Origin of the sequence: Bacillus cereus, from assembly GCF_002577405.1 — a bacterium.
Classification (GTDB): Bacteria; Bacillota; Bacilli; order Bacillales; family Bacillaceae_G; genus Bacillus_A; species Bacillus_A cereus_AU.
In genome coordinates, this window is sequence record NZ_NULR01000002.1 from 57672 (window position 1) to 115342 (window position 57671).

Here is a 57671-nt window from a genome sequence, read left to right on the forward strand (position 1 = left end):
TAATTTTACCGTGGTGATGCATATCTATAACCATATAAAACAGTAATTCCCTTTACTACAATTTGAATTCGTTCTTCTAACGTTGTTTTTCTTCTACTTGTCATAGAGTATGTCATTCCTTTACCGGTATCATTTAATTCTCTATGACTATTAGACTTTTTAATCCGTTTTCTCAAAACCGCAGTACTAGATATATTGTATTTTTGGATAACCTTGCTTAACGAATAGTGTCCAGATAGATAATCATTGACGGCTGCTAACTTTAACTCTTTTGAATAACGCTTCCAAGAAAGTGCTTCTTCTAGGCCATCTTCACCATTCGCTTCATACCTTCTCTCCCAATCTCTAATTGTCCCAGTATCAATCAAGAATTTATCAGCAATGTCAGCTATTGATTGATGACCATCTTTATAAAGAGCTAAAATAGCCAATTTTTCAGCTTTAGAATATTTCATTCGAGCCATAAGAAAATACTCCCCTTAGATAAACAGATTTTTATTTTTTATCTGTCTACCTAATGGGGAGCATATCAATTGATTGCGAAATGGATTCTTCACTTATTTTAAATCTTCAATTGAGAAAGCGCCTGGAAGTAACTGTTCAACAGTTACTTCTTTTTCATCACCTTTTACATTCGTTAGTAATACAGGCATTTTCGGATCACAAAACTCAGCAATTACTTGTCTACAAGCACCACATGGTGAAATCGGCCCGTCCGTTTCTCCTGTAATAACTAAGTAACTAAAATCACGCTCACCTTCTGATACTGCTTTAAAGATCGCTGTTCTTTCTGCACAGTTACATAAACCGTAAGAAGCATTTTCTATATTACAACCAGCATAGATTTTACCTTCTTTCGTAACTAATGCTGCACCAACTGGAAATTTAGAATACGGAATATACGCTTTTGATAACATCTTATTTGCTTCTTCAATATATTTTTTCTTATCCATATTATTTCCCCCTGAAAGTAAATGTAATGATGATTAATCAGTAATAACTGTATGAACTAATTTTGGAGCAACTGCTGTTTCAGCGATAGAAATGTTCTCATAAATTTTAGCTTTCACATCTTCTACATTTTCGCGATTTGCATAAATCGTTACGAACGGCTCGCCTTCTTTTACTGCATCGCCAACTTTTTTACGTAACATTAAACCTACTGCTAAATCGATTTCATCTTCTTTTGTCGCACGGCCTGCACCTAATAACATAGCTGCGATACCGATTTCATCTGCAACAATGTTAGAAATAACGCCTGAAGTTTTAGCCGGTACATCAATTACATATTTCGCTTGTGGCATTTTTTCTGGATGATCTACAATCGAGCTATCTCCGCCTTGATTGCTTAAGAACTCTTTAAACTTCTCAGTTGCTTTTCCGTTTTTCATAACTTCAATTAACATTTCACGTGCTTCTTCTAATGTATTTGCTTTTTTCGCCAATACAACCATTTGGCTACCTAATACAAGCACTAATTCTGTTAAGTCTTCTGGACCTTCGCCTTTTAATGTATCGATTGCTTCTTTCACTTCAAGGGCATTACCAATCGCAAAACCAAGAGGTTGTGACATATCTGAAATAACAGCCATCGTTTGACGTCCAACATTATTTCCGATACGTACCATTGCATGTGCTAATTCTTTTGCATCTTCTTCTGTTTTCATAAATGCGCCGGCACCTGTTTTTACATCAAGTACGATTGCGTCAGCACCTGCTGCAATTTTTTTACTCATAATTGAACTTGCGATTAATGGAATTGAGTTTACTGTTCCTGTTACATCACGTAATGCATAAATCTTTTTATCAGCTGGTGTTAAGTTTCCAGTTTGTCCGATAACAGCAACTTTATCACGGTTTACAATATCGATGAACTGCTCGTTCGTAATTTCAACGTGGAATCCTTCTACTGCTTCTAATTTGTCAATTGTTCCGCCTGTATGTCCTAAACCACGACCAGACATTTTCGCAACAGGTACATCTAAAGCAGCAACTAATGGTCCTAATACTAATGTTGTTGTGTCACCAACACCGCCAGTTGAATGTTTGTCTACTTTAATTCCTTCAATTGCTGATAAGTCAATCGTTTCTCCAGATTCAACCATTGCCATTGTTAAATCTGCACGTTCACGATCTGTCATATCTTTAAAGAAAATTGCCATTGCAAGTGCACTCACTTGATAATCCGGAATACTTCCATCTGTATATCCATTAATAAAGAATTTGATTTCTTCAGTCGTTAATTCTTTTCCGTCACGTTTTTTCGCAATAATATCTACCATTCTCATTATAATCACCATTCCTTTTCATATTATATGAATCTGTTAAAATAATAAGCCAACGATTGTTGCCGATAAGAAACTTACTAATGTTGCACCGAAAAGTAATTTCAAACCAAATCTTGCGACTACATTTCCTTGTTTTTCATTTAAGCTTTTCACCGCTCCTGCAATAATTCCAATTGAAGAGAAGTTGGCAAATGAAACTAAGAATACAGATATAATCGCTGTTGTTCTATCTGAGAAATTGAAGTTTCCTTGTGCTAAATCTGTCATAGCTACAAATTCATTCGATACAAGTTTTGTTGCCATAATATTACCGGCATTAACTGCTTCGTGCCAAGGCACACCCATAATAAATGCAAATGGTGCAAATACATAACCAAGAATTTCTTGGAATGAGATACCGATTACACCTTTAAACAATGCATTAATGAATGCGATAAGAGCAACGAAACCAACTAACATAGCCGCTACTGTAATCGCAACTTTAAATCCATCTATAATGTATTCCCCTAATACTTCAAAGAAGGTCTTTTTCTCTTCTTCTTGTACTTCTAACATATCTTCTTCTTCAGTAACTTCGTACGGGTTAATGATAGAAGCAATAATGAAACCACCAAATAAGTTAAGCACTAAAGCGGTTACAACATATTGCGGTTTTAATAACACCATGTACGATCCAACGATAGACATAGATACTGTTGACATCGCAGATGCACATAATGTGTACATTCTTTTCTCTGGCAATAATCCTAGTTGTTTCTTAACGGAAATAAACACTTCCGATTGTCCTAAAATCGCAGAAGCTACCGCATTATACGATTCTAGTTTCCCCATCCCATTTACTTTACTTAATGCTAAACCGATAGATTTCACAATAATAGGTAATACTTTAATATGTTGCAAAATACCTATTAAAGCTGATATAAATACGATTGGCATTAATACACTTAAAAAGAATGAAAACTCTTTTTGATTTACTAATCCACCAAACACGAAATTCACACCGTCAGCAGCATATTTTAATAATTCTCCAAAACCATCTGCTATTCCGCTAATTAATATATTCCCAGCGCTTGTATTTAATAATAAAAACCCCAAAATGAACTGTAATATAACCATCGTTATGATTGGGCGATATTTGACTTTCTTTCTATCATTACTAGCAAGCCAAGCGATACCTAAAATCAATACGAGGCCGAAAATACCTATTAAATATTTCATAAGCCGTCTTCTCCCTTTCGTATCCGCTTACATTTTTTTCAATTGTTAAAGCACTAGATACAATTTACTTGAAACGCGTATCTAGTGCTCTTTAATTCATTAGTAATTAGTAGTTATCTGTAGCACCTTTTGCATCGTTTAATACGATTGCAACACTAGCACTTGCTCCAACGCGAGAAGCTCCAGCAGCTACCATTTTGTCTGCATCTTCACGTGTACGAACGCCGCCAGATGCTTTTACACCCACGTTTGGTCCTACTGTTTTGCGCATTAATGCGATGTCTTCAGCAGTTGCTCCGCCAGTTGAGAATCCAGTTGAAGTTTTTACGAAATCAGCACCAGCTTTTACTGATAATTCACAAGCACGTACTTTTTCTTCATCTGTTAATAGACAAGTTTCAATGATTACTTTTACAAGAGCTTTTCCTTTTGCTGCTTGTACTACTTCATAAATGTCTTTTTCAACAAGTTCGTTGTCGCCATCTTTTAAAGCGCCTACGTTGATTACCATATCAACTTCAGTTGCACCTTTTGCGATAGCATCTTTTGTTTCAAATGCTTTTGTTTCAGTCGTGCTTGCTCCTAATGGGAAACCGATTACAGTACAAACGTCTACATCATGTCCAGCTAATTCTTCAGCAGCTAGCTTTACCCATGTAGGATTAATACAAACTGAAGCAAATTTATATTCTTTTGCCTCTTCGATTACTTTCATAACATCTTCTTTTGTAGAATTAGCTTTTAAAATTGTATGATCAATTAACTTTGCAATGTTCATTATATTCACTCCTCATATCTTTTAACAACTTCATTCTAACTCTTAGTTGAACAAATGTAAATACACTTTTGAAATTTTGTTCAACCTTTTCCGAAAAGGCGCTTCTTGCATTGAATGAAACGCAATCTAGCTGAAAAACAACTGATATAGATCACATGTTAAAGTCAAAACTTTAATGTTAACACTGGTAGTATGTATCTCAATATCCATAATTATTTTTTAAAAAGGAATCTTTTTCATTCATGCACAACTAAAATAAAAGGCTTTCTCAAAANNTTTTGAGAAAGCCTTTTATTACTAACTTTTTTAATAATGTAACAATTCTTTCGCTGTATGCTGATCGATAATTAATACATTTGCATAGCCGCCACGTAACGCACCATCAATTGCTTTTATTTTTCTATTACCACCAGCAACTAAAATTGAGCGTTTCTTTAATTTCAGTTCCTCTAACTCAATTCCAATGGTACGCTTATTAATTTCTTCACTACTAATATTTCCGTCTCCATCAAAGAAACGTGAACAAATGTCACCGACAGCTTGTTTTTTCAAAATGTTCGTTTCATCCTTATCGAAATATCCTAATCGGAATAATAACGCTTCATCTCGCACTGTTCCAACAGTGAAAATTGCGATATTTGCTTGTTTCCCCATTTCGATAATGTGATGAATATGTCGATCCTGCTCTACCAATTCTTTTGTCACTGCATTATCAAATATAACTGGGAGCGGTAAATTTCGTGGTGTCGTTTGAAAAGCCTCTGCAAATAAAGCAATGGTCTCATTCGCATATGTATTTACACTCGAATGACTAATACCGCCTTTTAATTGGACAACTTCTACACCTTTTACATGTTGCGGTACAATTTTTCTAGCAATTTCATACATCGTCATTCCCCAGCTTACACCAACGATATCACCGTTTTTAACAGTCTTTTCCATATACTCAGCTGCATATTTACTAATATATTCTGTAATCGTTGCATATTCTGGAACCGGAGAAAATACGACATGTGCCTCTAACAAGTTGTATTTTTCTTTCAGTAAATTTCCAACGTTATCTAAATCAGCAAATGGATCGGCTATACTAATTTGAACAAATCCTTTTTCCTTCGCGTACTTTAATAATCTAGAGATAGTCGGTCTTGAAATATTTAATTTATTAGCAATTTCTTGCTGACTATAATCTGATTGATAATATAATCTTGCAACTTCAACGCTTAATTGTTGTTTATCTTTATCCATAGTAACTCATTACATATCCTTTCCTGTATTTCCTTTTCGTTACAAGCATTATACAGCTTTATGCAAGAAATTTCGACTACCGAATTTTATCTAACTGAACTTCTACTACACTTAATATATACAATGAAACCTTATTGTGTATATTTATAAACTCAATATAGATGCTCTTGAAACATGTAAATCGATTTATATTTGATTCATTCTTTTTGTTCTTTTTGTAGTAACAATAACAAAGCCGTTCAATAACAAACATTAAACATCGTTTATGGAACCTTAATAAAAAAGCTCTACAAAACAAAGAATGTAGATTATGTATCCATCGAAATGCAGTCCCAATTTTCATTTCTATGATTGATTAGCCAGAACAAGCCCCTTCGTCTTTCAATAACAATACTTTCCTGCATACCTGCAGTTGCTTCTCCCTCATTAATTCTATCATGTACACAAGCCCAATGAAGCCGATAAATAAGGTCGGCCTCGTCCAAAATCTCTTCTGCACTTCGTAATCTTGTTTGTTGATAAAATTCATTAAAAGAACTACAATCAGAAACAAGTTTAATTGCGTAATGACAATCACAGATATCTTTTGGAAATTTCAGTGTATTCACGAGACCTATTGACCAAAGTAAAACCCATTGGGCTTCATACTGCCATGTAATCTGTATGGCTTCTTTCTGGTCAGGGTGCTCTGAATTTAGGAAATTTCTTTCCTGCTTCGTTAATGATTCAACCACATCGAATTTGTTCAGCAGCTCCATGACGAACTCTTTGGAAGTTTTCAAATCACCTTCTTGGGCAACATCACAAGCATATTGTATGACAATCAACAAAGCTACCGCTCTCTTCGTAATCTCTTCTCGACTTCTTAACTGAATACTTGTCAAAGGAGGTAATTGAGGCAACCCTTCGATATATGGAATCCCTTTATCTTGCAGGTAGCTTATCGATTTCTGTCTTCTTTTTTCCCCATCGGTAGAAGTACTATTCTGTCCCGTTATTTTTTTCGTACATGCGTGAGGAGTAAATTCTGAAGGACCAGAGGATCCATCTGGAAATACGATTACTTGTCCATCCTTCCCGATGAGAGTTCGATCAGGGATAAAACCAATACCGTTTACCTGATTAAGTAATTTAAGAAACAGCTCCACGTAGTCATCACTATAATCCTTCTTCGTCTCTATAGCGATCATGGTATTAATTACAGAAATCTGTGCCAAAACCATCTTCTTAAGACGTTCTTCTTGAAATGCAATTTGATCGTACATGTGCATCATTCCAGGAATATTATTGGAAAAATAATCAGGAGATGATTCTTCAGAATCCACCCGAATAATAATTTTATTTTTGCCAAATAGTCTCTTCGATTGAATAGTATATTCGTTTTTATTGCGTTCAACCTTGAATCCATTTTGGAAAACTTTAATAATGAAACCTTCTATATCATTTGTATCGTTCCTTGATGCGAATATCGTGAAAAATCTCAATTTTCCCCCTCCTCTAATTCTTATATTCATCTTATCTATTAAATTTAGAAAAAAAGAACATAAGTTGTTTAATATATTATACATGACTAATATATTAAACAGCCATTTTATTATGGCTTGTTCTTCAACTAAAGTCCGTATTAGTGAAATAATCTAACCTACGTTTTTGAGCTTCGATACCACGCTACTACTTCTCGTTCAATCCCCAATACTAGCTGTTCCTTTCCTTTGATTCTACAGAAAGGATAGCATGTTTTTTCATTTTAGGGGGGATTTTAAATAAATGAGAGTTTGTCCAAACCCTATTTTTAGAAGTTCATATACTATAGTGTGCGAACTAATATTTTGCACAGTTTGATTTATATTCCAAATATTAGACAAGCTCGATTAAAAATAATAAGAAGGTGAGTATTTCATGTTAGAAGAAAGTTTATCTAATAAAATGAGTGCACCACAAAGACAACAAATTATAAACCAAAATAATGGACATAGAGAAAATAGAGATAATTCATCCATATCAATACAGCAAGTGGACTCAACTGATTTTCGAATCTCAACATTAAATGGAGATCCTGAAAATGAGCCTACTGTTGGGGTCAATCCAAATAATCCAATGTCAATTATCGCTGCTTCTCACGCCTATACGCTTCCAAGTGGGTTTCCTCAATTTGGATTATATCGATCCACTAATGGAGGTACCACATTCACGACTAATTTTCTGCCAGTACCAGCAGGATTTAGAAATACTAGCGACCCAATCATAGACGCCGATCTAAACAATAGGTGGTTATTAGCTGGTATCGCTGTTCAACCGGTTTCAGCAACAGTAGATAGGGCATCCATTATTGTTTATCGGTCAGTTGACGATGGAGCAACTTTTTCTAATGCCATTAATGTTTCTGGAATAAATAACAATTTCTTAGATGATAAAGAATATCTTGCCTTCGACAAGACACCAACAAGTCCGTTTGTAGGGAATGCCTATATTAGCTATACGAGGTTTGCTAATAGTCCACAAACCTCACAAATTTTACTTCAAAGATCTGTAGATGGTGGATTAACATGGCTGGCACCAGTTGCAATCTCAGGGGTAATTGCAGGAGCACCTACCCCCTTTGTACAAGGATCAAATGTTCAAGTAGGTCCGAATGGGGAAGTATATGTTGCTTGGATTGAGGGAGATTTCACTAGCGCCACGTTTCGAATTCGCCGATCAGATGATGGCGGGGTAACATTCGGTCCCACCGTTAATGTCAGTGCTATTATTCGAGTTCCTGATCCTCTAACTCCAGCGGTTCCTACCTGGGCATTCCGTGTACCTACCTTTGCTTTTCTCGCGGTAGATAGATCAGAATGTTTTGGCTCTGCAAACTTTGCGAGGGTGTATGCTGTATGGCAGGCTAACGACCCAACAAATGCTCATATCCTTTTGTCTTTCTCCGATAATGGCGGAGCCACATGGTCAGCCCCAATACGTGTTGATAATAGTCCTGAGAATACCCAAAATTTTTTCCCGTTTGTAGCAGTTTCCCCATGTAGTGGCACCGTAACCGTGATTTACTATACAAACCGGGAATCTTCTTCTCTTCTAGATGTTTTTTTAGCAGTTTCGACTAATGGTGGAGCCACATTTACAAATACACGGATAACAGACGTTTCTTTTGACCCTAACGCCGATCCTTCCTTTGGTAATCCGTGCACATTTATAGGCGATTATATCTTTTCTGCCTTTATTCCTCCAGCTTTGCCGGAACCGGAAAAGTTAATCTCAGTATGGACTGACACTCGGAGCAACAACAGTCAAGATATCTTTGGCAACATCAGTGATCTTGAACGGATCCCATCCATCAGCTGTCCTGGTAATATCACTCAGGATAATGACCCGGGTGTTTGTGGGGCGATAGTGAACTATCCACCGCCAACTGTAAGTACTAGCTGTCCTGGAGTGACTTTTAGCTGCAGCCCTGCTTCTGGATCCCTATTTCCAGTGGGTGAAACCACTGTCACTTGCACTGCTACTGACATTTGTGGAGGAACTGGAGAATGCTCTTTTACGGTTACAGTAAACGATACTGAACCACCAAAAATCCAATGCCCTAACAATATTACAAAAGCAAATGATCCTGGTGAATGCGGTGCTATTGTTACATTTCAACCTACGGTTACAGATAACTGTCCAGGTGTAACTTTTTCCTGTTCGCCAGCTTCTGGATCCTTCTTCTCTGTAGGAACCACTCCTGTGACTTGTACAGCCACGGACGCATCGGGAAACACAGCTACATGTTCCTTTACCGTGACAGTAAATGATGCCGAACCACCAAAAATCCAATGTCCTAACAATATTACAAAGGCAAATGATCCTGGTAAACGCGGTGCTATTGTTACATTTCAACCTACGGTTACAGATAACTGTCCAGATGTAATTTTTTCCTGTTCGCCAGCTTCTGGATCCTTCTTCCCTGTAGGAACCACTCCTGTGACTTGTACAGCCACGGACGCATCGGGAAATACAGCTATATGTTCCTTTACCATCACAGTAAACGATACTGAACCACCGATCATCAATTGTCCTGCCAACATTACTGTAGCTATTGCACCTTGTCAGGTAGAACCTATAGTCAACTTTGCACCTACTGCAAGCGCGAACTGTGGTGTAGCTTCGGTGACTTGCTTCCCACCATCCGGCTCCTTTTTTAATGTGGGAACCACTACCGTAACTTGTACGGCTACCGATATTCATGGAAATAGCAGCACTTGCAACTTTTATGTTACAGTGGTGCTACTACAACCTTGTATTGCACAATGCAGGTGTTTTAATTATTACAAGTGTTTGTAACATAATAATATGGATTTTTCCGTGAATGTAACTATTATTCCTAAAAGTAGACAGTCCTGTTTGTCTTTGACTTCCTTGACCGTTTACATGGATATATATTTGTTTAGATTTCTTTAATACACTGTTTAATGTACTTCTTGGGATCCGTAGCACTTCGCATAATAAAGTATACAAATCCTTTTTCTGTGTTCTTCTGCGTGTTTAAGAAGCTAATGATATCTTGCTCCCACTAATATCAATGACTACGCACACGATCTTTACGCGCTTTCTTCTGCTTATACCAATATTGGGATGGTACAGGTTCTGAAAGTGTCGTTTCTCCATCCGCCCAATTCCCTAAAATTTGTTTAATGTACTTTTTATTTGCTCCTTTGTACTTTCCTGAGAAGGCACTACGAATAACCTTTTGAATACTCGTGTTTTTCAAATTAATGAAATTTTTATCTCTAGTTGCTATTTCCACCTCATAATTTACTTCTATATTTATACTAGGAACAATTTAATTTATATATATTCCTTATGTATTCCTGTCCTCTAACTCCCAGTTTTGCTTCACATTATGGTGCCTCCTTATCGTATCTATCAAGAAAATTTCAGTATATAAAAAGAGTTCTGGAAGCCAGAACTCTACTATTTAAAATATTTACTTTGCCCCTGGTTACAGCAACCCTGGTACTGGGCCATATTGGGAATTCCTTAAGGGGAACGGCAACCTCCGGCGCGGTCTTATCAATGCTAACGGATACTATATGTGCCCATTCCTCGTTGCCTGCTTTGTCTATACTCCAATATACAAGCTTATGCACGCCTTCTTCTGACAATACGACGGAAGTTCCCGTATGCTCAGCGACATCAGCTACACCCGATTCGTTATTGTTATCGCTCACGCTTAAGGTTACAGTGACATCTTAATTGACTGAGCCGCTTGGTGCATTGTCCGTTGTCGTAGGCAGTTGTTGATCACTCAATTGCCTTACTTCGTCCGGAGTCAACGAGAGGTCATATACGCGAACGTCATCCAGCAGTCCACTGTAAGCTTCTCCGCCGGTTTCTGTGGCTCCCAGCACGATTTTATTCGTCACAGTCGGAAGCGGTCCGAGATTCGTTGTATTGCTTGCCACTAAGTTACCGTCGACATAAATCTTCAGCCCAGTTAAATGATCGTAGGAAGCCACATAATGATGCCATTTGTTATCATTGTAGGTCCATGGAAAATTCAGCGCTTTATAACTGGATGAAGCATTGGGCCAATGAGCCGCGCGAGCTTGACCGCCTACCACCAATTGAAGGGCCGTGAAACGATTACTGTTACGGAAAATGCTCGTGGTGCCGGTTGCAGGCTGAGAAGTCTTGAACCACAACGACACGGACTCGTCACCTGTTTTATTCAAAGTTGCCGAAGAGTTGAACTCGGCCCTTGAGCCGCCGCTGAAAGCAAGCGCTCCGCCTTTGTCCGAATCGGTCCAAGTCGGGTTGTTAACTAGAGTTCCGGTGTTGCCGTTGCCTGAAGAATCGCCGACGGTTGTACCGGATCCTTCATCAAACTTCCAGTGGGCTACTAGTTCGGCAGCCCTTGCAGATACGCTAATGCTTGTTGTCAATGGAACGCTGTTCGGGTTTGTGACTCCAATAGGCAGAGTTACTTTTCCTGTTACCGTGAAGGTCTGCGCCGTCGTGGAAGTTGGATCGTAGCTTGCACTATTTACATCCCAATTCACACTAACATCCACATTCCCCCCATCGGTTACAAGGGCTACTTTTTCGGGCAATCCAAGAGCTGCCGCTGTCTTCGCCGTTCCGATTGGCACTGTTACCGGTGCAGGTACTGTGATACTGCTCAATTTTTTTTCTTGAACCTCTGTCAATTCAAACCAGTTCAATCTCCAAAAACCTGTATTTGCATTCAGCCTTATTTTATGTGAGCCTTCACTCAGTTTGATTGTATCGGAAGAAAAAGTGTCATATTTCCAACTCCCAGTTGAAAATGGGGTTCTCGTTTGAGGTACTCCATCTACCTCGAATTCAACCTCTGCCGGACGCCATGTTGCCACCCTGTAATTTACTTGATAGAATCCCGATTTTGCCACATCTACGTTATATTCCATCCATTCGCCTTTTTCCATAGCAGTCACTATCCATGCGCGTCCGCCATCATTATTCGGAAAATTTCTAAATACAGAATCCGGTTTTTTCGAATTGTAGTTTACACCTTCTATCCTTCCTGGCACCGATGCTGAACCAGGCAATTCATCTAAAATATTTACCTTAAAGCTGGCAGTCTTTCCACCTAAAGTCACAGTAATTGGCAATCCTTTTTTAAGAGTGGCACTATTAAAACCGGTAATATTATCATCCGTTACGTTCTCCACCTTGGTTGTTCCATCGCTGTAAGTGCCTGTCACAACCATCTCGTCTATATTCACCCCATCTCCCTGAAGGTAATTCAACTTTGTTGGCAGTTTAGTTATTTCGATGCTTTGTAACGTAACGTCAGAAGTCTCATTGGCAATCGCCTTTATCTGATCTGTAGACAAAGCTTGATTGTAAATTCTTGCAGAATCAATACGTCCATTGAAGCTTTGTTTACCGGTACTGTCCGCACCGATATACGTTCCCGTTGTTGGCTTAGAAGGATCTGTTGTATTATTGGTTACCGGTGTGCTCTTGCCATTGATATAAAGCTCCCAGGTTCCGCTTCTTCTTGCCGCAGTAATATTGGTCCATTGTCCTGGAGTCAAGGCAGTCTGCGATCCAAGGATCTTCTGCCCGTTGATCGCAATGGACACCTTATCGCCTTGGTCATGATCCAACATGATTGAATATCCATTAGTAAGGCCATCTCCGTTAGACAATATTTGTTGAGATCCTGAGGTTGCACCATTCCACTTCACCCAGGTTGTTAGCGTTAGATTGTTCTGTTTGTTGGATGCAAGATCTGCACTTGCATAATTACCGTCCGCACCGTTCAGGCTGAGCGAAGCTGAACCTTCCATTTTATCCGTCTTATCATAGGCAGCACTTCCATGCAAGGTTGCATTAATCCCATTCTTGACACTGTCGTTGCCATTGTCATTAAATCCCCACATATGTTTCGGGTTGTTACCCTCCATAATTTGGAATTCATCTATATTCACGCCCGCTGCGTTGCCATCGCTTTGTATGACAATCTTGTTATTTGGACCCGGATTCAGCTCAACAGGTACCGCCAAATCGTTATACGAGCTCATACTTCCAGTAGTCGGAATGCTAAGTGTCTGTACTTTGGCTCCATTTACATATAATCCCTTGGTAGCATTGGCAGCATCGGTAGCATACCTTATTTTCAATATTTTATTGCCGCCAGAAGCTCCTCCGTCAACCTTGAGCGACTCGATATATGCGCTTCCATGGTTCATATTCACATACTTGCCGCCGGACTGATTTATGTCGTCGCCAGAGGTAGCATATGCGAGCACACTATCCTCGGCTTCATACTTGTCGGTTGTATTCGGGTGCAGACTCACAGTACCTTCCCAAATGGTTTTTTGTGTATTTACATCTCTTCCCTTTATACGCACCTTGTCTTTATATACATCAAACATCAGAGCTTGATTATTTAAAACTGCACCGTCTCTTAATGCAGTGAATTTATTTGCGTACATATTGCCTTGTATCTTAATATCGTCATGAAGATGTCCTGTTGTTAAAACAACCTGTGGATATTTTTCAAGGATTTTTCGGAACTCCTGCTCCTGTGCATTTCTTTGATAATAACCATTCGAAGAATATGACTTGGATACGGTCTGGTGAATAGGCTCATGCATGAACACAAAAATCGGCTTGTCCGGTTCAGCATTTGCAGCAAGCGTGCTTTCAAACCAGGCTAACTGTTCGTCGGACATATACGCATAATAGGACGGTTTCGTATCATACCCTAAAAATATAAAGTCATAGTCTTGTATTTCCCGGTGGTAATACACCTTCTTTTCTGGTATTTCTGCCTTTTCTAGAAATCTGTTCTTCGCTACATTATAATCCGACTGCCAATCATATTCATGATTTCCTATTGTATAATACACTGGCGGATGGTCTTTTACAGAATTGATAGCATTTTTTATGGTGTCATATTCACCGCTATCCCCGCGCTCGGTTATATCCCCGTTTAAAACTATTGCACTTGCATTATTATTTTTAGCATCCGTTACAGCTTTAGCCGTTTTACCAGTATTGGTATGCGTGTCCGACATTGACATGAAGCTGAAGATAGGTTCTTCCGTATTGTTTTCTGTCCCTGCCGCAGAACTCTTCCCTTGAAAAGGAGTAGCACTAAGACCTACTAGAATAGCTATCATCGTTAGTGTTAGAATTTTTAACCTTTTAAGAAATAGCATAAATTAAACCTCCTGTTATTCTTTGTAATACTCAATATGAAATGGCCGTTTGTCATTTTGTTTAGCCCGTTAAGGTTTCCCTTAGAGGGGGTGAAAATCAGGATTTTATATTACTTATTCCCGTTTTGGCGGCGGGACCCCGTTAACGTCGAATCTTGTTGTCCTTTTTTTAGCATGTAGAATTTCGTCTGCTACCTTTTCCATGCCGCTCTTTTCATTTTTTCTCCTTTCTTTTTGCCTTTTAATAAATTTGAATAAAAGTATGAGGCAATGAACATTGATTTTAAGTAGTACGGTCGTGTCTCTTGCCAGAATGAAGTGTATCATCATTCGAAATGTTTAATAAATTCCGAAAATCTGTATACCGTATTAAGTAAAACTTAAACTGACCTTTAGATACTACCAGCAATATAATTTAATCTTTTTGCCCCAGAACCCATTTACGAAACTTTTACATTTGATTTACTCTCTATTAAAATTTGTCACTTACAATTTAGTAAAAAAGCAAGTTTGATTCTGAAGGGTGTGAATTTAAAATAAAATTCACCGTTTATCAACCCGATCGGTGGAACCAGGCTAAAAATAAATGGAATTCTCGTCTGTACAACCGTAACGGTTCGGACAAAAGTGAGGGTTGAACTTTAGATACAGGAGAAATTTCATTGCAATCTAAATTCACCCTGTGCATGAAAGGACTGGATGGGATTATGGTCACATTTTCGAATCTTCTTTTTTAAAATTAAAATCAAGTGTAGAATTTATGAAAATATAATGATGTAATCTGCTTAAGTTGAGGTGAATGATGAATTTTGAACAAATGGAGCATATTGTAAATGTTGCAAACGAGATGTCAATATCAAAAGCAGCAGAAAAATTATTTATTTCATCTTCAGGTATGAGTCAATCTATTACCCAGTTAGAAAATGAGCTTGGTATAAAAATCTTTAACCGATCTAAACAAGGAGTTACTCCTACTTTTGAAGGTAAAATCGTAATTTCTAAAGCAATGACTTTACTAAACACCATTAAAGAACTAAATAAAGAAATTTTTGAGTTGAAAAATAGCAATCAAACTCATTTAAAAATCTTAACTGCTCCTTCCTTTACTTTTATACTTCAAGAAACAATGGCAAATTTTATTTCGGAAAATAACAATATTACATTCGAATTAATAGAGCAAAACCCTACAGAAATTATTCGGAATTTCAACAAGGAAAATTATGACATCGCTTTAATTCCCGCTTCTTTAGAAGAGTTAAAAAAAGAAAAAAATATTCTTTTTGAACATATTCATACAGGGCATATTTGTATAGCTGTTGGTAAAAATTCACCTTTTTATCATCATGATTATGTAACACTTGGCGCATTAAAAGGTTCAAAATTAGTGATGTATAATTCATCTGACTATAAAAAGGTATTAAAATTAACAAAACCGAATTTAAATCAAGTGTTAGTTAGATCGAATAGCAACAGCCTTCTTTATAAGCTGGTAACAGAAAGTCAAGCCATCTTGTATTTGCATGATTTTTCTATTAAAAAAAGTTCAATGGTTATGAATGGGGATATAAAAATTATTCCATTAAGGGAAGGGAAAAACTTTCCAGTTGATTTCTGGCTTATTTATTTAGAAACGAAAAATTTAACGAAAGTAACTAAGGAATTTATGGATACCTTTTTAGATAATTTTAAAAAATGCATTTAATTCATAGAGAGGTAAAGAATACGTGGGGCTTATCTATCGCTCACACAACCATTATGCGTTGGGTGCATCAATATGGTCCAGAGTTGGATAAAAGAATCCGTCGTCATCTCAAGGAAACGAATGACTCGTGGAGAGTTGATGGGTCCTATATCAAGCTAAAAGGGCAATGGATGTATCTGTATTGTGCAGTAGATTCCGAAAGAAACACCATTGGTTTTTATTTGAGTAAACTGAGAAACACAACATCAGCCAAGCGCTTTTTTAAGAAAGCCTTGGCTTCTTTTCATGTTTCCAAATTCCTTGTATCTGTTGTCCCATATGGGATAATCTCGTATATTTTTGCAGCAAGTGCTTGGGGAGATTCCTTTGCCCCTCTTTTAAGCCAATCGTTAACAATATTATAGATACCGCCTGCTAAAAACAGGATTTGCATTCTGCTCATGCCATGATTGCGCGTAATATCCGCTTGGAAGACCTTTTCCATTGTGTAATTCAAATAATCAAGCATCATACTAGATATATTTGCATCAATTAACTTTCCTGACGGTTTCTGTGCCGACACAAATCCCTCTATGATATATTCAATAATTAGCTGCATACTTTCATATGGATCCAAACTATCAACCTCTTTCAAGAAATGTTGAACAATTTCATCCACAGATGCTTGTACGACGTCGTAAACGTTGCGGTAGTATTTGTAAAATGTGACTCTGGCAACTCCAGCCTTTTTGCAAATAGCCGTTACGGTTATATCTTGCAGTTTATGTTCATGTAGCAGTGCGCTTAATGCCTCCTTAATGTATGTCTGAGAGTGTATACTGTCTTCTCTTGACTTTCTCAAAGCTAACACATCCCTTCGTTCTGTTCGTTTTAAGTGAAAATCATCACATAGTGCTTGAAAGATGAAAATCCCCTGCTATACTTACACATGTAAGTACAATTGTTAGTATAGTGATAACGTCATTGTATAAAAGGACATTATTGCTGTCAATGTGTACCATTTTCTTTATTTCCTACTGGCAATTTGGCGCCATTCTGCAAGCTATAAATAGGAAGGGATATTCAGATGCAATTTACAATAAACATTTTTAAATCCTTTTATATGAATAATGTATTGTTTTGATGTTTGTGCGTTTCTAGATTATAACGTAAAAACAAGACAAATTTTCGACAAAGATAGGGTGAGAGTCACTTGGCAAAATATCTATATAAGTTAGGACATTGGGCAGTAAATCATAGGAAAAAGGTTGTATTCAGTGCACTCGCAATTCTTATTGCATTTGTGCTTATTGGAGTCAACATGGGTTCCTCTTTCAATGATGAGATGAGCATTCCGAATACACCGGCAGATAAAGCAGGAAAAGTAATTGAAAAAGAGTTTAAAGCGATGCAACCAGCAGGTGCCCAAGTAAAAGTAGTATTTCAAGCACCCAAAAACGAAACCTTAGAGTCAGCGGAAGTACAACAGAAAATTGCAGAAGTTCTAGGTGAGATTAAAAAAGATTCAGCTGTTGATTCTGTGGCAGCACCGGTGCAACTGCAGAACCTTAGTGAAAATAAGAAAATCGGATATGCAGTTGTTACGTACAAAGTGAAAGCGGAAAATGTCACAGAAGCTTCTAAGGATAAGATTTTAGATAGTATTGAAACAACAAGAGCTGCCGGCATTCAAACGGAGTTATCAGGAGGCGATATTAAGGTAGAAACTTCAGGTATGACTGAAATTGTTGGAGTACTTGTTGCCTTTGTAGTCCTGGCATTTACTTTTGTGTCTTTTCTAGCAGGTGGACTGCCGATTCTCACTGCGATAATCGGATTAGTGATTGGAATGCTAGGAATCATGATTGGAACCAATTATGTGGAAATCCAATCTGTTTCCTTAACATTAGCTACCATGCTGGGACTCGCAGTAGGTATTGACTATGCGCTCTTCATTATCAATCGCTTTAGGCAGCAGCTCGCACAAGGAGATTCTGTTCCAGAATCTGTTGCCATTGCAACGGGAACAGCGGGAAGTGCCGTAATCTTTGCAGGATTAACTGTTATTATTGGCCTTTTGGGACTGTCTGTTACAAAGATTCCATTCCTAATAGCGATGGGCGTATCCGCTGCTTTTACTGTGTTACTGGCTGTGGTAGTTTCCGTCGTCATATTACCGGCCATATTAGGAATTATCGGCCATAAGATTGCCCCATCTAAGCAAAATCGATTCTTGGAAAAGATGACTGGGGCAGGTAAGAAACGCACTAGTTCAAATAAATGGGGGGAATTTGTCGTAAAACGTCCTCTGGTTGTTTCGATTTTCGCAATCGGACTACTTGCAGTGATTACGATTCCATTTTTCCATATGAACCTTGGGCTGATTTCTGATGGAACATCGAAGTCCACAGAAACGACAGAACGAAGAGCATATGATTTATTGACGGAAGCATATGGAGAAGGATTCCATGCCTCTTTAGCGGTAGTGGCAAAATCTGAGGAAGCAACAGCTGAAACGCAAAATGTTATGAACACCATTGCAAAAGAATTGGGTAACCTATCTGACGTGAAAAGTGTGACACCAGCTATCCCTGGTCCTTCTGGAAAGATTTATATGATATCCGTCACACCAAAAACAGGACCCGACGATACAAAGACGAAGGATTTGGTAAATGCGATTCGGGACAAATCAAACCAGACCGAGAAAGAAAATGGAATTGAACTAATGGTAACGGGCACAGCAGCGATGAATATTGATATTGTGCAAAAGCTGAGTGATGCCTTGCCAGTTTTCGCTGCTCTTATTGTGGGACTTGCATATGTACTCTTAGTTCCAGTGTTTAGATCTCTACTCATTCCATTAAAAGCAGTATTAGGGTTTCTACTTTCTCTTGGTGCTACGTTGGGAGCCGTGGTATTTATCGTGCAAGATGGGCATTTCCAAAATTTATTTGGTTTCCCAGCTGCCAGTCCAATCTTAGCTTTCTTGCCTGTTGTTCTGATTGGCATCCTGTTCGGACTTGCCATGGACTATGAGGTGTTCCTAGTGAGCAAGATGCGGGAAGTATATACGCATACAGGCGACCCGAAGAGAGCTATTTTAGAAGGAATGCGAGAGAGCGGTAAAGTCGTAGTCTCAGCAGGATTAATTATGATGTCTGTATTTACTGGATTCATGTTGGCACCTGATAGCATCATTAAATCCATAGGCATGGCTCTTACATTCGGTGTTTTCTTCGACGCATTCATCGTGAGAATGACAATCGTGCCTGCGGTCATGGCTCTAATGGGTAAGTCAGCATGGTACTTGCCAAAATGGCTGGATAAAATTTGGCCTAACATTGATGTTGAAGGCGAAAGCATTATACATCACATGGAAAACAAAAGTGAAAAGATATATAAACAGAACAGTTAAAGTTAATTCATAGTTATATTCATAAAAAAACCGCTTTCTTATAAAAGAGAAGCGGTTTTTTAAAGAAAGTATAAATCCTTCTTCGCTAATTATGTAAATATATAAAAGAAACTAAGGTATTATACTATCCATAAAGCAAAAAAGACGTTATCCTTTCTGTAGAATCATAAGAGAGGATGGCGTTATATGAGCTTAGGTTGATAGCGATGTGGTGCTACCCCTATGTTATCCAAAATAAAATATGTATATTGTGTTATAAAAAACAATTATTTACGACGCCTTTTATTTGCTTTTTTCGGCGGATATGTATGCCTATATTTTTTTATATGAATACTTTTGTTCTTCTTATAATTAGGTAACTTAAATATAAGAACAGTAATTGCACAAAAAACGATAAATAACCGCCGTTGTTTATTTCGCCACACCTTCATGTAATTTTTCTGTATAATCCTTTACATCCTTCCAGCTATCTTTCGCTGTATGTAAATCTTCTTTTATAAACGTAAATTCTTCAGGACTGATTCCTTTTACGTTTTGTAGTAAATTATTATACTTTGCCCCTACTGTATACCATTGATTTGATATATTTTGCAATGCTGTAATTGCTGCGTCAATTGTTTCTGTCATATTTGTTGTTTTATTTTTCACATCAGTCAAAATTGCGACTTCTGCTTGCGCTCCTGAAATTCTATCCTTTAAATTGGCGATTTCTCTTTCTGCATTTGCGATATCGTTTTTCGCAATCGCAATCATCGGTCCGCCAGCAAGACATGTTATTAGCGCTGCGCAAAGTACACCACCGGCAATAACCATATCATTACTCTTTTTAATGGAATCGTTATATGTATTTATTTGTTGCTCTAAAGCTGGAATACCAGCATTCGTACTTGCTAAAATCGCTGTTAATTGATTCGTATCCTCTTTAAAACTATTTGTGTCTTTCGCCATTCTATCGCGAAAAGCTTTTAAATTCCCTAATAATACATCTACTTCAGTTTGATTCTTTAAAATATCCGCATACAACTTTTCTAAATCTGCTTTTAATTTCACGCTATCCTTTTGATCAATCGCTACTAGCATGTCATTATAATACGCTTGAAAAGTATTATTGTAATCAATAATATTTTGATCCGTTTTCATAATTTGAGGCTTCATATTATTTAACCAATACGCCGCGTTAATTTTTGCATCTCTTTGATGCTGAATCATATTTCCTTTGAACTCGCCATTAATCGAACTTATTTTACTCAAATCAGTCTCTTGTTGATTCTGAATTAATTTTGCATATGAATCCATTGCAAATATACTTGATGTCGTTTGCGCCATTACATCTTGGAATCCAGCTGGCCCTAGAGAATAGTTTTTTGCATTTTTTTGTAATGCTTTTATGTTTTGTTCTGCTGCAAAAGGATGTAAAGGAAACGTATTACTCGTTGCTACTCCAGCAATCATTATCGTTAAAAGACATTTTTTATAGAAATTATTACGCATACTTATCACCTATTCTTTTTATGAGGATATGAAACGTTAGAGGTAAAAAAGGCTCCTGCTCACTACTGAACAGGAGCTCTCTATCATTTAAAAACCTTTTATCTATACGTAATGCTATAACAGTTTAATTGTTATTATGCTTTTTTCGTATCTACTACTTTAATATCTTCAGCATAAATTTTTTCTGCATAGTCTTTAATGTTTTTCCAGCTATCTTTCGCAATGTTTAAATCTTCTTTAATGAAAACAAGATCGTTTGGACTAATAGAATCTACATTTTGAAGTAAAGAATTGTATTTTGATCCCATTGTATACCATTGATTTGAAATGTTTTGCAACGCTGTAATTGCTGTATCAATTGTATTTGTTAAATACTCAGTTTGTGTTTTAATGTTTGTTAACCCTGCTACTTCTAATTGGGCAGTTGTAACTTGTCCCGTTATTTTTTGAATTTCAGCTTGTGCATTATCCAGTTCTTTTTTAGCTAGTACAATTCCAGCTGTACCACCGCCTATAGCTCCTGCTCCACCTGCAATTAATGCGATTCCCAGCGGAGTTCCTGCGCCAGTAGCAATTACAACTGCGCCACCGATAATTGCAATTGGTCCTAATGCTGTCGCAACAGATGAACCAATAATAATTGCATTATATTTACTAATCGCTTCATTATACGTTGTGATTTGATTTTGCAATAGCGGAATTCCAGCATCTTGACTAGCTAAGATAGATGTAATTTGATTTGCATCTCCCTTGAAATTTTGAGTATCCGACGTCATTTTATTTCGGAATTTCTTCAAGTCTTCTACTAATTGATCTACTTGCGCTTTATTTTCATTAATACTACTTGATAATCTAGTTAAACCTTTCGTAAGAGTTGCTTTATCCTTTGCATCTACCGCTGCAACTAACGTATCATAATAGTTTTGGAATTTTGTATTGTAATTAATAATATTTTGATTCGTTGAAATAAGCTGTGGTTTTAATACATCTAACCATTGTTTCGCATTTCCTCTAGCTGTATCTTGGTGCTGAATCACTTTTCCTTTTAAAGCCGCATCAACAGACGATACATTACCAAAGTTAACATTACCTTGTTTAATAATTGTTAAAGCGTATAGATCCATTACTAAAGCGTTTGAACCTGTTCTTTCCATTGCGTCTTTCAGGCCTTCAGGTCCTAATGAATATTCTTCATAGTCATTATAAGCTTTTGCTACCGCATGAACTGGAGCTTGCTTTACTGCAGTTTCTGCTGCATACGTATGGGCCGGCATAATATTCCCTGCTGCAAATACTGCCATAAGTGCTGATAGAGCCATTACTTTATAAGGTTTTTTTGTCATTTTTCTTCTCTCCCTATATCGTTACTTATTTTTTAATGTACTTCAACGTTTGTAACGTAATCTTCAAATTGATTTGTTTGCTTATTCATTTCATCACTTACTTTTTTAAGTTGATTGAAATGTTTTTGAAGTAAACTACTGTCTGTATACGTGCCTTCTCCAATATTAGTTTGAATTTGGATCATATTATTATTTAAAACTTTCCAATCCGTTAATAACGTTTCTAAAGTTGTAATTTGGCGATCAATTAGTTCTGTAAAGCTACTTACTTGATCTTCAATAAATGTAATTTGAGTCGCCTCCGCTTCAGTTTGTGATAACTTTTGAATTAGTGGCAATAACTCTTTTTGCTTTTGTTGAATACGAAGAGCAGATTCCCTCGTTTGACTATCTGCAGCATTTACAATTTCATTACTTAAAGTACCGATAGAAACAAAATCGATTGTTTTCGTTTGGGCAGTTTGATTTGTAATTGTAAATACTTGTTTACCGATATTAATAGAACCTTTAATAATTTCTTGTGGTCTATTCAAAATATTAGTAAGTTCAGCTTGAATTTCCCCTTGAATTCTTTTAATATCTTCTCTTAATTTCACAATATCTCCACTTGATCCTTGCAGTGTTTTTATTGCTTCATCAGCTTTAGTTGATAAATTGCTACTATCTTTTTCTAATACCGTTTTAAATCGATGTAACTCTAATAAATCTTGCTCCATGCTCCCTTGGATGCTTTGTACTTGCAATTGTAATTTTCCATATGCGCTTGTAAAATCTGCTTTTGCCTGTTCATCTTCATTTACGTTTCCTGCTAGTTCATAGAGCTTACTATAATAGCTATTAAATCTAGTGCTATATCTCATCATCTCTTGATTTAAGTCGATTAGCTTCGGATTATATTCATCAATCCACTCTCGTACGTTCGCCTTTGCAAACTTTTGATGATTCGTCAAACTACTCATAGCGTTTACCTTAATGTCTGGCTGTTGTAAAATAACTAATCCGTATGCTTGTGTAAGCGGTGACTGTGATCCTAACATTCTAATTGAATTAGATAATGTATTTGGAGCAATTACATTTTGCGCATATACTGTTTTCACTTCTGTTTGCCCCTCCTTAGCGTAAGCGCTTACAGGAACGAAGCAACTCGTAGATACTGCTGTAACCAATAACCCTGTAATTAAAGTCTTCTTCACTTTAACTCCTCCTATGTATTAGCAACTATTACTATCGCATTTTATTATTCTATTTTTTTGCACATGATTTGAGATGGTAAAAATAGAGAACATTATCACCGTGATTCATGTACGAATCACCTATCTCAAATTTTATTGCTACAGTACTAACTTATTGTTATAAAACATTTCATAACTTTTCATATGTGCTTAGTGTGAATAATATTGTATAAAATTTCTATATTACCGCAAGTCCAGCATTCGCACAGTGAATATATCACCTGAAAATATTATTCATTTTAAACTAATTAACGTACGAAAGTATGAAATTTTGTTTTGTTTTCATGTAAGTTTTGTACTGTAAGGTCATTTAAACACAGCTATTTATATACCGTAAAGAAGTATTTTCATTCCCTTTATTTTCAAGCTCTCATGTCCTTATTCCAAAATAAAATTCGATTCATTTTCTCAATTGAAATATCCGTATATCACAACAGAAAACTCTACTTGCTTACAATAAATAAAATTATGTTAATATAATTTTTAAGTGTGTATGCAATTATGCATAGCATATACACAAAAAGGATAGCTTCACTTTCGTGAAACTATCCTTAAAAAATACCCTTACTTTTTCAAATGATATGGAACTGTCGTAATAACAACATTTCGCTTATAGAGTAAATACGCACGAATGAGTAAACTAGACTGGTTATGAAGAATGTTATGCCAACCTTTTTTCGGAATAAACTGTGGTATAACGACCGTAACTCGGTAATTTGATTCACTCGCTTTATATTGCACTGTATCAATAAACTTAGTCAGCGGCTGAATAATACTTCTATAATGAGAATGCAATGTAACAAGCCTTACTTCAGGTTGCCACTTCTTCCATTTCTCTTCAAATTTCTTTTCCTCTTCTCTGTCAAAAGCAACATATACAGCGATAACTTGATCTGCAGAAAGAGCCTTCGCATAGTTCAATGAATTTTCTACTACATGAGTCATACCTGCTACAGGAACGACAATTACATTTCCCTCAATCGGAACAATCCGTTCACAAGTTTTTAAACTTAATTGATCGCCCACTGCATCATAATGCTTCTTAATTCGATGGAATAAGAAGATGATAACAGGTAAGAAAATAAGAATCGACCACACTTGTGCGAATTTAGTTAAAAAGAACATGATCATTACGATAAAACTAATGACTGCCCCAATTAAATTAACCGTTAATCTCAAAGCCCATCCTTCAGGCTTTTCACGAAGCCACTTTAATACCATTCCAGTTTGAGAAAGTGTAAATGGAATAAATACACCGACTGCATATAACGGAATTAAATGTTCTGTTTGTCCTTGGAAAGCTACAATTAAAATAATCGAAGCGATTCCAAGTATAATAATACCGTTTGAGTAACCTAAGCGGTCTCCTCTAATCGTAAACATTCTCGGTATGAATTTATCTTTTGCAAGGTTAACCGCTAATAAAGGAAATGCAGAGTACCCTGTATTAGCAGCAAGAATTAATATTAAAGCTGTTGTACCTTGTATGAAATAGTACATGAAATTACGTCCAAATGTTTGTTCAGCAATTTGAGAAACAACCGTTACTTCCTTGCTCGGTGTCACTCCGTAATAATAAGCTAAAAATACAATTCCTGAAAATAAAACAGCAAGTAATGCTCCCATTGCAAGCAATGTTTTTGCTGCATTGTTTGGTGCAGGATCTTTAAAGTTTGGAATTGCGTTTGAAATTGCTTCAACCCCTGTTAAAGCTGAACTACCTGATGCAAATGCTCTTAACAGTAAAAACAAACTAATTCCCGCAACCGGTGTTCCAATCGGTGAATGTAGCGTAGGTGAAACGTGACCAGTTAAAATATTGTATACCCCTACACCAATTAATATAAATAATGCTAAAACAAATAAATAAACAGGATATGCCAAAATGGAAGCTGATTCAGTTACCCCTCTTAAATTTAAAATGGTAATTAGTATTACAAATATAATTGCAATAATTACATTATGTGCATGTAGGCTAGGAAAGGCAGATGTGAGCGCATCTGTACCTGCAGATACACTTACTGCGACCGTTAAAATATAATCGACTAATAAAGACCCTCCTGCTATTAAGCCTGGATTCATCCCTAAATTCTCTTTTGATACAACATACGCGCCTCCGCCATGAGGATAAGCAAAAATAATTTGTCGATAAGATAAAATAAGAGCTGTTAGTAATACTAATACCCCTATAGCAATCGGGATGGAGTACCAATAAGCTACTGCGCCAAGACCCGCTAGCGCGATTAATATTTGCTCTGGGCCGTATGCAACCGATGACAATGCGTCAGAAGACAAAATTGCTAGCGCCTTCGTTTTATTAAGCTTTTGTTCTCCAAGCTCTGTTGATTTTAACGGCCTTCCAATTAAAAACTTTTTGATAGATGAAACCACTGCTGTCCACTCTCCAATAATTTTGTACGAAATTTTCTGCTAGTTACAGATCATAAACTATTTCTTCAGAAAACAAAAAATGTCTACAAGCCATAACGAAATAGACTTGTAGACATTATTTTTTTTGTCGCACAAGCTCCACCTTCCTTCTCAATATAACGCTTACGAGGTTAGCTGTCGGATTCGGGCCTATGAGTAGCCCTACCTTTTTCAAGGATTCACCCCATTGGATTATGTATTAATCCATAAAAACGGGTCCCCCGTACCATGCGGTTTCAGCGATTTAGAAAATTGAAACTGTGGATTATAATACTCCTTTATTTTCAAAAAGTAAACAAAAATTTTCAAAAAGAAAATAATTAAAATGATTGTGTATAATCCACCGATAAATATACATAATGAATACTAAAAAATCCGCAAAGGAGACCCATATGTCTAAAGAAAAGAAGCCTATTTTTTCCGATTCATATTTAGATGCAGTAGCAAATGAAATTAATCAGTTATACGGTAAACGTGAACAGGAAATAAATTTGACAGATAGAACTAAAAGAAACAAATAATTTGCCATACAAAAACAAAAAAGATAGCAANNTTGCTATCTTTTTTGTTTTTTCATACATCTAATTCAATTACAGCCTTACTAAAGCTTATCTCTTCATACACCTTTAAATTTTGATATACAGCGCCTAATAATGGTGCTTCTATAGAAAATTGCTCTGCTAAATCCAGTAAATATCCTTGCAGGTGCTTCCCTTCAATGAATGAACCTTTTTCCATATCCCGCTGCATCGATGACTTCATATCATACGAAATTTTATCAATCGTTTTCATATGTTCCTGAGTAATATTTTCCTTTACTGGAGCTCCTAATGCCCTCATGATTTGTACAGATTCTTCAAATAAGTTTCGGATAAAATCACGACCACCTTCACTTTCACGAATCGGACCAATTGGTGCACGCATTAATGTCGTCACACCCGACATTACAGTAATAAATAAATATTTATGCCACATATCTTGCAAAATATTTTCACTTAAAACAAAACTAGATTTCGTACCTGCAAAAGCTTTAGAAATACGATCTATCCTCGCTGAATCTTGAGGCTTAATTTCTCCAAATACAAGTCTGTTAGCAGCACTAGTCTGTACAATTTCACCTTGATCATTTAACGTCGTCTCGATAAAGCATAAACCGCCAATTACTTTTTCATCGCCGAATTCCTTTTGTAATAATGATAAATGAGCGATACCATTTAGCAATGGAATTATTACGGTATTTCCACCTATAAACGGCTTTACATCTATAATCGCATCGTTTAAATGATACGCCTTTGTTGAGAATAAAATCACATCAAATGGAGCAGTCCGATCTTCTTTCGTTATCAATTTCGGTTGAAATGAAAAATCCCCGTTAACACTACGAATAATAAGTCCTTTTTCCTCTAATTGCTGTTTTCTTCTACTGCGGACGAGAAACGTAACATCCTCTCCTTTTTCTACTAATCGGCCACCAAAAAAGCCTCCCACGCCTCCAGCTCCTAATACTAAAATACGCATACTAATCCCCCTTTTCATAACATAATTATACTAACTTTAGTATACATAACATTATACATGTCCCCTACTAAATAAGCTGAATTTTCATTCTTAATTGAGTATAAAACAGTGGTTATTTTCAACTGAATTTGGGCATGTTGTTTCTATAGCTTATATGGAAAGGAAACAATGTAAATGGAGGCAATACAAACCATCAAAGAAAAAGATGTAACAACAGCTATATTTCAATTTATATTCCCGTTCTCGTTTAAAACTGGATATGAACAAAATATGTTCCCTTTCTTACAAAAAAATGATTTTCATCCTTTCCGGCTCAATCATCTTGAAGATGAAAATACATATTACGGGAAGGTTAAAGTTTCACATCAAAATATGGAAGCATACTATCTGCTGTGAAAGAGAAAAAGGACACTGAATAACAAAAAACAGATGGCAGCACGGTGCTACCATCTGTTTTCTATTATTCTTATTTTCCTGCTTCGATCTGCTCTAATGCAGCTGCTACTTGCTCTTCCGTTAATTCATGTTGTATTACGTAGCGGTTACGTGGGCTTACACGACACTCATGAGAACATGCACGTAAATGTTTCGCTTCGTTTTCTTCAGAACATAAAATTTTCTTGTTACATTCTGGATTTGCACAGTTTACATAGCGCTCACAAGGTTCACCTGTAAAGTGGTCTTTACCAACGATAACATGTTCTTTTTGGTTTACTGGTACAGAGATACGCTCGTCAAATACGTAACATTGACCATCCCAAAGTTCGCCTTGTACTTCTGGGTCTTTTCCGTATGTTACAATTCCGCCATGAAGCTGACTTACATCTTCATAACCTTCACGAACTAACCAACCAGAGAACTTCTCACAACGAATTCCGCCTGTACAGTACGTTAAAATCTTTTTGCCTTCAAGTTTTTCTTTGTTTTCTCTAATCCAATCTGGTAATTCACGGAATGATTCAATATCAGGTTTAATCGCACCTTTGAAGTGTCCTAAATCAAATTCATAATCATTTCGTGCATCAATGATAACTGTATCTTCTTGTTTCATTGCTTCATAAAAATCTTTTGGCTCTAAATACTTCCCAGTTATTTCGTGTGGGTTAATGTCATCTTCTAGACGAAGTGTAACTAATTCTGGACGAGGACGTACGTGCATTTTCTTGAATGCATGCCCTTCTTCTTCATCTATTTTAAATACGATACCATCAAAACGTGGATCATTATTCATTGCTTCCATGTATTTCTCTGTTTGCTCAATAGTTCCAGAACAAGTTCCGTTAATTCCTTCTTTTGCTACAAGAATTCTTCCTTTTAACTCAAGTGAATTACAAAATTCTAAATGCTCTGCAGCAAATTCTTCTGGGTTTTCAATTGTTGTGTACATGTAATATAGTAATACTCTATATGGTTTTGTAGTTGCCAATGTATTTCTACCACCTATCTAAATTTTAAAATCATGTATAAGTTAACGTTCATATCAAAACATATATAATAAGAAAATATATACAAAATTGTACTTAGCCTATTTTCTTCTATTTACAATTTTTTCTATAAGTTAACAGAAATAAAAACAAGATTACAGAACAAAACACTACGGTTAGGTTGTAATCCCAATATATTATATATCATACAATTTCATTTCCATCAATTAATATGCTGTAATATAGGCTGTATGTTCACATAAATTTCAAAAACAACCCTCTAATTTATTATCTTCTCCTTTATTCAGCGACCATAAACTCCCAAAATATTTTTGCACCATCACACCATTCATTGCACACAGTCATACAATTTGCATTAAGGAAACTTTTATGCTCAAATGAAAATGGCACATAATATATCCAAATGTATTGAAATAACGCGTAAAAATCAATACAATAATCTCAATTAAGTTAAGATTTCAAAGGGGAATACTACTATGAATAAAGATATAACAAAAGAGGAACAAGTCCCTTCTCAAAGCACAACCGTTCAATCCGCCCATTTAGCATTAAGCGGACAAACGAAAGGTTTGAAAAGACTATTACCATTTTTAGGTCCCGCTTTTATTGCTTCAGTTGCTTATATTGATCCTGGGAACTTCGCAACGAATATTGCTGCTGGATCACAATATGGTTATTTATTACTTTGGGTAATACTCGTGTCTAATTTAATGGCTGTATTAATTCAAACTTTATCCGCTAAATTAGGAATCGCTACAGGACGAAACCTTCCTGAAATCGCTCGAGAAAACTTCCCAAAACCGGTATCCATCGGTTTATGGATACAAGGCGAACTCGTTATTATGGCGACCGATTTAGCTGAATTTATTGGCGCCGCACTCGGATTGTATTTATTATTCGGAATTCCGATGTTACCAGCTGCTTTAATTACAGCGGTTGGATCATTTATTATTCTCGAATTTCAGCGCAGAGGCTTTCGTCCGTTAGAAGCTATTATTACAGGGATGATTTTTATCGTCGTAATCGCTTTTGGTGTACAAGTCTTTTACGCAAAACCAGAATTAAGTCCTCTTCTTTCAGGACTTTTCATCCCAAAATTCCAAGGTGTAGATAGCATACTATTAGCAGCTGGAATTTTAGGTGCGACAGTTATGCCGCACGCAATCTATTTACATTCGGCCTTAACACAGCGCCGCGTAGTCGGAACAAATGATGAACAAAAGAAAAAGATTTTCCGTTTCGAATTCATTGATATTATTATTGCAATGGTTATCGCTGGAGCAATTAATGCAAGTATGTTAATTGTTGCTGCTGCACTATTCTTTAAAAACGGCTTGCACGTTGAAGATCTTGATGTTGCTTTTAGCCAATTTAGTAACTTAGTCGGTCCTGTATCCGCTGCTTTATTTGGAATCGGACTCTTATCAGCGGGATTATCTAGCTCTTCTGTCGGTACAATGTCAGGTGATATTATTATGCAAGGATTCATTCGCATGCATATCCCGTTATATTTACGACGATTTATAACAATGATTCCACCTCTCGTTATTATCGCTTTAGGCGTGAATCCAACTTACGCTCTCGTAATGAGCCAAGTTGTGTTATCATTCGGTATTGCCTTTGCATTAGTACCACTTATTATGTTTACAAGTAATAAGAAGATTATGGGCGCACTCGTTAACCACCGCATTACAACATTCATTGCTTGGTTAATCGCTGCTCTCGTTATTGTTTTAAATATTTTCTTACTGTACCAAACATTTGTAGGTTAATGAAAAGGGTATTCCAATTTCAATTTGGAATACCCTTTTTTCAATTCATTATTTGTATTAACTCTATAAATTCTTTTTAACAAACCTTTCCGCTCCTCCACATCCCAACATCTGTTCAAAATAAATTCTATAATCTATTTCAAGACAATAACTTCCTTACGACTTGAATAATCTTTATTTTCAGATTAAATTATAATATAAACAACACATTCTAGTTTCAGAAGAAATGGAGTGAAGGCATGTTTCCTATATTAAAAACCGACCGACTCATTTTGCGAGAACTTACTGAAAAAGATGCATCAAGTATACTACAATGCTTTTCTAATACTGATGTACTGCGCTATTATGGCCAAAAACCATTACAGAATGTAGATCAAGTAAAGCAAATTATTAATAATTTCAAGTTGAGTTACAATGCAAGAAACGGTATAAAATGGGGCATTGAATTAAAAGACAAGAAAGGGCTCATTGGAACAATTGGTTTTCACGATTGGTCTTCTGAGCATAAACGAGCAAATATTAGTTATGCCTTTTTGCCTGAACACTGGGGAAATGGATATGCTACTGAGGCAGTTTCTGAAGTTATATCTTACGGCTTCCATACTATTCATTTAAAGCGTATCGGTGCAATTGTCTTCCTTGAAAATGAGGCATCAAATAAAGTGCTATTAAAACTAGGGTTTGAAAAAGAAGGAGTTCTAAAAAATTATATGTATCAAGATGATATTCCATATGATACGAATTTTTATTCTTTATTAAAATCGGTTTAAAAGAACTCATATGTAAAAAAGAAACCTTACTCTCAAAAGTAAGGTTTTTTCAGGCTGTGGAGAAAGTCTTTTCATGTGTCAACACTGATAAAAAAGAGAAAAAAGAGAGATTTTTTATGATGAGTGCTTAAAAAAATCATCGTGATGAGCTTGTATCCGTTTCTATAGAAGAGTTAGTTCCACAGGACCATTTCCTTCGTACTATCGAAGCGACAATTAGTTTTCATTTGTTCCATCAGCATTTTTTACAGATATAGCGGTAGCAGTTTTATCTTTTAAAACCAGCTTTCTATCTTGCTTTGTAAAAGTAAGGTCAATACGTGAGATGTGCGTTCCATATTTATCTGATTCTGTAATAATAACACCATTTACAACTTCTTTTTTAACAAGTTTATGCATATGAGCCGCAAAAATAGCGCTGTTCGAATCCTTATTAACGGACAGGAAAATCGGCTTTTCTCTTGTCGAAATTCACTTAGCATACAGTGGTCATATATTTTTAAGAATAACGGAAGAATATATAGAAAATGCTACATAAATGTGCAGTTTAATCAACTTAGGGGGGACAACCTTGTTCAATCATATGGTAAAAGCTATACCGAATTTATTTACGATCGGAAATTTATTGTGCGGTGTTTTTTCAATTACTATGAATATGAATGACTATTTGGAAGTAGCCTCCATTTTCATTTTCTTTTCAGCTATTTTTGATTTTCTTGATGGAAGGATTGCGAGAAAATTAAAAGTGAACAGTGAGTTTGGTGTAGAATTAGATTCCTTAGCTGATATTGTTAGTTTCGGAGTTGCTCCTGCGCTTTTATTTCATTCGATAGCAACACCATCTGTTTTAACTTCTTTGGCATTTATCCTTTTCCCAACGATGGGTGCTTTAAGATTAGCTAAATTTAGTGTTAAACCAACCATTGGATATTTTAAGGGATTACCTATTCCAGCTGCTGGATTACCATTGGCTGGCATGGGATTGTTTTCATATAGCAATGCATGGATTACATTAATCCTCGCTCTCTTAATGGTAAGTCCAATTAGGTTTAAAAAATTTTAATTTGGGTCCCGCCCATCACCATCAAGACTTTACGGAATATCGTTTATTTGAGTAAGACTATAGAAATAGTAAAGGGTAGGTTCTGTTACAAAGTTTGAAAAAAGCATAAACTAGTTGGTAAATACGGATCAAGGTTTAAGAATTAGCTAGTAATTGTTGAATTTCATTGTACGTTGAAAAGGCGGAGTCTCTTTGAAGACTTCGCCTTTGTTTATATAGGGCGTGAATGCTCTCGATACCTTTTATCGTACGTGAAGCATGACGAAGATTTTGAAATCCTGCGAATTTGGCAAACCGTCTCTTTACATGCCTATGATCCTGTTCAATAAGATTGTTTAAATGTTTGATTGTACAATCGGTTGTAATTTGATAAACCGAGAGACCCTTTAGAATAGAAATCACTTTTGACACAAAACAATGATTTTATATGGTGTAGTTTGAGCTGGTATACTCATTGTTGTAAGACCATAAATAGCTATTAAATTTCGATTTACAAGATTAGCTGTAAAAAATTGACCATTTGTTAATAAAATTTGAGTAGAAGGAGAAATATTTAATTTTAATTTCCCATCACTACTCTCCAACTGTTCATTAAAATAGTCTACTTTTACATTTTGATGCGGTGTATATTTTGCCATAACAATTGCTTGAAATTGTGGTGGGAAAATGAGAGGAGCAGGAGCGTTAGCATCGTAAAACCCAGTTACTTTATCTCCTACTACTACCGTTGCATAATCGATAAAATACGTATTTGGTTTCACTACAAAATTTATTAGATTCCCATAACCATTATCTACGGACATTAATTTATTACATCCTATTTCTTCGTTTGATCCTGTTACAAAATCGTTAATCATAGTTATTGTACCATCAAATGATTGAAATTTTTTCATTCAAATACCTCTTTTGTTTATATAATTTAACCTCTATCGTTACTCTATAATTTTTAAAAACATGTAAATGAAATAATCCTTCTTGTATCAATTCCAAAAATAACTCAAAACCTACCGTTCCATCTAAAACCAGCAACAGACCTTGGTCCTACAAAAATTAGGAAATACCAAAACTGTTCACCATTACTAAGCCATATATAAGCATTTCGAAATAAACATAATGAAATTGCTCCTGGATCAACAGCAAATGGTGAACCAGTTGCTTGTTGAGGAATAAATGATGGGGGAGGAGATGTTGAAGCTTGTGAACTTTGCTGTCCTGAAAAACTTGGTACACCCGGAAAAACTGGCATTCCAGGTATACCTGGAATCTGAGGACCAGGGAATTAACGATCGAAGCATCGATCATAATTTATATAAGGAAAATATATTGACTCATTATACATTTAAAAACCACCTCTTTATTTTTAAAACACTATAAATTATTAATATGTAATGTTATTCGTATAGGAAGCTTATTCGCTTCCTATACGAACAACATTTTAAACAAAGCAAATATCAAACAGGAAAGTATACCTATACCCTTTGTTTTTCGGTATGAGGTAAAGGTTGGGGTAAAGTGGAGCGAGGGGCTAGCCTCTCCTAATGTCATAAAAAAATAAAGAGTGATAGAAATTCATCAAAGCTGAAAATTACCTAAAATAAAAAAAGAATTCCCCTTGGCCAAAAACAGACTGTAGGGACTTTCGTCTTTTTGTATTAATTACCCACCCAGGTCTTCCCCCCCTTGTTTTTAAGTGTAAATGCCATAGCTGGGGTGAAACCAGGGAATAACCTCTTCTAAAATGAAAGTAAACTTTTAAATATTAGTATACTTTCAAATCCACTGAAACATTGACTTCATCCTAATTTATGATTTTTCTCCAAAATCAATATCAAAAGTATACATTCAAAACAATGTAAAAACGTGGTTTATAAGAACTATGAAGAATAATCAAACTGTATTTTGAATACATAACATTCAATAACACTTTTAGTAAAATTAACACATATAATGCAATGAGCATTTACAAATATCCATATGAATTTTTCTCTTCTAATGAATATGAAAAAAGAGATGGATGGACACCATCTCTTTTTTATACTTTTATTTAAAAGCAATTTACATAATACCACTTATCTGTAGTATCCGAAAAAGCCAACTTCTTATCTTTTCGAATAAGAAGTTGGCTTTTTCGTTTTTGAGGTATCTCGTTTCTTTAGCTTGATGGCGGTATGACAAAACCCCATATAATAGAGATATAAAAATGCTTATTTTAAAATAAAATACAATCTATCCTTATAAATTTTAAATAATAAATGAAATTTGATCTGGTAAATCAATGTTTTTAAAATTATCCATTCCACCTTTATCTTCAACTTGATTATGTATCTTAAAGACACACTTGTAGAATAATTGGAAATGTTCCTTAGGAATATCATCAAGCAAAACGTAACCTTCTTCAACGGTTATTTTATCTTTCAAAATCTTAAAACGCCATCTTTCATACATATCTGGGTATTGCTCACAAATCTCAACAGTGGGACCAAAACTATAAATCGCATATTCGCTGTTATCTAATTCTTTTGTTATTGTAATCGTTGGGTATCTTCCCATTTCAATTCACTCCTTAATTAATCAAACGCTTTATCTAAAGGGATTTTAAAATGTTCATCCAATGGGTTGAAAGGCTCTGAATTAGGAGCATTCCAAGGTCGTCCTGATTCAACAGTTTTAGCATGGTATGTCGCATAATCAGCTTTAAAAATACCTTCAAAACGAGATTCGAAATATTCATGTTTTAATAGTTTATATCATTCTCATGATGAATGCCTTGTTCTAAACGTTGCCAAGCTCGCGCTATCCCAAAATCAGGATCGAACTTACCTACTCTATTATCTGGTAATTGATGATCTTTAAAAAAACATGTTCTTTAATACGTTGTATTCTTTTATCTGACCAACCAGTGTTTTTAGAAATTGCAGAGATATCAGAAGCATTCCCTCTAATTTCATCGTACATTTTTGCAACTTTTTGTTCACCCTCCATGAATTGTACAACAAAACTTCTTCCACCTGAATATGCAGTCTTTATATCAGAGACATTTTCGACTTTCTTAGCTGCATTAGCAGCATCTACCGCTTTAGCGGTCATTTTAACCCCTTTTCTAAAACCATAAAGAACGTACTATCCGGTAGCGCAACCGCATTCCCAGACTCATCTTTAAACTCGATTTTCTCGCTAAGATGGTTTGTATATCCATCCTGCAAATAGTTCATAGCTTGAACGATGTTTACTTTATCTCCAAAGATACCCTTTACGAAATTCTTATAGTCGTTTGGCGTAAAGATTCCAAACTGCTCCTGCACCTCATGAACGAAGGAATCCTCGCCCCAGGTATACGTATATAAGAACTCCATCGCATCGTTAACAAGCATTTTGACTGTATTGTCTGCAAGTACCTCATACTGGATTATACGACCCTTAAATTCATGGACATACTGCTCTAAGAACTTCATTCCGTCCACATCTTTAAAACGAATCACCCGCATTAACCTTTTATCTTCGGTCATGATGCCATCACGAATGATAATACGACCTCCTGGCTTTAACACCTCATAGGCACTCTGCAGCCCTTTTTTTATTACTTCATGATTGAATTTCTTACCTTCATACTCGATATAAGAGAACAGCTCATGAAGGATAGAAGAATATACAATCGTATCAACCGATTCTTTTTTAAACGAGCTGCTTAAGTTGATTGCATCCCCTTTAATGACGTCCCAAGAACGCCCCTCGTTTTGCTTCTTCTTTTTCAACGTATCAATCACGTTTTCGGAAATATCGATACCGTAGATTCGTTTATCCTTGTTCGCTTCTTCAATCATGTCTAGCATGACACCACCACCGGCTCCGACATCTACAATCGTATCTCCCTTTATATAATCAAGAATAATTCGTTTATCATCAGCCGAGCTATTCATATGCTCTAGATACACTTCTTCGTTATGAAATCTATCATATGCATCCTTACGTAACCCGAAGAAATCAAACAGCAGTACATTTGCCCGAGCATGCATCATATCTATCTTTTCTGCCTCTACACAGAAGGTGATTAACGCCTCACCTACAGCAGAGAACTGAAACGACACATACGCAGTCTTCATATCTTCATCGACTTGAACCTCAAAAGAAACATGCGTTGTATTTGGTTTCTCGTTCTCACGGTACTCCCGTAGATACTTCTCAATAACCCGCTTACGATACACGTTGTCCTTCTTCTCGCCTTTGAAATCATAGTGCAACTGCTGCATCAATTCCTCGAAATGGATATGCTGAACCTTTCTAGTGCCTATCTCGTTCTTTAACATAACAAAAACTGTCCAAATATCCTCGAAGCTAAGAGCATGCATAGACGGTTCTACATACCACAAATCCTTATCAGATAAGAATGTTTGAACGTCACTCTTCTCGCTCCCCATAATTATATCTTTTTCAAATGCTGACTCCTTATGTTTCGGCGTGAGTCTATGTATACGAGAAGTAAATGGCTCCACATAACCATCAAATAGCCCATCAATTGTAATCTTCACATCGTTCTTTACTTCACTCCACAAGGATTTTGATACACCCTCAATAATACATTGGTTAAGATAGTATAGAATCTCCTTTAACCTAACTTCTCCGTATTCTTCTTTATATGTGTCAATTAAATCAACATGAGAGTCCAAACGAGCCTCCCCGCGGATATACTGCCCGATTAATCCATGTGTTCTAATTAAATCTCGAACAAATAAATACTCAGTAGAGTTTAAGTTTGTCTCTATACGTTCGATAAACTGAATATCACTAAAGATATCAGCAGAACCCTCGTTATGTACCAATAGATTAATCCCGTTCTTCTTCCATTGCTCCCGCTGTTTTAAAGAGCCTACCTTTGCAAGCTCACTATACGTTAGTACCTTTTCTATAATGCGATACGCTTCTTCATCTAAAGATAATCCATCTAACACTTGCAACGTACGGTGTACATAGTACAACACCGCATCTGTTTTTAATGCACCAAGTACCTGTACATTCTCATAGTTTTGATGTATCTCCTCTGCCTCGATTAGATACTTTAACCACATAGGGAGAGCATCAGAAAACCCTTCAATGTATTTATTTAGAACTTCAATGTTTTTCAACTTATTTACCCCCATATATAATCAATATCTGTAGTAAGGCCTGGGACACCTTCTCCAAAAAGATCATCACCTTTATGTCCCCCTATATGCTACTACTTGTTTTTTACCATCTACATCTCTTTCAAATACAAATGCATCAAACCCAGCCTTTTTATCATGTAAAAGAGAGTTATCAATTTCGTTACTAACATGCCAAGTTTGTAACACATTCTTTTGTTCATCTCTTATTTTAACTTCATCAGAAATTTCGGCGGATCACTTCTTAAATTGATAAACATATGTTGTGACAGAATCAACTGAAAATAGAAACGGCAAGCGGGTGCACTCCACTTGCCGTTTTTTCATAGCTTAGTATGTATTTGAATTTCTTTTGCTTTCTCTTTTTCACCCTTCACGCGTACAATTAAATCATAAGATCCGGATTTTGGCGCTTCAAAAGAAAGCAAACCTTCTTTTTGAGAAGTGACTTCTTCTTCATAAATAACCTGATCATCTTTTGTAACTTGTAATAAAATCGTACCTTCTTCAACGGCTGCTTCATAAGGAATTTCCACATTTCCTTTTTCAGCTTTAAGCGTTTGCACATCGTAATACCCTTGCAGGGAACCAATTTTTAAAGTCGTTTCGCCATTTTTTTGAACCTTTGTGACTTGTGTTGCTGTATTGCATGCGCTTAACAATACAACAAGAGTGAGAATCATAAATAAACGTAATGATTTCATAGAAATTCTCCTTTTTTATGTATATGAATTAAGATTCATTCTTTAACTATTTCAAAAACACCAACAGCTTAAAAGAATCATTACTTTTCTTCAATTTCTTTTTTAAATAATTTTTGAAACTCTAATTCTGTTTCATTAATAAAACCAAGATGTAACACACTAGAGATATCTTCATGATTCAAAAAGAAATTGTACTCCGAAGAAATATTACCATGAGGGAAATAACAACATACATAATCCCATGTTTTTTTTGTTTCAGAATCCATCTGTCTTCTTCCATAAACCATTAATGGATGTTCCCAATCTTTAAACAATACAACAGAACCTATTGGAAGTAATTCTAGCTCTAAATTTTGTCCCATCTTATTTCCCACCTCTTAAAATAGCTTTTTTTATAATAAAATAAGTAATAGAGAATAGTAAACAAGCTCCAATTGTACCGAAAGTTGCAATTGAAATTTTCCCTGCTAATGATTCATTTGGATCTAATGCATTAGGTAAAACTGTCCCAAAAATTGCAATGCAAGCTAATATAACCATAAAATATTTTAAAATTTTCACTTTCTTATTCATACTAATTTTCCTCTTTATTCTTTAATAGCAAATTCTCCACCAAATCCCCAAAAACCTATACCAGGACCAACTGGTACATGGAATTTTACTCCGCTTTTTCCAGCTTCTAAAGATCCCCCGACTGTCCCAAGTGATGCTGATCCCCCAATTTGTAATTTTTTATCAGTAAATGGAAGAGGGATTTTTACAGCACTCTCATATTTTACTAGACTAGCTTCAGCTCCTATATGTAAATTCCCATTTTCTACATGAGCACCTAATTCAGCAGTAGCAAGTGCTACTTTAGCTTCAGCCCCTACTCCAAATCCTCTAATATTCTCTTGTTCTATTCCAGCTTGGGCTACTGTAAAACCAACCATAGGTCCATAAGTTTGTTCCCTCTTATTTTTATCTTTCACATCAAATCTATCATAAGTACGAGAACTTACAAATGGCTCAGCTTCAATTGTAAGACCTTTAATAAATCCCCTTTTCTTAGTTGCCAAAATCCAATACCAAAAACAACAAATGAAACTATAATAATAAAAATTACTGGTCCCCAAATATTATACATACCAATTAATCCATAAAGAAAAAGCCCAATTCCAATCAAACACTTAGACTTCCCCTTTTTTTATAAAACTCAAATAATTCCACACAAACCCCTCTATCAATTTATCTTAATACCCAAAATTACCTTTTAAGTATACCAAGGACAAAATATATAATCTAATATTTTTTTTATATAATTAAAAACAAACATAGTTACAGCAAGAGAATGCTTGTATGCTGATCTGTACTGCATTCCCTTATTCCATGTATACTATATTTCTATTCTTCTTTTCCGATATTAAAACCCTACAAAGAATAGCAACCACATTCAAGTATCTTTTTTCTTAGCTATTTAATTTCGTTTACTACTAACTTCTTTTTACTTAAATAAACTGCTCAATCTGATTTTTTGCAATTTCTTATGAATGCGTAACTACAATCTTGCATTTATCTTCTTTATATGCTGGGAACACCACCAAAGGATTTCCCTGCCCTCTGTAAAAAAAACCTTACTTTTAAAAAGTAAGGTTTTTTGTATTTATTCATTAGCGATATAAGCATTTTTATAAGTATAAACACCACCAAATTGATGCTTTTCAATTCCTTTTACATAATCCTTTTGCACATAAGCTGAGCCAAGATGATAAAGTGGTGCAACTGCTGCATCTTCTAATATAACCTGTTCAGCTTCTCTTAATGCTTCCCATCGTTTTTCAGGCTCTAGTACAAAATCATTTTTCGCTTTCTTTATTAATTCATCGTAACGAGAGTTGGAGTAACTCATTTTATTATTCGGATTACTCGTCGTAAATAACTCTAAATAACTAATTGGGTCTTTATAATCAGGTCCCCAATTTACCATAGATATATCGTAATCGCCTGTTTGTTCTAATTGTAATTTTTGCTTAAACGGCTGTTGTTTAATTTGTATCGTTAATCCTTGCAAATTCTTTTCTAAATCACCTTTTATATATTCTGCCATACGTTTTGCGTTATCTTGTTCAAACGTTAAAAATTCGAGGTTTACTTGCTCTACTCCAAGTTCTTTTTTCGCTTCTCCCCAAATCTTTTTCGCACTTTGTAAATCATATGAAGAAAGGTTTCCATTTTCTTTCCTGAAATCTTTGCCCGTCTCTTCATTTATATGACCAACTGGTACAAGTCCACTTGCAGGTTTTGCCCCGTTATTAATAAAGTGAGCAACGAAATCTTCTTTATTTAGCGCGAATGAGATAGCCTGACGCACTTTCTTATTTGCTAAAGCGTTATTTTTTTCGTTAAAACGAAGCATAGCAATTCCAGGATCACACGACATATGTAAATCCTTATTCCCTTTATACTTGTCTACAAATTGAGAATTAATAGGCACTCGATCCAAATCGCCAGCTTCATATAAATTTACAGCCGTCATTGTATCCTTTATGATATGAAAGTTTATTTCGTCTAATTTCACTTTCTTTTGATCCCAATATGTATCATTTTTCTTCAATTGAAATTCTTGTTCATGCTTCCATGTCTCTAACACGAATGGGCCATTATATATGAGATTACTAGGTTCAAGCCCGTACTTGTCCCCTTGTTCTTTCAAAAATGCTTCATGTTGTGGCAAGTATATAGGTAACGCTAACAACTGTAAAAAATACGGAATTGGCTGTTCTAGTTCCACTTCTAACGTATAATCATTTATAACTTTAACCCCAAGTTCATCAAGCGGCATTGTTCCTTTATTTATTTCCTTCGCATTTTTCACATAAAAGAGCATGTATGCATATTGAGACGCTGTTTCATGACTTACCGCTCGTCTCCACGCAAACATAAAATCATTTGCTGTTACATTATCACCATTTGACCATTTTGCATCTTTGCGCAACTCAAATGTATATTTTTTACCATCTTCACTTCTTTTAAACGATTTTGCTACTGCTGGAATAGGATGATCTTGATCATCTAGCACATACAATCCTTCAAATATGTTTTGCATAACATGTGCTGATGTACCATCCATCGTTTCCGCAGTGTCAAGGGAAGGAATTTCTTCTGATACTGTTACATTTAACACTTGTTTTTTAGCCTCTGTGTCACTTTTAATCGTTTTATTATTACAAGCTGTTAAAAATAAAGATGTAACAAGTGCCATTACCATTAAATGGCTCGTTTTTCGTTTCATGAATTGTTCTCCTTAGAAATAAAATATTATAAAACGTTATATTTTGTTGCTTTGATTATAATAAATCATTATACATTATAAGTGGTTATTTATTAATATTTTATCAAGGGACATATTAGCGATATTTTATGTCTATTTCGTATAGGTGTTAGCAAGTTCGCTTGCAAACTTGTTAGCACTTTTTTATACGTACTAAAAATTAAAATTTGTCATTAGAATGGCTTGAACAAACGGTTAAAATGATAAAACAAGCATTAAAAAATAATTAGTAAAAATTGACCGCCCGTAATAGGTGGTCTTTTGTTCATATTACTTCACATACGCATTACTAGCCGTAATGTAGTATGTATTCCCTTTCGAATTGTGTACTTTATATTGCGGTGAGCCGTTAACGTCAACCTTACTACTTTTTCCCTAAAGATTGGAATCCCTCTTGAAATAGAAACTATTACATTACGAAATCTAATAGATATTTGGTTAAATGAGCACACAAAATTGAAAACCGAAAAAAATAACAAGTAAATAATGTTACATACAGCGCGAAAAAGGCCGCCTGTAATAGGCCATATCCATCAATTTGTCCCTCTTTTGTTATAAAAGCCGTATATTATAGCAGAAATACTGACAGAAAAATGCGACATTATATTGAATATTTATTCGTTCAAAAAAAGCTATCCTTTTTTTTAAAAGGGATAGCTTTTTCAACTGACATGTAAATACTTATCTTTGTAAACCTCGTTTATAACGACTTGCTTCGAATATAATACGCTCTTCATCTAATGTTTTACATTCACCATTCCAAACGACACGTTTTCCGTTAATAATTACATCACTTACATCTTTTCCACTAGCTGCATATACAAGATGTGATAACACTTCATCTGCTGGTTGTAAATGTGGTTTATTAGACGGATCAATCGTAATAAAATCAGCACACTTTCCAACCTCAAGTGATCCCGTTTGTTTCATGCCAATTACTTCAGCTGCTCCTTTTGTTGCAAGTGAAAGGGCTGTTTCAACTGGTAATGCTGTTGCATCTTGATGAATACCTTTTTGTAATAAAGTTGCAACGCGCAGTTCTTCAAACATATCTAAATTATTGTTAGACGCAACACTATCTGTTGCAATCCCTACTTTAATCCCTGCTTCTAGCATTGCTTTTACATTCGCTATACCAGAACCTAGTTTTAAATTACTATTCGGATTATGAGCTACTCGAACATCATGTTCTGCTAAAAATGCACGCTCACTTTCATTTAATACTACACCGTGTGCAATAACTGTTGGACGTTTAAACAATCCGCAACTTGCCGCATATTCTACTGGACGTTTTCCGTATTGTGCCTCAATATCACGTACTTCACGATCTGTTTCAGAAAGATGAATATGAACCATAGTTTGATTTTCTATTGCAATACGTGCACACTCTTCTAACATTTCTGTAGAGCATGTATATGGACTATGCGGCGCAACCATCGTAGTTAACATACCACTTTCGTTATAATAACGCTTCACATATTTCTCAGCTTCTTCAATTGCTTTCTTTTCATCTTCTTTCGTCCCAAAGCTAAATAAAGTTCTTGAAACAGCAGCTCGCATTCCGCTTTTTGACACCGTTTCCATAATTGCATCTTGATCTACTCCAATTGGATTAAACATATCTGAGAATGATGTTGTACCACTTTTCACCATTTCAAGTAATCCTAATTCCGTACTAGCAACCGCAAGCTCCGGAGTAAACTGACTTTCAAGCGGCCAAATTCTCGTCTCAAGCCATGGCTGTAATAACATATCATCGCCAATACCTCTTAAAAGGCTCATCACAACGTGTGTATGTGTATTTACAAGCCCAGGTAAAAGCCACTTGCCTTTCATATCAACGACTTCATCCACTTCATAATGTGAAGGGATTTCTCCATTATTTATTTCTATAATTCGATCATCTTCTACAATGATATATCCGTTATCAATTACTTCACTTCGTTCATTCATCGTTACAATAGTAGCGCTTACATAAGCTGTTTTCAAAAGTATTTCCCCTTTCAACTCTATGAAGTTCCCTTTAATAAGTTACCACCATTATAGTAACTTATTAAAGATTAAGAGTCAAAAGATAATTTTAATTCTTTCGTTATCTTTTCCTTTAAAATGTCATATTGTTTTTCATTTGTATCTGCAAATGCTTCTTCTCGATTTGATTCCACATCCACATAATCCAATTTCCCATTAAATTGTGTCTCTGTAAAATCACACCTCTGCTCATCTATAATGTTATAAAAGTGCCACACCTCTCCTACTTTTGTCTTTTTAATCTTTCCACCGTATATCTCTTGAACGACTAGTGCGGTTACACCACATTGTCCCTTGGCTGGATTCTCATTCGTCCACTTAGAACTCGTTTCTATTGACCAAGATCTTATTAATGCTTCATATATTTGTTTTTTCTTCACATTATCCATTCTCAGCTTCCCCCGCTATTAATAGTTTTACACATCATATTGTAAAAGAGGTAAAAGTCGATCCTTAAATACTGTTGATGGCGTCTCTCCGATTAACTTCGCTCCCATTTTCAAGTAATATCCTTTCGCATTCGGATCACTATCAATTGTAAAACTTTTTATTCTTAGTTCATTTGCTTGCTCTATTACAAACTTCCAAAGTATTTTCCCATAGCCTATCCCTTTAAAACGTGGATGAATGTAAAGGAAATCAAGAGTATTATCGTTACGTAAAAATGAGAAAAAGCCAATCTTCCTATTATCATTTTCTAAAACATATACAAAGTTATTCTTTATGTACTCTTCTGTAATTGTTAAATCTTCCTTACAAGCAAGTATGAATTCTTCACTATAATTCCATGTTGCCTTTGAATGTAGTGCGAGTTCACTTAATTCATTCGCTTCACTTAATAACGCTTTTCTTATCTTCATGATTCTTTCTCCTCATCTTCAATATATAAGCTATTAAAATGATTCGAAAAGCAAGTTAAAAAACCTCTTATTTTCGTAGATAAGAGATCACTTTTATTAATCTTTATTATAAAACTACAACGTTTCACCATATTATAGGTAACAATTTTTTAAAAGAAAAAAACGCCATTCCTAAAAATTGGCGTTCTTTCTCTTTAAATCTTTATGGCATATTATACTAAGAATCATTTATTTTACTACTTCTTATCATACACACCTATACAGTTTCTACTACCGCTTCACGCATTGTTCCATTTTTAGCATAATTCGTATGCCAAGAAAAAGCTTTTTCTAAAACATGAGGGGTTTGTCCGCCTCTTGTTTGTGCTTCTTCGTAATAAGCTCGTAGCTGGTCACGATACATTGGATGCGCGCAGTTCTCAATAATAAGTTCTACTCTTTCTCTTGGTGCCAATCCTCTTAAGTCAGCATACCCTTGTTCAGTAACGATAACATCAACATCGTGTTCCGTATGGTCTACATGAGAGACGAAAGGAACGATACTTGAAATGTTACCGCCTTTCGCAATCGATTTAGTAACAAAGATAGCTAAGCGTGCATTTCTTGCAAAATCACCAGAACCACCAATACCATTCATCATTTTTGTACCTAAAACGTGAGTAGAGTTAACATTTCCGTATATATCTAATTCTAAAGCCGTATTAATCGAGATTAATCCAAGGCGGCGAATGATTTCCGGATGATTAGAAATCTCTTGCGGGCGCATCATTAATTTGTCACGATATTTTTCAAAGTTAGAAAATACTTGTTGCATTTTTTCTTCAGAAAGTGTGATAGAGCAGCAAGAAGCAAAATTGACTTTCCCGGCATCCATAAGATCAAAGACTGCATCCTGTAAAACCTCAGAATACACTTCTAAATCTTCAAATTCCGAATCTAACATTCCATGCAGGACTGCATTGGCAACTGAACCAATTCCTGATTGTAACGGTGCTAATCGATTTGTTAATCGCCCTACTTTTACTTCTTTTCGAAGAAATTCTATTAAATGCTGTGCCATAATAACAGTTTCTTCATCCGGAGGAACAATTGTCGATGGCGAATCCAGTTGGTTCGTAAACACAATACCCTTCACTTTATCAACATCAACCGGAATACCGATCGTTCCAATTCGATCATCCGTTTTCACGAGCGGAATAGGAAGCCTTTCCCCTTGTTTACCTGGTTCATATAAATCATGCAGCCCTTCTAGTTGCGCGGATTGGGCCATATTCATTTCAATAATAATGGACTTAGCATTTAAGGAAAATGCTAAGGAATTTCCAATTGAAGTCGTTGGAATAATCATTCCGTCCTCAGTAATCGCAACCGCTTCCAAAATAGCGTAATCTATATCCATAACGTCAGCACGAAGTAACTCTGCTGTATGAGATAAGTGCTGATCTACAAATAAAAAGTCTCCATTATTAATTCCTTTTCGCATAGTCGCATCAGCTTGGAAAGGCAATCTTTTTCCTAAAATTCCTGCCTCAGCAAATAATTTATCTACATCCGAACCTAAAGAAGCCCCAGTATAAACATTTACTTTAAAAGATTTATCATTCTTAACTCGGTTTACCAGCGCAAATGGGACTGCTTTCACATCACCTGCACGTGTAAACCCACTTAAGCCTAAAGTCATTCCACTTTGAATCCATGAAGCTGCTTCTTCAGGTGTAACTATCCGATCTTTCAGGCGTTGATCTCTAATTCTATCCAAATTATTCTCCATATGTAATCCCTCTCCCATTGAATATTCATAATTATTTTACACATTAACACCATCAAAATAGGGATTTCAGTATACAATGCCGAAAAGTCAGACAGAACAGCGAATCTAGGTTCTAAAGCAGCAAAGTCTAGAATCCTAAAAGCTTACGAAAATAACTGGCGTATGATTGACTAACTGGTACCCTCTCACCATTGTCCATTGAAAGTAAAAAAGTAGAATGAGTATCAGGATATATCGCTTTAATATGATTTACATTTACAATAAATGAACGATGGCATCTAATAAATGAATCTTTAGGAAGCAAGTATTCGAATTCTTGCAGAGAGTATTTATGTGTTCCTGATAGCTCTTCTGAATTCACATACGTCTTTTTATCTTTCGCCTCTAAATACATGACCTTTGAAAAAGGAACCGGAATCCATCCGTCTGTTGTTTTTAAAGTAACAACTGACTTTCCATCCGTTAAAGCTGGATAAATTGCCGTCACGCAGCCTTCAAGCTTTCCATTGTTTGAAAATGGTACGGCCATTCCATGATAAGGAATACCAAAAACATCCCGATTAATAAACTCAGAGGATTTTTGGTTCGTCACCATTGCTTTATGGGCAATCGTTCCTTCCTTTATAGGATCCCCGACGCTAATCTTTAAATCAATTCGTTTACTTGGCCGATAGTAGATATATTCTTTCGTATTCGAAACAGCAATTGAAATTTCATCTGAAAATAATTCTCCAACAACATCTAGTAATAAACCTAACGTTTTATCTTCCATACTATTAACACCTCATGCACTATTATACTACTATTATGAACGACCATCTGTTGCTGTATAAAAAGTTTGATTAGAAATCATTCTTAACATCTTGAAAATCTATTTCTACATATTCTTTATTTTCAAATGCGCTCACATCCATTCCTCCGTATCCTTAAAAAACCTCACTTTAAAAAAAGTGAGGTTTCTTCTTATACAATATGTCCATCTAACCACGAAATCAAATCTTTAAATACTTCTTTTCTATTCACTTCATGGAACATTTCATGTCTACCATTTTCATATAAACGTAGTGTTACATCTTGCACACCACATTTTTTATAGTTTTTATATACTTCTTTTACACCTTTCCCCATATCCCCCACAGGATCACGATCTCCAGAGAATATATGTATTGGAAGATTTTTGGGTGTCTTCTTGTATTCTTCTAATTTATTTACTTCTAATACTCCATGAAATAATTCTCGATAAAAGCTCGTCGTACAAATGAATCCACATAACGGATCCGCAATATATTTATCAACTTGATTATTATCTGAAGATAACCAATCGAATTTTGTACGGTTTGGCTTAAAATTCGAGTTAAAGTTTCCGAAAGATAAAAAGTTTAGCATCGGACTTTTCGTTTTCGCCCCGCGTAGTTTCATCTCAATTGTTGCTACTTTATGACCAATACTTCCTAAAAGTCCTGGATTTCCACCAGTTCCCGAAATAAGAAATCCATCATATAGCTCACCTCTAAGTTGTACAGCTCTTCTTGATAAAAAAGAGCCCATACTATGTCCTAGTAAAAACAATGGACATGGCTGCTCTTCTTTTATCATTTCCGAAACAAAGATAACATCAGATACAACCTGATTCCACCCTACATTTGGTTCAAAATGACCATAGTCTTCTTCTTTTTTTACTGTTTTCCCATGACCTTTATGATCATGCGCATAAACACCATACCCCGCTTCTAATAAAGCATCTACAAATTCTATATACACACCTGCATGCTCTGTCATACCATGCGCAATTTGAACAATTCCTTTTGGATCCTCTTCTGGTAACCACTTACGTAAATAAATTTCCGTTCCATCCAATGCCGTAACGAAACTTTCCTGTACGTTCATTTCGTCAGCCCCCAAATCTATTATGTATCTTAAAAATGAATACTCATTCATTATTCTTACTATATATTATATGCAATTGCTTTCATTATGACAAATTCCATACTTTTCCGATTAGCTACCAAACTATTATGTTGACGAACTTAAAATAAAATTATATAGTTACTTACATAAAGTAATTATTATATTTTTAGGAGGTTTCTATTATGATGCCATCATTATTTTTAGCACATGGTTCACCAATGCTCGCAATTCAAGATACAGATTATACACGCTTTTTAAAAACACTTGGAGAAACATATAAACCGAAAGCAATCGTTATTTTTACCGCTCATTGGGAAAGTGAAATATTAACGATTTCCTCATCAGATAACGAATATGAAACAATTTATGATTTTGGAGGTTTTCCTCCTGAATTATACGAAATCAAATATCGTGCGAAAGGCTCTTCTCATATCGCATCTATGTTAGAAACAAAATTTAAAAATAAAGGTATTCCAGTCCATCATAATATGACGAGAGGTTTAGATCATGGCTCATGGACACTCCTGCATCGCATGTATCCAGAAGCAAATATTCCTGTCGTACAAATATCAGTAAATCCATTCCTTCCTGCAAAAGAACAATTTGAAATTGGAGAAGCATTAAAAGGACTTGGCCAAGAAGATATTTTAGTAATTGGCAGCGGCGTTACTGTTCATAATTTAAGAGCTCTGAAATGGAATCAGACTACACCTGAAAAATGGGCAATTGAATTTGATGATTGGATTATTAAACATATGCAGGTTAACGATAAAGATGCATTGTTTAATTGGGAGAAAAATGCTCCTCATGCACAATTAGCAGTACCAAGAGCAGAGCATTTTGTTCCTTTATTTATCGCTATGGGCAGTGGTGAGAATAATGGAGAAGTCATTCACCGTAGTTACGAGCTCGGTACGTTAAGTTATCTTTGTCTCCAATTTTAATGAAAAAGGATGAAGCGTATATGGCTTCATCCTTTTCCTTTTTTCATTCACCTTTTTAACTAACTTCCAAATGTCGTTTCTCTGATGCCTCTTCGTTCTTATTATGAAAATACACCCAAATACACGCAATAAACAATAGTGATGATGTAGAGAAGAAAACATATTGGAAGCCTGCATGAGCTGCAATTTGTCCCCCAAGCACTGGACCAATCATATTTCCTAAAAATTGAAACGACTGATTATACCCAAATATGCGTCCCGTAACATGGGTTGGTGTATGTTGTTTTAGTAGAGTTTGTACGGAAGGTAATAATCCTGCTTGTGCGATACCCAATAAAAAGCGAAGAATTAATAGTTGCCACGCTGAGGTTACAAAGGCTTGCGGAATAAAGATAATTCCTGCAGCAAACAATGCTACTACTAAAGTTTTTTGAGGACCTATATGATCTGATAATCTTCCAAGTCTTGGCGCTGCCAAAATAACTGCTAATCCTGTCGCAGACATGACTGCCCCTGCAATCATTTCGATATGAGATGTTCCTGGTCCTTCCAAATTCTTTACATACAATGTAATAATCGGTTGAATTGACATATTCGCAAGTTGAATAATAAATGTTGTGACAAATAAACTAATAATTAAATTCTTAGCTGGGACCATCGTCCATACTTTTTTCGGCTGTGCTTTTTTTGCCTTGGCAGAATGATTTTCTTCATGTAGGAAGAAAAAGACGATGAGAAAGGAAAGAAATAAAAAAGCTCCTGTAACAAGAAAGACATGGCGCATTCCAATTAACTCAGACAAATAGCCTCCAAGTAATGGCCCAAGTAAAGAGCCGCTCACGCCACCAGTTGAAATTGTGGAAATCGCCCAACCTGAATGCTCTTTCGGAGTTTCAGCAGCAATAAATGTCATCGCCGTTGAAAGGAAACCAGATACTGCTCCCATCAAAAATCTTAGTGCGACAAGTTGATACACATCCGTTACAAACCCCATAAGCGTCATAATAATCGCCATACCAAGGCTAGCACGAATAAGCATCAATTTCCGTCCATGTATATCACCAAGCTTTCCCCATATCGGTGATACGATCGCACCCATTAAAAATGTTACACCAAATGCAAGTCCCGACCACTGTGCAATACTAGAAGTGCCAGTCACCCCTAATTCCTCAATATAAAAAGATAAGAAAGGAATTACTAAACTCATACCGGCTGCAGTGGTAAAACAACCTAGCCAACAAATCATTAAGTTTCGTTTCCAGCTGGCCATTTTCACACCTTCTTTCATTCGATACCCATTCTACACCCTTTTGTGTAAAAAGTTTAGTAATTTGATTTATATGTAAATTCAATTACTAAACCTGATATTTCCTAGCAAAAACCACTGAATTTCCACATTGTTTTCATAATAAAACCAACTCCCAAATATGGAGTTGGTCAATTATCTTCTATCGGTATTAAACGCGCATTACAACTTCTCTCATAAAATTCAATCGGACCTGCTTGTCCAATAATTGCATATTCATATCCCTCTTGCTTCATATGATATAAACAATGATGCAACAATCCTTTTCCTACACCTTTCACACGATTTTGTTTCGCTGTTCCCATCGGACCGAATAATCCTTTCTTTCCTCTCACTACATCGTAACAAGCAAAGCCTACTATCGCTTCTTCTTGCTGTGCAATATAGATGGGTACCTTTTCTTTATATGTTCGAAATCCATAATCTATCGAATGTAACCAACGTTCTCCAAATTCGTCCTTAACAAACCTTGCTAATTTTTCAAAATCTGAAGAACTAGCTCTTCTAATAGTACAAACTAAATTATTATAAATCGAAACAAAGTTTTTTAAATCCACCGCTAAATCTCTTGGTTCAGCTGTAATTTTTAATACATCTTTTTGCATTTGTGTATGTATAAATTTATCAATAACTGTACCTACACGAAATAATGCATATATAACATGCCCTTCATTTATTAATCCTTGCCGAAAACGTTCCATACGTTTCTTCGCGATTTGTAAAATTTCTATCGTCTTATAAGATAATTTATATTGTCCTATTTTTATATACTCTTGATCATTTAAATCAAATTGGTTTTGTAACAAATGTTCTTCTACAAAATCCGTACCCACGTTACGAAACAAATACATATATAACTCACCACAAACTCCGGTACCTTCTTTACACATACCGATGAACAGATGCATTGGTTGAATTATATTATACTTAGTCTCTTCTGCTGCAACCTCAAATATTTTATGAACACGTTTTGTAAATTGAAATTCATACATATGTCTCTTCTCCTAATAGCTTAGTATCGAATCATAACCATAAATAATAGAAACAATTATCCCAACTACCAATATCCCTGGAAGTAAATTTGCAACCTTAATTTTAATAACACCAAGTAAGTTTAATCCGATGGCAGATATCATAATACCTCCCGTAGCTGTCATTTCCACTATAAATTGATTCATTAATTCTTTCGGGACAACACTATTAATTTGTGTTGCAAAAATCGCAATACCACCCTCATATAAAATAACTGGAATCGCTGAAAATACTACGCCAATCCCTAGAGTTGTCGTTAATATAATAGAAATAAATCCATCGATAATCGCCTTTGTGAATAAAACATCATGATTTCCGCGAATTCCACTGTCCAATGCACCAAGTATCCCCATCGCGCCAATTGCAAAAATTAAAGTAGCTGTTACAAAACCTTCTGATATGCTTCCTTTCCCTTTCGATCCAACTTTATTTTCTAGCCAATCCCCTAAAAGTTTTAACTTTTCTTCTAATTGCAACCATTCTCCGATTACCGTACCAATCACTAAACTTAGTATCACGACAAGAAAATTTTCACTTTTTAATGCCATTTGAAGTCCAAGCACAGTAACCGCTAAACCGATTGCATGCATGATCGTCCCTTTCATACTTTCTGGAATCGCACTAAATAATTTACCAAGTAAAGTACCAAATATAATACAAACCCCATTTACAACTGCTCCTAATATAACCATTTCTCATTCTTCACCCTTCGAATTCTTTATTTCTATATTTTGGTTTATACATTGCTTTATAGGTTACCTATATGTTAACTTAATATTGTGAATATTAACAAATGATTTCTACTACATCCCCCGTAATTTTTATAACTATACATAGACCGATAACTTACTTTTAGTAGATACATCGTTAATCTAATTGCGGGATAAACTCAAAAGGGAAGGTATTTATGAAAACTTTACTAAAACGATTTTTGTTAATAGCCTTTTTCATTACACCAATTGTTTTATTAATCAATTACTCTTTTATTTCAAAAGCGAAAGACAAACCCGATTTGCAAAACAAATCTAGTAAAACAACTTCAAAAAGCGAAAAGAAAATAGAAGACCCGGAAATTACACTCACCTTCTCTGGTGATACAATGTTCGATTGGCAATTGCGCCCTATAATCGAAAAAAATGGGGCAGATTATCCATTCCAACATGTAAAAGAAGAAATCACAAAAGCTGATATTTCTTTTGTTAATTTAGAGTCAGCATTTACAACGAGAGAAAAGAAAGCACCTGGGCAGCTGTTTTGGATTAAAAGCGATCCATCTACACTACAAGCTATTAAAAACACTGGATATGACATCGTAAATATTGGGAATAACCATACACTTGATTATGGGCAAGAGGGATTATTAGACACTATCTCTCACGTAGAAAAATTAAAGTTCCCTTACATTGGGGCCGGAAAAAATGCAAAAGATGCATATACAGCACGAGAAATGACCGTAAAAGGGAAAAAGTTCAAATTTCTTTCCTTCGTTCGATTTATGCCTGATTCTAATTGGGTAGCTGGTGAAAATAAACCTGGCGTTGCAAACGGATATGATCTAGATCTTGTAACAAAAACGATTCAAGAGCAAAAGAAAGATGCTGATTATGTAATCGTTTATATGCATTGGGGCGTTGAAAAATCAAATCGCCCAGTAGAATATCAAAAACAATATGTACCTAAAATGGTCGAAGCAGGAGCTGACGCTATTGTCGGTAGTCATCCGCATTGGCTACAAGGATTTGAGTATTATAATAAAGTTCCTATCGCATACTCGTTAGGTAATTTTTTATTCCCGAGTTATGTAAGTGGAAAGAGTGCCGAAACAGGCGTATTGACATTAACATTTAAAGGGGAAGATGTCCAAATGTCATTTAACCCTTACATCATTCGCAACAACCAAGTTTCTCCTGTAAGTGAAGAAGAAAAGAAAAAAGCACTACAATATTTACAAACAGTTTCAACTGATGTAGAAATTGATGATACTGGGAAAATAATTAACAAACGTAACTAAACAACACTAGATCCATTTCTCTGTAACACACATTACAGAATAGGTGATGAACATGCTGAAAGACTTATTAGAAAATGTAAGTTTGTTAGAGAATATTTATAAAATATCTATAGCTATTCTACTTTTATGTTCAGTTTTTTCTGTTAGACTTCTAAAAAAAATAAAACGAGAACGAAAACTTACTACCTTTGAATTCACTATGTATGTAATCATTCGTATTGCGATACTCTTTTGGTTAACTAGCTTTATCCTTCTTGAATATGGAAATTATTTAGTTTAATTGTAAAAAAGATAGAACAAGCAGCGTTTCCCTTGCTTGTATCTATCTTTTTTATTTTAATTACAATTGGATGCTAACCCTTTCCTTCTATTTAAATAAGCAAATCAAACAAAACAGGATTTTTATTAAGCTCCATAAATTGAATATTATTTTCTTTAAAACGAGTAATTAATTGCTCATAATCTTCTTTATGCTTTAACTCTACACCGACTAGCGCTGGACCATTTTCTTTATTATGTTTCTTAATGTACTCAAATCGAGTAATATCATCTTCTGGACCCAATCCCTTATCAAGAAACTCTCTTAGCGCTCCAGATCGCTGCGGAAATTCAATGATAAAGTAATGTTTTAGTCCTTCATAAATGAGCGAACGTTCTTTCATTTCTTGCATTCTATCAATATCATTATTTCCACCGCTCAACGTACATACAACTGTTTTTCCTTTTATTTCATCCTTGTATAGATCAAGTGCTGCAATAGAGAGTGCACCAGCAGGCTCTGCTACAATTGCATTTTTCTTGTATAATTCTAAAATTGTTGTACAAATTTTCCCTTCTGGAACTAATACGATATCATCGAGTACGTCTTTACAAGTTTCAAAAGTCAATTTCCCCACCTTTTTTACGGCCGCTCCATCAACGAAACTATCAATTTTCTCTAAAGCAACATTTTCATTTTGAAGAAAAGCCTCTTTCATAGATGCAGCTCCCAACGGTTCTACACCAATTACTTTTGTATTTGGACTTACCCCCTTCACATATATACCAGTACCCGAGGCTAATCCACCACCGCCAATTGCGGTAAAGAGATAATCAACTGTCTTATCCATATCATGCATAATTTCAACAGCTACCGTTCCTTGCCCTGCAATCACATACGGATCATCAAATGGATGCACAAATGTCATCCTATTTTCCTCACAATAGCGCTGCGCCTCTTGGAAAGCACTATCAAATGTATCACCAACTAACATGATTTCTGCAAAGCTACCACCAAAAAATTGAACTTGTGACACTTTCTGTTTTGGCGTTGTTGTTGGCATAAAGATCTTCGATTGAATATTTAATAAATTGCACGTATATGCAACTCCTTGTGCATGATTACCAGCACTTGCACATACAACACCATTTTGTAATTGATCTTTTGACAAGCTTTGAATTAAATTGTATGCACCCCGAATTTTGAAAGAACGAATTACTTGCAAATCTTCTCGCTTAATATACACCTCACATTCATATTTTTCAGATAAAACCTTATCTCGTTGCAAGGGCGTTTTCATGACGATATCCTTCATACAATTATGAGCCATAAGGATATCTTCAATCTTTACTCTCTCCTTCACATTTTGCATCATCTCACATCATTCCTCATCTCTTTTATATTGGCTCAATCAAAGTTTGGGATTTTCAGAACAGCCCCTGTATTCGCCGATGTTACCATTTGTGCATAACGTCCAAGCCATCCAGTTTTCACTTTTGGTTCTGGTCGTTTCCATTCTTTTCTACGTTTCTCCAATTCTTCATCACTCACTCTTACTTCTAACAAACGCTCTTCAACATCAATACAAACGATATCCCCTTTCTCAAGAAGAGCAATCGTTCCACCAGCAGCCGCTTCTGGTGAAATATGTCCTACCGAAATACCACGTGAAGCTCCAGAGAAACGTCCATCTGTTAAAAGTGCTACATCAGCACCTAATCCCATTCCAGCAATTGCTGATGTTGGTGCTAACATTTCTGGCATACCAGGTCCGCCCCTTGGTCCTTCATAACGAATAACAACTACATCTCCTTTCTTCACTTTCCCAAGCATAATTCCAGCGAGTGCCTCATCTTGTGAATTAAAAATAACGCAAGGTCCTTCAAATCGTTTTACCTCGGTTGCTCCGCTTTTAATAACCGCTCCATCTTTCGCAAGATTTCCTTTTAATATACGTAAGCCCCCCTCTTCACTATGAGGGTTTTCGAGAGAATGAATAACTTCCTTATCTTTAATCTCTGCCTCAGCAATATTTTCTCTTAACGTTTGCCCAGTAGCAGTTATTCGATCAAGGTGAAGTACCCCTTCTTTTCGGCTCATCTCTTTCAAAATTGCACTAATCCCGCCTGCTCGATCGATATCTTCCATATGCCAATTAGAGGCTGGACTTACTTTACATAAATGCGGTACACGTCTTGAAACTGCATCAATGCGGTTCATATCGTAATCTAATCCAGCCTCTTGTGCGAGCGCTAATGTATGCAACACTGTATTTGTTGAACCGCCCATTGCCATATCAAGCGCAAAAGCATCATCAATTGCCTCTTCTGTCACGATATCTCTTGGCTTAATATCTCTCTCAATTAAAATTTTCAATTTCTCTGCTGCTTGTTTAATTAGCTCTTCACGTCTTGGATCAATTGCTAAAATACTCCCGTTACCAGGAAGCGCTAAACCTAACACTTCACATAAACAGTTCATAGAGTTCGCTGTAAACATACCCGAACAAGAACCACAAGATGGACAGCCATGATCTTCAATATCCTTTAATTCTTCTTCTGAAATTTTCCCAGATTGGTAGGCTCCTACCCCTTCAAAAACAGAACTTAGGTCAACTACTTCCCCCTTAGAAGTTTTCCCCGCTGCCATCGGTCCACCTGAAACAAACACAGTTGGAATGTTAATACGAAGAGCCGCCATCATCATACCTGGTGTAATTTTGTCACAGTTTGGGATACAAATCATGCCGTCAAACCAGTGTGCATTTACAACCGTTTCTACTGAATCTGCAATAATTTCACGACTCGGAAGCGAATAACGCATTCCGATATGTCCCATCGCAATACCGTCATCTACTCCAATTGTATTGAATTCGAATGGTACCATACCTGCCGCACGAACTGCTTCTTTTACAAGTTTCCCAAACTCGTTCAAGTGCTTATGTCCTGGAATAATTTCAATAAAAGAATTACAAATCGCTATGAAAGGTTTATCAAAATCTTCATCTTTCAAACCAGTTGCTTTTAATAAACTACGGTGCGGAGCTTTATCAAAACCTTTTTTAATCATGTCACTTCTCATCTTGTCAAATCCCCTCTTACGTATTTTTTCTCTTACATAGTCTATTTTTTAAAATAAAAACTCTCACCTCAGCAATCAACTACTACTTAATAGTAGCTTTGATTGCTGAGGCGAGAGTTTCGCGTTACCACTCAGCTTCCTTACACTTCTCACGAAATATAAGCTCTGTAGGTCCAACCAGACCTCCGTCCTTTTACCGGAGACGATGCCGCCGCCCTCTACTCAGTTTCCCTTTCGCAAGCGATGCTCCGAGGTGATATTCAATGATTCGATAGTTACTACTCTCACAGCCTTGGAGTAGCTCTCTGAAACAATCATAATCATTTACTTTCCTCTTCTTTGCATATATAAAATATGAAGTCTGAAAATTCTTAATTAACTTTTATTTATTAAACGTATTATAGGACTTTGTTCTTTTCATTGTCAATATATTTTTTTAATTTTTTTGAAATCTCAATTCACATACTAAACAGTTATTTGTTTTTTCCCAAAACAAAATCGGAATGAACTTCTTACACATACTCATATATTACTTAAGTATGTTCGCGTTACTACATAAAGAAAAACAACTTAAAAACATATAAATTTATGAGGAGATGAGAAAACTATGTTAAAAGGAAAAATAGCATTAGTTACAGGAGCAAGCCGAGGAATTGGACGTGCTATCGCAAAACGTTTAGCAAACGACGGTGCATTAGTTGCTGTTCATTATGGTAATCGAAAAGAAGATGCTGAAGAAACTGTTCATGAAATTCAATCAAATGGCGGCTCAGCTTTTTCTATCGGTGCAAATCTTGAATCATTACACGGTGTAGAAGATCTTTATAGCGCTTTAGATACTGAATTACAAAAACGAACTGGTGAAACTAAATTTGATATTTTAATAAACAACGCTGGAATTGGACCTGGTGCTTTTATTGAAGAAACGACTGAACAA

At 35.8% G+C, this 57671-nt stretch carries 48 protein-coding genes, 7 pseudogenes, 1 riboswitch and 1 other annotated feature (1 of these 57 only partly in view); of the genes and pseudogenes, 13 read left to right on the forward strand and 42 right to left on the reverse strand.

The genetic code is table 11. The features are described 5' to 3' along the window. Positions 1-5 precede the first annotated feature (5 nt). From COC96_RS27870 to COC96_RS03470, 7 genes are all read right to left on the reverse strand, one after another. Positions 6-464, reverse strand: a complete 459-nt coding sequence (locus tag COC96_RS27870) for a helix-turn-helix domain-containing protein (protein WP_257201453.1) — start codon at positions 462-464, stop codon at positions 6-8. A gap of 93 nt (positions 465-557) precedes the next feature. Next, positions 558-953, reverse strand: a complete 396-nt coding sequence (locus COC96_RS03440; RefSeq protein ID WP_098267762.1) for a cytidine deaminase — start codon at positions 951-953, stop codon at positions 558-560. Positions 954-986: 33 nt separating this feature from the next. After that, positions 987-2288 carry a pyrimidine-nucleoside phosphorylase gene (locus COC96_RS03445; protein WP_002118293.1) on the reverse strand — a complete coding sequence of 434 codons (1302 nt, stop codon included), beginning with the start codon at positions 2286-2288 and terminating at the stop codon, positions 987-989. A gap of 36 nt (positions 2289-2324) precedes the next feature. Then, positions 2325-3506: a NupC/NupG family nucleoside CNT transporter gene (locus COC96_RS03450; RefSeq protein ID WP_088231273.1), complete on the reverse strand. Its 1182-nt coding sequence runs from the start codon at positions 3504-3506 to the stop codon at positions 2325-2327. Positions 3507-3612: 106 nt separating this feature from the next. Beyond that, positions 3613-4284 (reverse strand): deoxyribose-phosphate aldolase, encoded by a 672-nt coding sequence (deoC, locus tag COC96_RS03455; protein ID WP_016088364.1) that lies wholly within the window; start codon positions 4282-4284, stop codon positions 3613-3615. Between the two features lie 306 nt (positions 4285-4590). Then, positions 4591-5529, reverse strand: a complete 939-nt coding sequence (locus COC96_RS03460) for a sugar-binding transcriptional regulator (RefSeq protein WP_088231272.1) — start codon at positions 5527-5529, stop codon at positions 4591-4593. Positions 5530-5837: 308 nt separating this feature from the next. Beyond that, the gene (locus tag COC96_RS03470) at positions 5838-7013 is read right to left on the reverse strand and encodes a DUF4272 domain-containing protein (protein ID WP_098768309.1); all 1176 of its coding nucleotides are present in this window, start codon (positions 7011-7013) and stop codon (positions 5838-5840) included. A 415-nt stretch (positions 7014-7428) separates the two neighbouring features. Here COC96_RS03470 and COC96_RS03475 point away from each other — a divergent pair, with 415 nt between their 5' ends. Continuing rightward, on the forward strand, positions 7429-9849 hold the full coding sequence (locus COC96_RS03475; protein WP_098768310.1) for an HYR domain-containing protein: 2421 nt from the start codon (positions 7429-7431) through the stop codon (positions 9847-9849). Between the two features lie 235 nt (positions 9850-10084). On the opposite strand, the gene COC96_RS27875 is transcribed toward COC96_RS03475, so the two are convergent. After that, a complete protein-coding gene (locus COC96_RS27875; RefSeq protein ID WP_225316039.1) occupies positions 10085-10312 on the reverse strand; it encodes a hypothetical protein in 228 nt (75 codons plus the stop codon). 445 nt (positions 10313-10757) lie between these two features. Then, positions 10758-14219 carry a LamG-like jellyroll fold domain-containing protein gene (locus COC96_RS03490; protein WP_098768311.1) on the reverse strand — a complete coding sequence of 1154 codons (3462 nt, stop codon included), beginning with the start codon at positions 14217-14219 and terminating at the stop codon, positions 10758-10760. Between the two features lie 802 nt (positions 14220-15021). Here COC96_RS03490 and COC96_RS03495 point away from each other — a divergent pair. Both COC96_RS03495 and COC96_RS03500 read left to right on the forward strand, forming a co-directional pair. After that, positions 15022-15921 carry a LysR family transcriptional regulator gene (locus tag COC96_RS03495; RefSeq protein WP_176538787.1) on the forward strand — a complete coding sequence of 300 codons (900 nt, stop codon included), beginning with the start codon at positions 15022-15024 and terminating at the stop codon, positions 15919-15921. Between the two features lie 23 nt (positions 15922-15944). Beyond that, positions 15945-16217 (forward strand): annotated as a pseudogene (locus COC96_RS03500) (DDE-type integrase/transposase/recombinase); the annotation flags it as partial. Here the strand turns inward: COC96_RS03500 and COC96_RS03505 are convergent. Continuing rightward, the gene (locus tag COC96_RS03505) at positions 16205-16762 is read right to left on the reverse strand and encodes a TetR/AcrR family transcriptional regulator (protein WP_098267770.1); all 558 of its coding nucleotides are present in this window, start codon (positions 16760-16762) and stop codon (positions 16205-16207) included. The pseudogene COC96_RS03500 and the gene COC96_RS03505 sit on opposite strands and share 13 nt — an antisense overlap. Before the next feature lie 351 nt (positions 16763-17113). Between COC96_RS03505 and COC96_RS03510 the strand changes: the two genes are divergently transcribed. Next, positions 17114-19315 (forward strand): MMPL family transporter, encoded by a 2202-nt coding sequence (locus tag COC96_RS03510; protein ID WP_180234947.1) that lies wholly within the window; start codon positions 17114-17116, stop codon positions 19313-19315. Between the two features lie 411 nt (positions 19316-19726). Here the strand turns inward: COC96_RS03510 and nheC are convergent, their stop codons facing one another. From nheC to COC96_RS03535, 4 genes are all read right to left on the reverse strand, one after another. After that, complete coding sequence (gene nheC / locus COC96_RS03515) at positions 19727-20806, reverse strand: non-hemolytic enterotoxin subunit C (protein ID WP_098768312.1); 1080 nt, start codon at positions 20804-20806, stop codon at positions 19727-19729. A 134-nt stretch (positions 20807-20940) separates the two neighbouring features. After that, complete coding sequence (gene nheB, locus COC96_RS03520) at positions 20941-22149, reverse strand: non-hemolytic enterotoxin NHE subunit B (protein WP_097902111.1); 1209 nt, start codon at positions 22147-22149, stop codon at positions 20941-20943. 32 nt (positions 22150-22181) lie between these two features. After that, positions 22182-23342 carry a non-hemolytic enterotoxin NHE subunit A gene (gene nheA / locus COC96_RS03525; RefSeq protein WP_098768313.1) on the reverse strand — a complete coding sequence of 387 codons (1161 nt, stop codon included), beginning with the start codon at positions 23340-23342 and terminating at the stop codon, positions 22182-22184. 603 nt (positions 23343-23945) lie between these two features. Then, complete coding sequence (locus COC96_RS03535) at positions 23946-25772, reverse strand: APC family permease (RefSeq protein ID WP_098267774.1); 1827 nt, start codon at positions 25770-25772, stop codon at positions 23946-23948. Between the two features lie 144 nt (positions 25773-25916). Further along, positions 25917-26063: riboswitch (cyclic di-AMP (ydaO/yuaA leader) on the reverse strand. A 140-nt stretch (positions 26064-26203) separates the two neighbouring features. Here COC96_RS03535 and COC96_RS27880 point away from each other — a divergent pair. Continuing rightward, a complete protein-coding gene (locus tag COC96_RS27880; protein ID WP_000031873.1) occupies positions 26204-26332 on the forward strand; it encodes a hypothetical protein in 129 nt (42 codons plus the stop codon). A gap of 52 nt (positions 26333-26384) precedes the next feature. Here COC96_RS27880 and panE read toward each other — a convergent pair whose 3' ends face one another. Continuing rightward, entirely contained in the window at positions 26385-27329 is a 945-nt protein-coding gene (panE, locus tag COC96_RS03540) for a 2-dehydropantoate 2-reductase (RefSeq protein ID WP_098768315.1), read from the reverse strand. Between the two features lie 174 nt (positions 27330-27503). Between panE and COC96_RS03545 the strand changes: the two are divergent. After that, positions 27504-27719, forward strand: a pseudogene (locus tag COC96_RS03545) (hypothetical protein); the annotation flags it as partial. Positions 27720-27795: 76 nt separating this feature from the next. Here COC96_RS03545 and trhO read toward each other — a convergent pair. Further along, complete coding sequence (gene trhO, locus COC96_RS03550) at positions 27796-28755, reverse strand: oxygen-dependent tRNA uridine(34) hydroxylase TrhO (RefSeq protein ID WP_098768316.1); 960 nt, start codon at positions 28753-28755, stop codon at positions 27796-27798. 495 nt (positions 28756-29250) lie between these two features. On the opposite strand from trhO, the gene COC96_RS03555 reads away from it, so the two are divergent. Together COC96_RS03555 and COC96_RS03560 are read left to right on the forward strand one after the other, a co-directional pair. After that, positions 29251-30546: an Nramp family divalent metal transporter gene (locus COC96_RS03555; RefSeq protein ID WP_098768317.1), complete on the forward strand. Its 1296-nt coding sequence runs from the start codon at positions 29251-29253 to the stop codon at positions 30544-30546. 239 nt (positions 30547-30785) lie between these two features. Further along, positions 30786-31316 carry a GNAT family N-acetyltransferase gene (locus COC96_RS03560; RefSeq protein WP_098768318.1) on the forward strand — a complete coding sequence of 177 codons (531 nt, stop codon included), beginning with the start codon at positions 30786-30788 and terminating at the stop codon, positions 31314-31316. 228 nt (positions 31317-31544) lie between these two features. Here the strand turns inward: COC96_RS03560 and COC96_RS03565 are convergent. Beyond that, positions 31545-31736 (reverse strand): annotated as a pseudogene (locus COC96_RS03565) (hypothetical protein); the annotation flags it as partial. Between the two features lie 151 nt (positions 31737-31887). On the opposite strand from COC96_RS03565, the gene pssA reads away from it, so the two are divergent. Further along, complete coding sequence (gene pssA, locus COC96_RS03570) at positions 31888-32379, forward strand: CDP-diacylglycerol--serine O-phosphatidyltransferase (protein WP_098768319.1); 492 nt, start codon at positions 31888-31890, stop codon at positions 32377-32379. A 135-nt stretch (positions 32380-32514) separates the two neighbouring features. Here the strand turns inward: pssA and COC96_RS03575 are convergent. From COC96_RS03575 to COC96_RS03675, 20 genes and pseudogenes are all read right to left on the reverse strand, one after another. Next, positions 32515-32751 (reverse strand): annotated as a pseudogene (locus tag COC96_RS03575) (DDE-type integrase/transposase/recombinase); the annotation flags it as partial. A 26-nt stretch (positions 32752-32777) separates the two neighbouring features. After that, positions 32778-33272 (reverse strand): hypothetical protein, encoded by a 495-nt coding sequence (locus COC96_RS03580; RefSeq protein WP_097902120.1) that lies wholly within the window; start codon positions 33270-33272, stop codon positions 32778-32780. A gap of 104 nt (positions 33273-33376) precedes the next feature. Further along, a pseudogene (locus tag COC96_RS03585) lies at positions 33377-33718 on the reverse strand (collagen-like protein). Positions 33719-34620: 902 nt separating this feature from the next. Next, positions 34621-34929 carry a hypothetical protein gene (locus COC96_RS03590; RefSeq protein ID WP_016136625.1) on the reverse strand — a complete coding sequence of 103 codons (309 nt, stop codon included), beginning with the start codon at positions 34927-34929 and terminating at the stop codon, positions 34621-34623. A 270-nt stretch (positions 34930-35199) separates the two neighbouring features. Further along, positions 35200-35466 carry a hypothetical protein gene (locus tag COC96_RS03600; RefSeq protein ID WP_098768320.1) on the reverse strand — a complete coding sequence of 89 codons (267 nt, stop codon included), beginning with the start codon at positions 35464-35466 and terminating at the stop codon, positions 35200-35202. Continuing rightward, on the reverse strand, positions 35463-37514 hold the full coding sequence (locus COC96_RS03605) for a class I SAM-dependent methyltransferase (RefSeq protein WP_098768321.1): 2052 nt from the start codon (positions 37512-37514) through the stop codon (positions 35463-35465). Before COC96_RS03605 ends, COC96_RS03600 begins: the two co-directional genes overlap by 4 nt. Positions 37515-37571: 57 nt before the next feature. Next, positions 37572-37706, reverse strand: coding sequence for a hypothetical protein (locus tag COC96_RS27885; protein WP_098768322.1), 135 nt, complete (start codon positions 37704-37706; stop codon positions 37572-37574). 134 nt (positions 37707-37840) lie between these two features. Then, positions 37841-38221, reverse strand: coding sequence for a BA_1872 family lipoprotein (locus COC96_RS03615; protein ID WP_098267449.1), 381 nt, complete (start codon positions 38219-38221; stop codon positions 37841-37843). Positions 38222-38301: 80 nt separating this feature from the next. Further along, the gene (locus COC96_RS03620; RefSeq protein ID WP_098267448.1) at positions 38302-38583 is read right to left on the reverse strand and encodes a DUF4176 domain-containing protein; all 282 of its coding nucleotides are present in this window, start codon (positions 38581-38583) and stop codon (positions 38302-38304) included. Position 38584: 1 nt separating this feature from the next. After that, complete coding sequence (locus tag COC96_RS03625; protein WP_098267447.1) at positions 38585-38794, reverse strand: hypothetical protein; 210 nt, start codon at positions 38792-38794, stop codon at positions 38585-38587. A 14-nt stretch (positions 38795-38808) separates the two neighbouring features. Beyond that, positions 38809-39279: a hypothetical protein gene (locus COC96_RS03630; protein WP_257201459.1), complete on the reverse strand. Its 471-nt coding sequence runs from the start codon at positions 39277-39279 to the stop codon at positions 38809-38811. Further along, positions 39249-39430, reverse strand: a pseudogene (locus tag COC96_RS03635) (ABC transporter ATP-binding protein); the annotation flags it as partial. The gene COC96_RS03630 and the pseudogene COC96_RS03635, both read right to left, overlap by 31 nt. Before the next feature lie 433 nt (positions 39431-39863). Next, positions 39864-41492: a peptide ABC transporter substrate-binding protein gene (locus COC96_RS03640; RefSeq protein WP_098768324.1), complete on the reverse strand. Its 1629-nt coding sequence runs from the start codon at positions 41490-41492 to the stop codon at positions 39864-39866. A 309-nt stretch (positions 41493-41801) separates the two neighbouring features. Next, positions 41802-41897: pseudogene (locus COC96_RS27890) on the reverse strand (N-acetylmuramoyl-L-alanine amidase); the annotation flags it as partial. A 315-nt stretch (positions 41898-42212) separates the two neighbouring features. Then, positions 42213-43538, reverse strand: a complete 1326-nt coding sequence (locus tag COC96_RS03650; RefSeq protein ID WP_180234948.1) for a bifunctional S-methyl-5'-thioadenosine deaminase/S-adenosylhomocysteine deaminase — start codon at positions 43536-43538, stop codon at positions 42213-42215. Between the two features lie 53 nt (positions 43539-43591). Beyond that, on the reverse strand, positions 43592-43951 hold the full coding sequence (locus tag COC96_RS03655; RefSeq protein WP_098768326.1) for a YunG family protein: 360 nt from the start codon (positions 43949-43951) through the stop codon (positions 43592-43594). Between the two features lie 27 nt (positions 43952-43978). Then, a complete protein-coding gene (locus COC96_RS03660; RefSeq protein ID WP_098267441.1) occupies positions 43979-44422 on the reverse strand; it encodes a GNAT family N-acetyltransferase in 444 nt (147 codons plus the stop codon). Positions 44423-44678: 256 nt separating this feature from the next. Beyond that, complete coding sequence (locus tag COC96_RS03665; RefSeq protein ID WP_098267440.1) at positions 44679-46193, reverse strand: acetyl-CoA hydrolase/transferase family protein; 1515 nt, start codon at positions 46191-46193, stop codon at positions 44679-44681. A 127-nt stretch (positions 46194-46320) separates the two neighbouring features. Further along, positions 46321-46965, reverse strand: a complete 645-nt coding sequence (locus COC96_RS03670) for a LytTR family DNA-binding domain-containing protein (RefSeq protein WP_098267439.1) — start codon at positions 46963-46965, stop codon at positions 46321-46323. 191 nt (positions 46966-47156) lie between these two features. Next, the gene (locus COC96_RS03675; protein WP_098768327.1) at positions 47157-48080 is read right to left on the reverse strand and encodes an alpha/beta hydrolase; all 924 of its coding nucleotides are present in this window, start codon (positions 48078-48080) and stop codon (positions 47157-47159) included. 203 nt (positions 48081-48283) lie between these two features. Between COC96_RS03675 and COC96_RS03680 the strand changes: the two genes are divergently transcribed. Continuing rightward, complete coding sequence (locus COC96_RS03680; protein WP_098768328.1) at positions 48284-49045, forward strand: DODA-type extradiol aromatic ring-opening family dioxygenase; 762 nt, start codon at positions 48284-48286, stop codon at positions 49043-49045. Positions 49046-49100: 55 nt separating this feature from the next. Here COC96_RS03680 and COC96_RS03685 read toward each other — a convergent pair whose 3' ends face one another. From COC96_RS03685 to COC96_RS03695, 3 genes are all read right to left on the reverse strand, one after another. Further along, positions 49101-50315, reverse strand: coding sequence for a multidrug efflux MFS transporter (locus COC96_RS03685; protein WP_098267436.1), 1215 nt, complete (start codon positions 50313-50315; stop codon positions 49101-49103). A 167-nt stretch (positions 50316-50482) separates the two neighbouring features. Further along, the gene (locus tag COC96_RS03690; RefSeq protein ID WP_098768329.1) at positions 50483-51343 is read right to left on the reverse strand and encodes a GNAT family N-acetyltransferase; all 861 of its coding nucleotides are present in this window, start codon (positions 51341-51343) and stop codon (positions 50483-50485) included. Between the two features lie 12 nt (positions 51344-51355). Further along, complete coding sequence (locus COC96_RS03695; protein ID WP_098267434.1) at positions 51356-52075, reverse strand: DUF554 domain-containing protein; 720 nt, start codon at positions 52073-52075, stop codon at positions 51356-51358. A 215-nt stretch (positions 52076-52290) separates the two neighbouring features. Between COC96_RS03695 and COC96_RS03700 the strand changes: the two genes are divergently transcribed. After that, positions 52291-53394 (forward strand): CapA family protein, encoded by a 1104-nt coding sequence (locus COC96_RS03700; RefSeq protein ID WP_098267433.1) that lies wholly within the window; start codon positions 52291-52293, stop codon positions 53392-53394. 52 nt (positions 53395-53446) lie between these two features. Further along, positions 53447-53674: a hypothetical protein gene (locus COC96_RS03705; protein WP_097902139.1), complete on the forward strand. Its 228-nt coding sequence runs from the start codon at positions 53447-53449 to the stop codon at positions 53672-53674. A 91-nt stretch (positions 53675-53765) separates the two neighbouring features. Here the strand turns inward: COC96_RS03705 and ilvA are convergent, their stop codons facing one another. Both ilvA and ilvD read right to left on the reverse strand, forming a co-directional pair. Then, positions 53766-55028, reverse strand: a complete 1263-nt coding sequence (gene ilvA / locus COC96_RS03710) for a threonine ammonia-lyase IlvA (protein WP_098267431.1) — start codon at positions 55026-55028, stop codon at positions 53766-53768. 32 nt (positions 55029-55060) lie between these two features. Further along, complete coding sequence (ilvD, locus tag COC96_RS03715; protein WP_098267430.1) at positions 55061-56734, reverse strand: dihydroxy-acid dehydratase; 1674 nt, start codon at positions 56732-56734, stop codon at positions 55061-55063. A gap of 103 nt (positions 56735-56837) precedes the next feature. Then, positions 56838-57083, reverse strand: a binding site (T-box leader). A 258-nt stretch (positions 57084-57341) separates the two neighbouring features. Between ilvD and COC96_RS03720 the strand changes: the two genes are divergently transcribed. Continuing rightward, positions 57342-57671, forward strand: the 5' end (the start) of a protein-coding gene (locus tag COC96_RS03720; RefSeq protein ID WP_098768330.1) for an SDR family oxidoreductase. It continues 429 nt past the right edge of the window; the window shows 330 of its 759 coding nt (coding positions 1-330); its start codon is at positions 57342-57344; its stop codon lies beyond the right edge, outside the window.

What these genes read in the sequence shown, in the direction of transcription:
- COC96_RS27870 (WP_257201453.1), bottom strand. Translation starts at nt 464, where the DNA reads ATGGCTCGAATGAAATATTCTAAAGCTGAAAAATTGGCTATTTTAGCT.
- COC96_RS03440 (WP_098267762.1), bottom strand. Translation starts at nt 953, where the DNA reads ATGGATAAGAAAAAATATATTGAAGAAGCAAATAAGATGTTATCAAAA.
- COC96_RS03445 (WP_002118293.1), bottom strand. Translation starts at nt 2,288, where the DNA reads ATGAGAATGGTAGATATTATTGCGAAAAAACGTGACGGAAAAGAATTA.
- COC96_RS03450 (WP_088231273.1), bottom strand. Translation starts at nt 3,506, where the DNA reads ATGAAATATTTAATAGGTATTTTCGGCCTCGTATTGATTTTAGGTATC.
- deoC (WP_016088364.1), bottom strand. Translation starts at nt 4,284, where the DNA reads ATGAACATTGCAAAGTTAATTGATCATACAATTTTAAAAGCTAATTCT.
- COC96_RS03460 (WP_088231272.1), bottom strand. Translation starts at nt 5,529, where the DNA reads ATGGATAAAGATAAACAACAATTAAGCGTTGAAGTTGCAAGATTATAT.
- COC96_RS03475 (WP_098768310.1), top strand. Translation starts at nt 7,429, where the DNA reads ATGTTAGAAGAAAGTTTATCTAATAAAATGAGTGCACCACAAAGACAA.
- COC96_RS03490 (WP_098768311.1), bottom strand. Translation starts at nt 14,219, where the DNA reads ATGCTATTTCTTAAAAGGTTAAAAATTCTAACACTAACGATGATAGCT.
- COC96_RS03495 (WP_176538787.1), top strand. Translation starts at nt 15,022, where the DNA reads ATGAATTTTGAACAAATGGAGCATATTGTAAATGTTGCAAACGAGATG.
- nheC (WP_098768312.1), bottom strand. Translation starts at nt 20,806, where the DNA reads ATGCGTAATAATTTCTATAAAAAATGTCTTTTAACGATAATGATTGCT.
- nheB (WP_097902111.1), bottom strand. Translation starts at nt 22,149, where the DNA reads ATGACAAAAAAACCTTATAAAGTAATGGCTCTATCAGCACTTATGGCA.
- COC96_RS27880 (WP_000031873.1), top strand. Translation starts at nt 26,204, where the DNA reads ATGTCTAAAGAAAAGAAGCCTATTTTTTCCGATTCATATTTAGATGCA.
- panE (WP_098768315.1), bottom strand. Translation starts at nt 27,329, where the DNA reads ATGCGTATTTTAGTATTAGGAGCTGGAGGCGTGGGAGGCTTTTTTGGT.
- COC96_RS03555 (WP_098768317.1), top strand. Translation starts at nt 29,251, where the DNA reads ATGAATAAAGATATAACAAAAGAGGAACAAGTCCCTTCTCAAAGCACA.
- COC96_RS03560 (WP_098768318.1), top strand. Translation starts at nt 30,786, where the DNA reads ATGTTTCCTATATTAAAAACCGACCGACTCATTTTGCGAGAACTTACT.
- COC96_RS03580 (WP_097902120.1), bottom strand. Translation starts at nt 33,272, where the DNA reads ATGAAAAAATTTCAATCATTTGATGGTACAATAACTATGATTAACGAT.
- COC96_RS03590 (WP_016136625.1), bottom strand. Translation starts at nt 34,929, where the DNA reads ATGGGAAGATACCCAACGATTACAATAACAAAAGAATTAGATAACAGC.
- COC96_RS03600 (WP_098768320.1), bottom strand. Translation starts at nt 35,466, where the DNA reads ATGACCGCTAAAGCGGTAGATGCTGCTAATGCAGCTAAGAAAGTCGAA.
- COC96_RS03605 (WP_098768321.1), bottom strand. Translation starts at nt 37,514, where the DNA reads ATGGGGGTAAATAAGTTGAAAAACATTGAAGTTCTAAATAAATACATT.
- COC96_RS03615 (WP_098267449.1), bottom strand. Translation starts at nt 38,221, where the DNA reads ATGAAATCATTACGTTTATTTATGATTCTCACTCTTGTTGTATTGTTA.
- COC96_RS03620 (WP_098267448.1), bottom strand. Translation starts at nt 38,583, where the DNA reads ATGGGACAAAATTTAGAGCTAGAATTACTTCCAATAGGTTCTGTTGTA.
- COC96_RS03625 (WP_098267447.1), bottom strand. Translation starts at nt 38,794, where the DNA reads ATGAATAAGAAAGTGAAAATTTTAAAATATTTTATGGTTATATTAGCT.
- COC96_RS03640 (WP_098768324.1), bottom strand. Translation starts at nt 41,492, where the DNA reads ATGAAACGAAAAACGAGCCATTTAATGGTAATGGCACTTGTTACATCT.
- COC96_RS03655 (WP_098768326.1), bottom strand. Translation starts at nt 43,951, where the DNA reads ATGGATAATGTGAAGAAAAAACAAATATATGAAGCATTAATAAGATCT.
- COC96_RS03660 (WP_098267441.1), bottom strand. Translation starts at nt 44,422, where the DNA reads ATGAAGATAAGAAAAGCGTTATTAAGTGAAGCGAATGAATTAAGTGAA.
- COC96_RS03665 (WP_098267440.1), bottom strand. Translation starts at nt 46,193, where the DNA reads ATGGAGAATAATTTGGATAGAATTAGAGATCAACGCCTGAAAGATCGG.
- COC96_RS03670 (WP_098267439.1), bottom strand. Translation starts at nt 46,965, where the DNA reads ATGGAAGATAAAACGTTAGGTTTATTACTAGATGTTGTTGGAGAATTA.
- COC96_RS03675 (WP_098768327.1), bottom strand. Translation starts at nt 48,080, where the DNA reads ATGAACGTACAGGAAAGTTTCGTTACGGCATTGGATGGAACGGAAATT.
- COC96_RS03680 (WP_098768328.1), top strand. Translation starts at nt 48,284, where the DNA reads ATGATGCCATCATTATTTTTAGCACATGGTTCACCAATGCTCGCAATT.
- COC96_RS03685 (WP_098267436.1), bottom strand. Translation starts at nt 50,315, where the DNA reads ATGGCCAGCTGGAAACGAAACTTAATGATTTGTTGGCTAGGTTGTTTT.
- COC96_RS03690 (WP_098768329.1), bottom strand. Translation starts at nt 51,343, where the DNA reads ATGTATGAATTTCAATTTACAAAACGTGTTCATAAAATATTTGAGGTT.
- COC96_RS03695 (WP_098267434.1), bottom strand. Translation starts at nt 52,075, where the DNA reads ATGGTTATATTAGGAGCAGTTGTAAATGGGGTTTGTATTATATTTGGT.
- COC96_RS03700 (WP_098267433.1), top strand. Translation starts at nt 52,291, where the DNA reads ATGAAAACTTTACTAAAACGATTTTTGTTAATAGCCTTTTTCATTACA.
- COC96_RS03705 (WP_097902139.1), top strand. Translation starts at nt 53,447, where the DNA reads ATGCTGAAAGACTTATTAGAAAATGTAAGTTTGTTAGAGAATATTTAT.
- ilvA (WP_098267431.1), bottom strand. Translation starts at nt 55,028, where the DNA reads ATGATGCAAAATGTGAAGGAGAGAGTAAAGATTGAAGATATCCTTATG.
- ilvD (WP_098267430.1), bottom strand. Translation starts at nt 56,734, where the DNA reads ATGAGAAGTGACATGATTAAAAAAGGTTTTGATAAAGCTCCGCACCGT.